Genomic DNA, 47,727 nt, shown 5'->3' with positions numbered 1-47,727 from the left:
AGGGCAGGGTGAGGGATCAATTTGTAGTCCATTTAGCACAAGGTCAGTTACCCAATAGCGATGTTGCCCTCACCCCCAGCCCCTCTCCCAAGGAGCGAGGGGGAGAAGACTCAGAACCCTCTCCCTCTGGGAGAGGGCAGGGTGAGGGATCAATTTGTAGTCCATTTAGCACAAGGTCAGTTACCCAATAGCGATGTTGCCCTCACCCCCGACCCCTCTCCCTCAGGGATGACCCTCACCCCCGACCCCTCTCCCTCAGGGAGAGGGGAGTTAGAGCGTTGTGTAGCAATAACGACTTAGAGAAACGTTTTGTTTGTAGGTGTGGCCGGCAATGCAGCTCTGATGAGAGTTTCCTGTCGCTTCAATAGAAGGGTGTCCTCAGGCTAGGCTTTCCATCACCGCCTCGTCAATCTCGAAATTGGCGTAGACATTTTGCACATCGTCCAGGCTATCCAGACGTTCCATCAAGGTGAGCACCAGCTTGGCGGTGTCGGGATCCCCCACCTGAACCTCATTGGATGGGATCCAGCGGATGGCGGCATCTTGCACTTGGCAGCCCTCTTTTTTCAGATACGTGGCCACCTGCTCGAGCAAGGAGTAGTCGCAGTATACTTCTGCGCTGGTTCCCTCCACCTTGAGGTCATCGCCCCCTGCTTCTGCCACCGCCAGCAACAGGGCTTCGGGATCCGCCACGTTCTCCAGGCTGATCACCCCTCGCTGTCGGAACATCCAGCTCACACAGCCGGCTTCTCCCAAGCTGCCGCCGGTTTTGTTGAAAGCTTCTCGCACCTCGGCAGCCGTGCGGTTGCGGTTGTCGGTCATCGCCTCGATCAACACCGCTACCCCGCCGGGGCCATAGCCCTCGTAGCGAACTTCTTCCAGGGGGCTGTCATCGCTCCAGTTGCCGGCTCCCTTGGCGATGGCCCGTTCGATGTTCTCGCTGGGCATCCCCGCCGCTTTGGCTTTCTCCACCGCCGCCCGCAACTGAAAATTCCCATCCGGATCTGGCAAGCCGCTGCGAGCCGCCACGATAATGGCCCGCGAAAGTTTGGTAAATAGGCTGCCCTTTTTGGCATCTACACGGGCCTTTTGCCGTTTAATGTTGGCCCATTTGCTGTGTCCTGCCATGCCGCCGACACCGATCCAGTCAAGCCATCAACCGAGGGGATCCCTCCTAATTTTGAAGCCTAGATCACGGCGACCCAGGACTCAACCCCACCCCAGCTCCAACGGCAACAGACTGAGGGCAAAAATGGTGGGATCCCCAGAGGGCATTTAAAGCGAGCAACCCCCTCAAGGCCGAATGGGCTGCCGTTCGATCACACCCCCCGGCGGCGGTGGAGCGGCTGGGGTTTCTTCAGGGGTAGGCGTTGCCACAGGAGCTGGGGGCAGAGGGGGCACAGCCTCTCCGGGTACAGGCCCAGGTGCGGGCGTGGGGGTTGGGGATGGAGTGAGAAAAGGCGTCACCTGGGGCAGCAGCTCGGCGTAGAAAATCGCGTCTTGCTCTGGCCCCAAGCGACCCACTTGCCAACGGTGACGGGGAACAAACATCGTTTGCAACAGCACTTCTCGGCCAACAAAAGCGGGAGTTCCCGAAAAGACATAGCCATCGACGATGACCCGATTGAGATCGGGCCGAGTTTGAAACACCCGATCCACCTCCCGCCGCATCTCAGCATCCAGCCGCCCCAGCAGAGTTTCCAGAGTATCTTCAGGGCCAATCGGCACCCGCACCGCAAAGCGATAGCCTTCGCAGCGATAGTCGCCACAGATCTTGACCAGCTCGTTACGCACCCGGATTTGCGCCCCAGGATCGATGTTGCGCTCCAGCACAAAGACTTCCTCTTGCGGTTGCTGCTCGACCGGTTGAGCCCAAGTTGGCGGTTGACTTGTCCATCCTGCCCAAGCCAGGGATCCGAAAAACAAGCCAAGGCTCCAACCCAGACTGCCCTGCTGAGCGCGGGGTGAAAAGGCGGGATCGCGATCCGGGTTCGGGCTATTCATAAGCGTTAACCGACATCAGGATGGCTATCGCCAACTCTACCCGACATTGGCCCAGCAGGCACTAGGCAAGGAGAAAAATCAGTTTCAAGATCAATTCAAGATCAAAATGAGAGCAGGCGAACGGCGTCCTGGTCAGCAACGGATGGGCTGTGGCGGAGAGTCTGAGGCAAGCTATGGAGAATATGTCAATTAAGTACCTGTTTTCCCCCAACAACTAACTTTTGCTGTTGATGCAAACTCTTTGGCAAGCCATTGCCCAGCACCTTTCGCAAGCGACAGGGGATCCCATCCAGCCCCTGCGGTATCGTCCTGTGGGCGGGGGCAGCATCAACGCCACCTATCGGTTTTCCTGCGCTCCCCAAAACCCTCTTACAGAAGGGTCGAGAGACTACTTCGTCAAATTGGCCCGTGGGGGAGAGAGGGCGCTGGAGATGTTTGCGGCAGAAGCGGCGGGCTTGCAAACCCTGGCGGCTGCCCACGCCATTCGGGTGCCTCGACCCATTGTTTGGGGATCCGTAGGAAGCCAAGCCTACTTGGTGCTGGAGTACCTGGAGCTAACCTCGCCCCGTCCCCACACGGCCAGTCTCTTGGGATCCCAGTTGGCCCAGTTGCATCGCACCTTGTCTCCCAACGGGAGCTATGGCTGGGATCGCGACAATACCATCGGCTCCACGCCGCAAATCAACAGTTGGCGGCCAAACTGGCCGGACTTTTATCGGGAACAGCGGCTGCTCTACCAAGTCAAGCTGGCCTGCCAACGGGGATACCGCGGCTCGTGGGTGGCCCAAGCCGAACGGGTGATGGCGAAGCTGGAAGCGTTTTTTCAGGACTATAGGCCGGAACCCGCTCTGCTACATGGAGATCTGTGGGGGGGCAACTACGGGGCCTTGGCCGATGGATCCCCCGTGATCTTCGACCCAGCCGTCTACTACGGGGATCGGGAGACAGATCTGGCGATGACAGAGCTGTTCGGCGGTTTTCCGCCGGCGTTCTATCAGGCTTATCAGCAGGCCTATCCCTTGAACGAGGGGTATCCCCACCGCAAGCCTCTCTACCAGCTCTACCACTGGCTCAACCATCTCAACTTGTTCGGAGAGGGCTACCTGGGCTCGGTGCAGCGCGCCCTGCAGCAATGCCTGCACTTTCTCGAATAGGGTCAGTTATAGTCAGGTGTATGGTGCTTGTAGGTATAGAATTTATTTCCTCGCACTTGTAATCCAATTGCACTCGATTCCGGAAAAAGTTTAACTTTAAAGCCATCCTTTTCTAGAGTTGGCACCTGCTGGAATGTACGGCGTGTTTGGGCAAAACCCACACCACCCCGCCAGTAAAGCTCTTATCAAAATAAGTTTTCCCTCTGGTGCTGTATCCCTGACTTTGGCACCAACAACAGAAGCTAGAAGCCGATAGGCAGAAATGTCCTGAGCTGCTGCCAAGTGACAGGATGAAGAAGCTGCGGTTTAATAGCTGAGCAATACATTGCTGGTTGCGCTCACCAGGCTTGCCTATAGCAAGGGGTTCCTGGAGATGAGGAAAAGCCTTAGCATCTGGCATTGGCTGGCCCGCCGATATGGGCTTAGGCTCTTGAGTGCTGCCGATATAGCCGTCAATGGCTCGCGGCCCTGGGATCTGCAAGTCCGCGACGAGCGGCTCTACCTGCGCTGCCTGCTCTATGGATCCCTGGGCTTTGGCGAGGCCTACCTGGAGGGCTGGTGGGATTGTGAGGCTATTGACGAGTTGGTTTGTCGTCTCCTCACCGGTCAGGCAGTGGAGCAAGTGGGCTGGCCGGTTCGGCTCCTGCTTGCCTTGGACAGTCGCCTCATCAACCGCCAGCGGGGTAAGGGAGCGTTTGTGGTTGGCCAGCGCCACTACGACCTTGGCCATGACCTCTACGAGGCCATGCTGGATCGCCGCCTGATCTATAGCTGTGCCTATTGGGATGGGGGGGCACAAACCCTCGACGAAGCCCAGGAAGCCAAGCTGGATCTCATTGCCCGCAAGCTAGATCTCCAGCCCGGCATGCGCGTGCTCGACATCGGCTGTGGCTGGGGAGGCACGGCACAGTACCTGGCCGAGCGCTATGGGGTGCAGGTGGTGGGCATCACCGTCTCGCAAGAGCAGGCCAAGCTGGCCAGCGAACGCTGCCGCGGCCTACCGGTAGAGATCCGGCTGGAAGACTATCGCCAGACGCAAGGAAAGTTTGATCGGATCCTTTCTGTTGGCATGTTTGAGCATGTGGGCTACCGCAACTACCGAACGTTCATGCGGGTAGCCCGTCGCCTTCTCAAAGACGATGGCTTGTTTCTTCTCCACACCATCGGCGCCAACGTTGCCTACCAGGGGCGGGATCCGTGGATTGAGCGCTACATTTTTCCCAACTCGATGCTGCCCTCACCTGGCCTCATCACGGCGGCCTTTGAAGGTCTGTTTGTGCTGGAAGACTGGCACAACTTTGGGACTAACTACGTGACCACCTTAAAAGCCTGGCACACCAATTTTGAGCGGGCATGGCCCCAACTGGCTGGTCGCTACGACGAGCGCTTCCGCCGCATGTGGCGGCTTTACCTGCTGATGAGCGCCGGCAGCTTCAAGGCCCGAGCCAGCCAGCTTTGGCAACTGGTTCTCTCACCTCGAGGAGTGAGTGGTGGCTATCGCTCGGCGCGGTAGCGACACGGAAAGATCTCCCTTCCTGTTTCTCAGGATTCCCTTTCTCTTGAAGAGCCCTGTAGAGATGGGGCCGGCTCTTAACGTCAACTTAAATTTGGCCGTGTAGCCTGCTAATAAGCGCATACACTTATTCGCGCAAGGAGGTCGTCCCATGAAAAAGCTGGCTGAGCTTCCCCTGATCGGTCTCCCCATCGCCGCTGTGTTGACCACGTGGGCAGTGGTCACCTCGGCTCCTCCGGTAACGGGGGCGCCGACTGGCGGGCGCGCTGCCTTGGTGGTGGCCTACAACAGCCCGGAGAAATGGGCCAACTGGGGCGAGGTGCTCAAAACTTTCTCTGCTAAAACTGGCCTACAAGCTCCTTCGGATCCCAAAAACTCCGGCCAAACCCTGGCTGCCCTCAAGGCGGAAGCCGCGGCTCCTCAGGCGGATACGGCCTACTTTGGCATCGTGTTCGGCATTCAGGCTGCCGAAGCCGGGTTGCTGGAGCCCTACAAGCCGGCGGGATTTGCGGAGATCCCGGCAGGGCTCAAAGATCCCGAGGGCCGCTGGATGACGATCCATCAGGGTGCGGTAGCCTTCTTGGTCAACACCAAGGTGCTGGGCAACACTCCCATGCCCCAGTGCTGGGCTGACCTGACGAAGAACGAGTACAAGGGCAAGGTCGGTTTTCTGGATCCCACCCAGGCGGCCATCGGGTATTCGGTGGCCACGGCTGCCAACCTGGCCCTGGGAGGCACGCTGGAGAACTGGGATCCCGGCATCCAATACCTGGCTCAGCTCAAGGCCAATGACCTGCAGCTGCCGGCCCAGACGGCCACTGCCCTGGTTCAACAGGGCGAGATCCCCATTTTGATCGACGCCGATTTCAACGGCTACCAGCTCAAAAACAACGAAAACGCCCCCGTTGAAGTCGTCATCCCCTGCGAGGGATCCCTGGCCATCCCCTATGTCATCGGCCTGGTCAAAGGGGCGCCCAACCCGCAAGGGGGTAAGCAGTTAATCGACTTCACCCTCTCGAACGAGGGGCAGGCTTTGTTTGCCAAGAGCTACCTGCGGCCCGTGCGGCAGGTGAGTGTGGATCCCGGTATTGCCGCCAAGATGCTTCCGGACAGCGCCTATGCAAAAGTGACTGTGCCCGATTTCGCGCAAATGCGCGCCGTGCAAGAGCAATTTAACGAACGCTGGAAAGCTGAGGTCATGCGGTGATCCCAGGCACGGGACTTCGCTCTCCTTTGAGGTTGGCGGCGATGGGGCCGCGGTGGCTGGCTGCACCGCTTGTTCTCCTCTACGCGCTGGGGCTGTTGATCCCGCTGGTTGTGCTGCTGCGCCAGAGCTTGCTGGAAGAGAACGGCGGGAGCCTGACGCTGGAGAACTACGGGGCGGTGGTTACCTCGGCTGCCTATCGCCGCGCCTTGCTCAACAGCATCTGGATTGCTCTTGCCTCTACGCTGCTGGCTTTGATCCTGTGCTTTCCCGTAGCCATCTACATCGAGCGCTCCGCCGATCCCCACCGCCATGCCCTGGCTGTGGCCTTGAGCATTCCTCTTAGCCTGCCGGGGATTGTCATCGGGTTCTTCGTCATCCTGTTTTTTGGGAGGACGGGCCTGGTGCCCCAGCTTTTTTTGCTGCTGACGGGCGAGCGGCAACTGAGCTTGGCTTACACCTTTGGGGGCATGCTGCTGGGGTATCTGTACTTTCAGATCCCGCGGGTTGTGTTGGTGTTGCGGGGGGCGGTGGCTGCCCTTCCTCAGGAGGTGATCGAGGTGAGCCGTACGTTGGGAGCGACACCTTTGCAGGTGTACTTGCACGTGCTGTTGCCGGCGCTCCTGCCGGCTTTGCTCGGCGCTGCCAGCGTCAGCTTGGCCACTGCCTTTGGGGCTTTTGGCACGGCGGCCACCCTCAGCCGTGGCTTTCGCGTCTTGCCGCTGGAGATCGCTGCTTCCTTCACAGAAAGCTTTCAGCCGGGACGGGCTGCCAGCTTGAGCATTGTCCTGACCTTGCTCACCACAGCCATTCTGGTGGGCCTGGGCCAGGTTGCCGAGCAGGCCCTGCAGCCACAGCGCCCCGCAGCGGGATCATCTAGGGGGCCGCGGCCATGAAGCCCTTGTTTCCCCGGTCGCAAGGGGATCCCGTCCTGGCCATTGGGCGGGGGTTTACCTGGGCGGCGGCGATCTTGTGCCTGGCGCCCCTGCCCTTGCTGCTGCTGGTGGCTACCACAGCCAACTGGCCGCTGGGGGTTTGGGCCGGCGGGATCACCGGCAAGTGGCTGCAGGAGGGATGGGAAACGGTGCGACCCTATGCTTTTTTCAGCCTGCGGCTGGCGGGCCTTGTGCTGGGGATCAACCTGGCCGTCGGCCTGCCGGCAGCTTGGCTAATAGCGCGGCGGCGCTTTGTGGGTCGGCAGGTTCTGATGGCCCTGATCAATCTGCCGCTGGCCATTCCCGGCATCGCCATTGCCCTGGCCTTGATCCTGGCCTACCCGGCAGCTCGCGCCAGCGGGATCCTTCTCCTGCTCGGCCAGGTGATCTACACGTTGCCGTTTCTGGTGGCCACGCTGGTGCCGGCTCTGGCCCAAGGGGCATTGCTGGAGCAAGAGGCGGTGGCCCGCACCCTGGGCGCCACTTTCCTGCAACGCTTATGGCATGTAACGCTCCCCTCGATCCGCAGCGCCCTGTTGGCCGCTTTGCTCCTGGTCTTCACCCTCTCCATGGGAGAGTTCAACGTCTCTTTCTTTCTCTTCACCCCTCTCAACAAAACGTTGCCCATCGAGCTGTATTCTGCCTACATCACCAATCGGGTGGAGGTGGCAGCGGCCATGACTGCCCTTTTTCTTCTCTTCGTCGTGCCCGCTGCCATTGCCATCGAGCGACTGGGCGGTAGCAAGGTAGGACAAGCATGACCACCCCTGCTTCTGTCGTCTTTGACCGGATTGCCTACGCCTACATCCCCGGACGCCTAGTGGTCGAAGACATTAGCCTGCAGGTGCCGGCGGGAGAAATTGTGGTGTTGGTTGGCCCCAGCGGCTGTGGCAAAAGCACTCTGCTGCGCTTGGTGGCCGGCCTGCTGATCCCCGCCGAAGGCCGCCTTCTCATCGACGGCGCCGACACAAGCTCCCTGGGGCCAGAGAAGCGCTTGGTGGGCTGGGTGCCCCAAAGCTATGCCCTGTTCGAGCATCTCAACGTTCGCGACAACGTGGCTTTTGGATTGCGCATGCGGCGGATCCCCAGGCCTGTCATCTGCCGGAGGGTCACCGAGATGCTGGAGCTCTGCCGCATTGCCGAGCTGGCCGATCGTCCAGTTACCCAGCTTTCTGGGGGTCAGCGGCAGCGGGTGGCCATTGCCCGGGCTCTGGCCGTGTCGCCGCGGGTGCTGTTGCTGGACGAGCCGCTGGCGGCTTTGGATCCGCAACTGCGGGCGGCCATCCGGGCCGACCTGCAAGCCCTGTTGCGGGCCAGTGGGGTCACCACCCTGTTTGTTACCCACGACCAAGAAGAGGCCCTGGCCATTGCCGACCGGGTGGCGGTGCTGCAGGCGGGCAAGCTGGAGCAATTCGGGACGCCCCAGGAGCTCTGGCAAGCCCCGGCCAGCGCTTTTGTGGCTCAGTTTTTCGGGGGGGCAGCGGTGTTTTCTGCCCAACGTCTTGGACCTGGCCGCGTACGCCTTGCCCCCGGAGTAGAGGCGAACATTCCCTGGCAGTGCGATGGCCAGGTGGTGCAGGTAGCAGTTCGCAGCGGGGATCTGGAGCTTTTGCCCGAAGTTGGCCAATCGATGGAGGCAGGGCAGTTCGTGCCCACAGCCGTTGAGTTCGGAGGCGATGTCTTTAAGATCGCCGGGGAATTGATAGGCGCAGGCAAAGTCACGCTTCTGCACGACCGACCGGTTATCCTGGGGCAAAGCTACCCCGTTCGGGCCAAGCCAGGCCGCGTCCTCTCTGTCATTGGCCGGCCTTGCCACCGCCACTAGGGGATCCCACCTTTGCCGGCAGCCAACTTCAACTCCCCCCGCTTTTGTCGTATGCTTTCCAGAGTTGAAGCAGGCCGCGGGATCCCTGCCGGATAGTGCATAACCTTACAGCCTCTCCTAACTTTGTTCAGCCACTTTCCAATAGCAAGCCTGCGCGCTCACCAGGGATCAACCAGCAGGAGCACAGATGGCTACAGGAAATGACGGCACCCCGGCCAAAGGGCGGCCTGGTAGGCGTTGGGCCAAATCAGCCGACCTGCTGGCTCAAGGCAAGCTCAAACTCCGACCGGCCAAGGGCGGGCAAGGGCCGCAGGAGGTGGTGTACAGCAAGCTGCGGGAGATGATCTTGAGCAGCAAGCTGCAGCCGGGCGAGTGGCTGCGCCAGGAGCAGTTGGCCTCTCTTTTCGGCGTCAGCCGTACCCCTGTCCGCGAGGCTCTGCGCATGTTGAGCCAGGAACACCTGGTTGAGTTTGTTCCCAACTATGGGGTGCGGGTGGTGCCCCTCAGTTGGGAGGAATTTGAAGAGCTCTATGCCATGCGCATCGGGCTGGAAGGGCTGGCGGCGCGTCTGGCTGCGGAGCGAGCTACGCCCTCGGACGTGGGTGAGCTGCAACAACTCCTGGCTGCCATTGCCACGCTGGCCGAGGACGAGGATTTGTGGACCTATCTGCGCCAAGAGTGGCACTTTCGTCTGCGATGTTACGCCATCACCGGTCGGGAACAGTTGATCCAGCGAATCCGGAATCTGCGCGAGCACGCCGAGCGCTACCTGCGGCTGGCCTACCACGTGGAAGGCAAGATGCAGGAGTCGCTGGAGTTTCACCGCCGGCTCCTGAAGGCCATCGCTGCCCACGACGGCGCCGCTGCCGAACAGATTAACCAAGAAGCACTGCGCTGGACCCTGGCCAATGCCGGCCCCATTGTGCGCGCCAGCCAAGCTATATAGGGATCCCCCCATCGCCACACCTAGTGCTTCTCCTCGGCAGGCTCTGAGGCGGCGTGCTACGATGACTTTTGATTATCATTCTCATTCAGGCAAGTGGGTTGATGCCCGAAGCTCTGCGGCAGATTGTGGGTCGCTTTCAAAAGGCCAGAACTTCTCGTCAGAAGTACGAGCTGCTGCTGGCCTATGCCAAGCGCCTGCCCCCTTTCCCCAATTCCCAGCGCACAGAGGAGAATCTCGTGCGGGGTTGTGCTTCGCGGGTGTGGCTGGCCACCGAGTTAAGGGACGGCAAGGTCTACATCCAGGGAGATGCCGATGCCCAGTTGGTCAAGGGCTTGGTGGCCATTTTGGTGGAGGGGTTGAGCGGCCTAGCGCCAGAGGAAATTTTGGGGGTTTCCCTGGAGTTTGTGCGGGAGATGGGCCTCAACTTCAGCCTTAGCCCTTCCCGCAGCAACGGCCTGGTGAGTATGTTTTCGCTGCTGCAGCAGCGGGCCTTGGCTTTCCAGGAGTCAGGCGCTTCCGACGCTGCTGTCTCTGTTGTCTTGTGAGGTATTAGGACTCATGGCTAATAACTCTCTGCGTTCGGCCCGACCCGTGCGATCGCTGGTCTCGCTGGTGGCGGCCCTCTCGGTCGGGATCCTGGGCAGCTTGCAGATGCGCCAAGAAGAGTCCCGGGCCCAACGGGGATCCACCCCTCCGCAGGTGGTGACCACAATCCTGCCGATAACGCAATTTACCCGCGCCGTGGCCGGGGAGCGGGCCGAGGTGAAACCCCTGATCCCTCCCCAGATGGGGCCCCACGACTTTCAGGCTCGACCCGAGGATGCGCGCCTGCTGTCCCAGGCGGATGTGCTGGTGATCAACGGGTTGGGAATGGAGACCTTTTTGGAGGGATTGATTGCCAACGCCGGCAATCCGAAGCTGCGCATCATTGACAGCAGCCAAGGGATCCCGACTTTGCAGACCCAGGAGCCAGAGCATGGGCATTCCCACGGCCATGGCCATTCTCATGGTCACGGCCACAGTCATGGACACTCTTATGGGCACAGCCACGGCGAGTTGAACCCCCACATCTGGCTGGATCCCAGGCGGGCCATTCAGCAGGTGGAAAACATCCGCGATGGCCTCATTGCTGTCGATCCAGAAGGGGCAGAGACTTACCGCGCCAATGCCGCTGCCTTTATCGAGCAACTGGAAGCTTTGGATAAAGAAATCGAGCAGAAATTAGCTCCCTTCGCCGGCAGGAGCTTTGTGGTCTTCCACGACCTTGCCCCTTACTTTGCCGAGCGCTACAACCTCAAAGCGGACTTCCTGGTGGAGATCCCGGAAGCCAGCCCCTCTCCGGAAGATGTGCGCCGGGTGATGGAGACGGTGCGGCAGTCGGGCCTAAAGACAATCCTGGTGGAGCCACAAGTGGGGAAGGACAACCCCTTTGAGGTCTTGGCCCGGGATCTGGGGGTACAAGTCCGCGTGTTCGATCCCTTGGAAACGGCTGGCCCAGAGGGGATCGAGCCGGAGTACTACCTAACCATCCTGCGGCAGAACGTGGAAAACCTGGTCTCCGCCTTCGAGAAAGAGAAGGCCTGGGTTCCCCTGCAGTTGCCCTTGGTGGGTCAGACTGCTCTCGAACACCTGCTGGCGAGGGGGCGATGAGCTTCCATTCTGGCGAGGTTGTCCTGCGGGTGGAGGGGCTGACGGTCTATCGGGGATCCCACTTGGCCGTGCAGAACGTGTCGTTTGCGCTAGAGGCGGGATCCCATACGGCCATTGTTGGCCCCAACGGCGCCGGCAAGAGCACCTTGGTGCAGGCCATCTTGGGCATCCTGCCGCGGCAGTGTGGCTCGGTTTACATCCTAGGGGAGCCGCTGCGTCTGTCGGGGTATTTGCCCCAGAAAGTGCGGCAGCAGATTGCCTACGTGCCGCAGCGCTTGCACTTCAACCCCGCCATTCCCCTGACGGTGGCGGAGTTTGTCGCCCTGGGCTGGGGATCCCTTAGGCCCCGCTGGCCCTGGCAGCAGCGAGCTGCTCGGCAGGAGGCCGTCCAGAAAGCCTTGCAACGGGCCGAGGCTCTGCACCTGGCCTCTAAGCCCCTGGGTCAACTGAGCGGCGGCGAGCTCAAACGGGTGTTGTTGGCCTATTGTCTAGTCTGGCCGCGGCGGCTGCTGGTGCTGGACGAGGCCCCCGCTGGTCTAGATAGCCTCAGCGAAGGGGAATTCTATCGGCTATTGGAAGAGCTGCGCCGCTCCCTGGGCTGGGCCATCCTGCAGGTCTCCCACGACCTAGAGATGGTGTCCCGCTACTGTGACCGCGTGCTGTGCCTCAACCGCTCCCTGATTTGTCAGGGATCCCCTGAGGCGGCCCTGGCGCCGGAGATGCTCAGCCGCGTCTACGGCCCCGCGTTTGCCCGCTACATCCACCACCACTGAGGAGGGGCAATGCCGGAGACCTGGGCGCAGGTGGTGGAATGGCTGCAGTTGCCCTTCATGCAGCGGGCTCTCCTAGGCGGCATCCTGACGGGGGTGACGGGGGGGCTTTTGGGCAGTTTTGCCATCTTTCGGCAGTTGGCGTTTTTTAGTGATGCCTTGGGGCATTCGGCGCTGCTGGGTATTGTCCTGGGAGTGGCCCTGGGGCTGGATCCCACAGCGGTGCTGATGGTGTTTGGGGTAGTGTTTGCCCTGGGGGTGACTTTTGTCCTGGAACGCACCCAGCTTTCGGCAGATGCGGTGCTAAACATCATCTACTCCTCCTCCTTGGCCCTGGCCATCATTGGCCTCAGCCTGATCCCTGGCTACCGCGGCAACCTTAACCAGTTGCTATTTGGGGATATTCTCGGCATCAGCCTGCCGGCCTTGTGGATGAGCGGCCTGCTCCTGCTCTTGGCCCTGGGGTACATTGGGCTGACCTTGCCTGCCCAGATGCTGCTCACCCTGGATGAGTCGCTGGCGCGGGCGCGGGGGGTAGAGGGGGGCTGGCAGCGGTTGGCCTTTGTGGTGCTGCTGGCTTTGGTGGTGGCCCTGTCGATCCGCTCGGTGGGGGTGCTATTGGTGAGCGCTTTTGTGGTGATCCCCGCTTCGACGGCGCGGCTTTTGGCATCCGGCTTTACAACCTATGTGCTGCTGGCCATGGGCTTAGGGGGCTTGAGTGCGGTGTTGGGGATCCTCCTCTCGGCTGCCTTCAACCTGCCCTCCGGCCCCAGCATTGTGGCCACCCAGTTGCTGTTTTTTCTCCTGGCTATGGCGCTCAAGGGGGCGCCGCAACTGCTGCGGCTCTAGCTGTCGGCCATCCCAAAAGTTCTTTCTGGCAGAAGCTGGCCGAACAGGCGGCGGTAGCTCTCCGGGAAAACCTGGCCCATGAGGGTGGGCTGCTCGTAAACCCGCTTCAGGGTGTTGAGATCCCGTTTGGTGATGGTGGGCACCCGCAGCAGGCGGCGATTGCCGGTAGCCGCTGCATGGTGGCCGCCGTACATCAGATCCCGCGGGTCGGGGCTATGGCCCCACAGCCCCAGCCCATGGCCGATCTCGTGCCGGGCCACCGCCGTCACTTCTGCCAACCCCTGGCCTTCGGCAATGACGATGCGCACCCGCTGTTGCAAAGCTCCATTTGAGGCGAAGAAAAACTCAGGTCGGGCCGCCCCCACTACCCCGCCGCCGAGGGGGGGAACGCGATAAATGCTCATCCCGTAGAGGGCCTCTTCCTCTTTGGCCACCACCCGCATCGGGATATAAGCAGACCACTCCTTCACCGCCTGCTCCACAAAGGTTTTCCACTGGGGGTGATCCCCTTGGATGTAGACCGGGATCGGGTAGAAGGCCCACTGGGCGTAAACGCCGCCCGGCAGCAGCGGGTCGATCTCCTCAAAGTAATCTCCCGCCGACTTATCGTAGGTGTAGCGGGCCAGGCCAGGGGGCAGTCGTAGGCGTACCGGTTGTGGCAGTTCTCCGGCTTGGGCCTGGAGAGCCTCTATGTCAAAAAGATGCAGAACCGGCAGGGATGCTCTGCCCCCTACTGCCAGGGCGAAAAGCATTGCCCAGCCGACGATGCAAAGCTGTAGAACGCGCCGATGGATCAAAGCCGACTTCTACCTATCTCCCTACCAGGTTAGTGGCTCGGCGGGCAGGCGTCGATTTTCAACTGCGAAGTCTGCATCACGATCCCCCACGACACCCCACCCTAGGCGTGCTGGAACTTCAACCTGAGGCAGGACGGAGCTTTGCTTGCTACATCGGAAGTCCGCCTGGGGATCCCCATGTTTGGGCAGAATATCCATTAGCATGAGTTCCAGGGGCTGGCCAAACGGGACGCGAGGAAGCGCGCGAAGTGGCAAAATCGGACTGCCGGGCGCCGGGTTGTGGGGAGAGCCCCAACAAAATCGCAGGTGAGGTCGCAAACCATGGCACCGACTTGGCAGACAGATGGGCACACTTGGTTTCTTCTGCCCGCTCAACCCCGTGCCGTAATTCACTTTCTGGGCGGAGCGTTTGTGGGAGCTGCCCCGCAAGTGTTCTACAGCCGCCTGCTCGAAGAACTGGCCCGCATGGGCATGGCCATTGTGGCTACCCCCTACAGCACCGATATCGATCACGCTCAACTGGCTCTCAATGCAGCCCAATCTTTGCACAGAAGCCTGCAAAGCAAAAATTTGCTAGGTCTACCCCTGTTTGGCTTGGGCCATAGCCTGGGCTGTAAGTTGCAGATCCTCTCTTGTCTGGCCATGGGATCCCAGCGGCGAGGCAATATTTTCCTGGCCTACAGCAACGCCGGGCTGGATCGGGCTCTGCCCTTGCTGCGGCTGTTGGCTCAAGCTTGGCCTCAACAACAACTGTCCGATCTGTGGCGGATGTGGATGGGATCCTCTTCGCCGCCTGTGAACCTGTGGTTGGAGTTCGAGCCTTCTCCGGCAGAAACCAATCGCTTAATCGAGGAGCAGTATCCGGTCAGCAACAACCTGCTCGTGGAATTTCGCCACGATGATATCGACGATGTTCCTCTGCTTTACCAACAGCTTTGCCGCAAGTATCGAAGTTACACAGAATGGCAACACTTGGAAGGGGATCACCTAACTCCGCTGGGTTTTAGCTACCCTTTCCCAGTTGGGGAAGAATTCAGCCCCATCGATGCTTTTGGACAGTTGATTTACCAAAGCTGGCTGGCCCCCAACCACCAGATGATCCGCAGCATTCAAGCCTGGCTATCCACCCACCTCGCCTAGTCAAGCCAGCTCAGATCGGAAAGCAGATCCAGATCTTGAGAGTGGGAAAAGGAGGAGTGCGCCTGGAGATGAAACAACATCTGTAGGGTGTCGCTCATGAGAAAGTAACAGGTCAAGACGCCACCGGCAGCCGCGGCCACCAGTGTCCCGGCCAACATGCGCGAGAACTCCTGACTCTGAAAAGCCTGCTCCATCAGGCGCAGGGCCCAGAATCCCAACAGGACAACAATAGCAAGGATGATCAACATATCGTAATCTATCGTAACAAGTCTGCTGCCCAACGGCCATTGGCAAAGTTGAATAAGAATATAAAGAACCTGGTTGCCCCTCATGCTCGATGACTCGGCGTCGGTGTGCAGAAGTGCCTGGATCTGTAGTCCTTTCCGGTTGGCCTTGTTGCGGGCCATGAGCACAAAAGGGATCCCGCCGGCGAGATCGCAGATCACCGACCGGTATCGTCTGGCTCCTCTGGGCCGGCAGTTGCTGCAAGATCTGGAGAGGAGTGAAGCGAGGATCTCCGCAAGCTGGGCAGAACAGGCTGACCTGCTGGCGACTGCTCTCCTGAGGATCCCCTACACTGGAGCTAATTTTCGATGGTCGCCCTGGAGGTGAGATGTGTTACGGCCAAAGTTGAGGCGTGTGCCCGGATCCCTGGCACTTCAACGTTCTCTTCAAGCTTCTTTGCAACAGCGCAGCCGGGCGATCAACCGTCGCCGCACACTGCTCTACCGCAGAACTCGCTTGCTCCACCGACGCAACTTGCCCCTTTACCTGCGCAACTTGCTGTTGCAGTACCGCACCAGCTTTATCTACAACCTCAAAGCCAGGCCCGTGATCAGAACTCGCTAGAGAATGTCGAGCTATCTTTTCACTCTCAGCGCAATAGTCTTCACAGCGCGAAAAATAGGCAGATGGCGATGGACATCGCCCTACCGGAAAAGCCTGGATTTATAGTCAAAAATTGTTCTCTGTAAGCCTTATCTCCCCCTTCCTTCTAAGAGAGAGGCTGGGCTCCCTCCGAGAGAAAAGAGTTGGAAGTGGGAGCCAAGCTAAGGCTACCGAATTGTGAAGCGGCCAACTCCTATCTTCTCGCCGTTGACCTGAACCTCGACACGGTAGCGCCCGGTGTAGGGTTGGCTGAAGCTGAGAAAGCCTTGCACCGTGTCGGCCAAGGGATCCCAGGGAAAATCAAACTTGCGGATCAGTTGCTCGCCCCCGGCTTCTCCGCCCTCGTAGTACCAAAGCATCTCCACCTGGGCGTTGGCAGGGAGGCTGCCCACCGGCAAGATGGCCCAGACTAGGGTATCGGTGGTCTTGAACTCGGTTGTGACCTCGCCAGGGCTGCCGTCTGCCCGACCTCGGTGCAGGCTGATCACGCTTGTCCCCGCCTCGTTTGGGGCCTTCTGGCTGTAGGCGCGGGCATCCGCTTGCGCTTCCTGCAGCAAGTGCAGCCACCAGCGGGCGATCTGACGCTCTAGGGTTGGGGCCTTTGAAGCCGGGGAGGGAGGTTTGGAAGCGGCAGCGGTGAGGTTTTGGATGGGAAAGCCCCGAGCCGTCCCCACCTCGCTGCCCAGCAAGTTGAGCCAGCGACTCCGGATTTCGGGTGTCATCTCTGGCTTGGCGGCGTAGGCAATGCGCACAGGCCCGTCTGGGCCTTGGGTGATGCGGCCAGTCTCATGCTCTTGGATCCCGGCAGCCTGCCCACGACAGCCGGCGCTACGGAACTCGTAGAGAACATCTTCTTCGCTCTCCCAATGAAACTCCCAAGTCATTTGGAGACAGTTGGCCAAGAGGTCATCCCGAAGGCGGTTGGCCACCAAGCGCGGCGATCCCTCGACATGAATGTCCATGACGGAGAGCATTTCACTCCAAGAGGACAAGCTCTCTCCAGGCCGTGTAAGAAGGGTTAGAGTAAGCCCTTCCAGGACTTGATGATCGGCGAAAACCCACTCCCCCAATCCTTCAATGAGGACATTTCCTGAGAGGCTGAGGTAAGGCGAGGTAAAGAGCAGGCCGGCAAAAAGGTTTAACATGATGGTTCTCCCTACCAAGATTTGTACTGGGAAAGTCCCCAATCAGCTCGCCGGCTGAAAAAGAACTGGACAAAGAAGCTAGAGTCTTCGTCATTACCTTTCACAAGGTTCACCTCAGGAGAATCTTGACAGATCCCTACAGCTTGATTTTGCTGGCCTTACCGAAAGATCCTTATGACCCCCTAGAATATCGGCCAGCATAGCACAGTTGAGCTCAATTCTGAAACCTACTTTGCAAGAATGCTGTATTTTTCTGATCAGTATATTCATTTACATTGAACAGATATCAGTCTGTTCGTTCAGACACTTAAAACCCTCCAGATAGCCCTCGCGAATTTGTCAACAATCGATCTCTTAGTCATCGGGGCTAGAAGAGGGGATCTTCCCGGTGATCAGCCAGTTATCCCCCACAGTCTGCAGTTGCGGCTCCAGCAGTTGCCAGCTCTGGTTAACGTCAGGGATCCCTTCTCCTCCTACGGGGGTTGGGGCGTCGGCCCCGCCCAAGATCTTGGGAGCGATGAAGGCGGCCACTTTCTGGATGGCCCCATCTTTGAGGGCTGCCCAGGCCAGGGTGCCGCCGCATTCCCAGAGGGCGCTCAGACAGCCTCGCTCGAAGAGGGCCTGTGCTGTCTGGGCCGGGGTTACTTGATCCAGGTGCAGCAGCTCCACCCCTTGCTTGGCCAGGGATCCCCAGAGGGAATGGGTCTCTGGGGCTTCGGTGATCACCAAAGTTGGTGCTTCTTCCACCTGCCAGAGGTGGGCCACGGGGGGTAGGTTTAGGGAGCGGCTGAGAACCACCCGCAGGGGCTGGGATCCCTGAAAATCCGGCAGGCGGCAGGTGAGGCGGGGGTTGTCGTGCCAGACGGTTTTGGATCCCACAATGACTGCATCGTGCCAGGCCCGCTGGCGGTGAACCCACTCTCGCGCCAGAGGGTTGCTAATCCACTGGCTGTGGCCGGTGGCGGCGGCGCTCTTGCCGTCTAGGGTCATGGCGTATTTGAGCAGGCCAAAACACCGTTTCTGCACAATGGCGAAGGCAAAGCCCTCGTTGAGCTCTTGGCACTCCTGCTCCAGCACCCCTACTGTTACCTCAACCCCGGCCTCCTGCAGGCGGCGGATCCCTTTGCCGGCCACCAGGGGATTGGGATCCTGCATTCCCACCACCACCCGCCGGATCCCAGCCGCCAGAATGGCCTCGGTGCAGGGGGGGGTACGCCCATAGTGGTTACAGGGCTCCAGGTTGACGTAGAGGGTGGCGCCCCTGGCCAGGGATCCCGCCTGTTGCAGAGCCAACACCTCTGCGTGGGGCTGGCCGGCCCCTGGATGAACGCCTTCTCCCACCACCTGCTCCCCCTGCAGGATCACGCAGGCCACCCGCGGATTGGGAGAGGGGCGCTGCAATGTGGAACGGGCCAGGGACAAACACCGCTCCATCCATTGCCGATCCGAGGTCATAAAATGGGCGTCCAGTCCAGGGGGCTGAAGCTGGCTATAGAGCTGCCAGTTGACGGTCAAAAGCTACGATAGATGCTCTAAATTCTAGCTCGGCTACCTGACGTCAAGAGGTGGGTATCGATCCAGATACGGGCAAGAAGTTGCCCCCGCCAATTCACAACCTCCTGACCGTGATACCTGCTACATCTTGGGTTTCGACAAACAGGCTCTAATATTGGGATGGTTGTTCTAGGAGCTGCCTTCATGACCTCTTCCCCCCACCTGACCGCTGCAGAGTGGGCAGCGGCTTCTGCCAACGGGCTGAAGGAGGCTGCCCTGCTTGGGGAACGCGATCCCTTGGCCCATCCCCTCCAAATCAACGAAGCCTTCAACCACAGGAACAACCTGTTAAACCGTCGCCTGCAACTGGTGGAAGAACTCTGGGAAGCCGTAATCCTGCAGGAGTGCGGGCAGTCTCTGGTGGAGCTGTTGCAGCGGCTGCGTTCCATGTGTTCCCCAGAAGGACAAGCCCTGGAGTACCCGATCCCAGAGGTGCTGCAAATTATCGAGCATCTCAGCCTCGATGCCACCATTCAAACGGCGCGCGCCTTTGCCCTGTTTTTCCAGTTGATCAACATTGTTGAACAGCACTACGAACGGGCCGAAGACTCCGACATGCGCATGGTGGACAGCCAGCAGCGCACGGTGCGGGAAAACGAAAAATTTGAACGGTTGTTCCCTTACCTGCGGGCTCAAGGAGTGCCGCCAGGCCTACTGCGCCGACTGCTGGAGCAGTTGCACATTCGCATGGTGTTCACCGCCCACCCCACCGAGATCGTCCGCCACACCATCCGGGAAAAGCAACGGGCCTTCTCTCGCCTGCTCAGCCAACTGGATTGGGCAGAACAGACTCAGCCTTTGCAGGCCCAGATGTTGAAAGAACAGATGGCGGAAGAGGTTTTGCTTTGGTGGCGCACCGACGAGTTGCATCAGTCCAAACCGACCGTTCTGAACGAAGTCGATTACACCTTGCACTATTTTGAAGAGGTTTTGTTTCAGGCTATCCCGCTGCTGCACGAATACCTCAGCCGCAGCTTGAAAAAAGCGTTTCCCGGCGTTGAGCCGCCGCCGGCAGGATTTTGCAACTTCGGCTCGTGGGTGGGCGGGGATCGGGATGGCAATCCTTCCGTCACCGCCGATGTTACCTGGCAAACGGCCCGCTACCAGCGCAACCTGATTTTGGGCAAGTACATCGAATCGGTGAAGGCGCTCACCAAAACCCTGAGCGTCTCTTTGCACTGGGGGGATGTGGACAGCCAACTGCTGGATGCCCTCGAGCAAGATCACCGCCTCATGCCGGAGGTTTACGAATCGTTTTCGCTGCAGTATCGCCAAGAGCCCTACCGTCTCAAGCTCAGTTATATGCAGCGGCGGCTGGAGTTGACGCGGGAGCGCAACCGCAACTTGGCCGACTCCGCCTGTCTGCCCGCCCCTCCCCCTGTGGACAACGCCTACGCCAATGCGGAAGAATTTCTGGCCGACTTGCAGCTTATCCAGCAAAGTTTGAAAAACAGTGGCCTTTCTTGCCGCCAGTTGGATCACCTCATCCAACAGGTGCAGGTGTTTGGCTTTCACCTGGCCCACCTGGATATCCGCCAAGACAGCAGCTACCACGAGGCCGCTCTCACCGAGATCTTTGAGTACTTGCGCATTTTGCCGCGGCCCTATAGCCAGATGACGGAAGAGGAAAAAACGGCTTTTCTTCTGCAGGAGCTGCAGACCCGTCGGCCCCTCATCCCCCTGGAGAGCCCTTTTTCCGAGAAAACGGCGGAGCTGATCGCCACCTTTCGCACCCTGCGCCGTCTGCAGCAGGAATTTGGCCTGGCCATCTGCCAAACTTATGTGATCAGCATGAGCCGCCAGTTGAGCGATCTGCTGGAAGTTTTGTTGATGGCCAAGGAGGTGGGCCTTTACGATCCCATCAGCGGGCGCGGATCCCTGGCAGTGGTGCCGCTGTTTGAGACTGTTGAAGACCTAAAGCGAGCGCCAGAGGTGCTGCGGCAGTTGTTGGAGATCCCTTTCTACCGCCAGTACTTAGCTCAGCAAGAAGACTTACAGGAGGTGATGCTGGGCTACTCGGATAGCAACAAGGATGCTGGCTTTCTAAGCAGCAACTGGGAGATTTACAAAGCCCAGCAGCGGCTGCAGGCGGTGGCCGAGTCCTATGGTGTGAAGTTGCAGATCTTCCATGGCCGGGGCGGCTCGGTGGGGCGCGGGGGAGGGCCGGCCTACGAGGCGATTTTGGCCCAGCCGGGGCGCAGCGTGGGAGGCCGCATCAAGATTACCGAGCAGGGAGAGGTGTTGGCTTCCAAGTATTCCCTCCAAGATCTGGCCATTTTTAACCTGGAAACCGTTACCAGCGCTGTGATCCAGGCCAGCCTGCTGCGCACCTACCCCAACGACCTGCACGAGTGGTCGCGCTTGATGGAATCCTTGGCAGAGCGCTCCCGCCAGGTGTACCGCAACCTGGTCTACGAGCAGGAGGGTTTTGTGGAGTTTTTCCATGAGGTTACCCCCATAGAAGAGATCGGCCAACTGCAGATCAGCTCCCGTCCTGCTCGCCGCAGCGGTGGCTCGAAAGATATTGGATCCCTGCGGGCTATTCCTTGGGTATTCAGTTGGACGCAGAGCCGCTTTCTCTTGCCGGCCTGGTATGGGGTCGGCACCGCCCTACAAGAATACGTGGCTAAGGGCGAGCACAACCTCAACCACCTGCAGCACCTCTACCGCGAGTGGCCCTTCTTCCGCATGGTGATCTCCAAAGTGGAGATGACTCTGGCCAAGGTGGATCTGCAAATAGCGCGTCACTACGTGCGGGAGATGAGCTCTCCAGAACGTTTGCAGCGGGCGATGGAGCTGTTTGAGTGCATTGCCCAAGAAATGTACCGCACGCGCACAATGGTGCTACAGATTACGGGTCACAGGGAACTGTTGGAGAACGATCCCTACTTGAAGCGCTCGGTGCAGTTGCGCAACCGCTCGATTGTGCCCTTGGGCTTTATTCAGGTCTCTCTCCTCAAGCGCCTGCGAGAGCACCAAGGAGCCCGCGCCGGGCGCACGCGCTACAACCGCGCTGAACTCCTGCGCGGAGCCATGCTCACCATCAACGGCATTGCCGCCGGAATGCGCAACACGGGCTGAACCCCTCAAACGCCGGCCAAGCTCAGATTGGTTCAGATCTTCAGAACAGCTCGTCATCGTACTCTTCTGGCTCCGCCTCTTCCACCTCGACCGATTCCACCTCGACAACGCGGCGAGAGGGACGACGGGGGGGCTCATTCGGGTAGCCTTCTCCTTGGTCTTGGGGCAGACGTGGGGGACGGCGGCGGGTGACCGTGCCTGTGCCGCGCTCCTCCTGCGTATCTACATCCTCTGGATACTCTCCGGTGGCGGGGCGACGGGCCTCTGGCGGCGGGGCGGGCTCATCGTAGTCGGTGTTTTGGCGAGAGCGGGATCCTGGCTCGTCGTAATACTCATCCACTTCGGGTCGGCGGCGCGGACGCACACGGGTATCGCTGGTCAGTTGGGGCCTGGGGCGACGCCCAGGCTCTTCGCTGCTGCGTTTGGGAATGGCGCGACTGTAAGAGGAGGTATCGCGAATGCGGGATCCTTCGGCCCGAGCAGAAACCGTGCGTCCTTGGGCATAGTCATCTAGGGGGTAGGTACGGCTGAAGTCTTTCTTGCGAACGGCTGGACGAACCCCGCCCACCTGCCGTACCTTTTCGCTCAAGAGAATCCGCAACCGGAAAGTTTCGATGGCAAACCAGCCGGCCATCACCGCCAGCAGCACCTGGGCAAAAAACAGCAACGGGATGAGCCGCTGACCCTCCAGAAGCAAACAGATGGAATAGATCAGGCCCATCGTGGCGAAAATCACATCCGATTCAGCGGAGGCCTCTCGCTTGATAAAGCGAACTGCGAAGATGGCTCCACTGGCAATCGCCACCAGCGCTGCCATCAAAAAATAGGGGCTTTGGGTGAGAAACATGCCAGGGATCCCTAAACAATGAAGAGGGGAGAGCGCTAAGCCTTACCCATTCCACAGCCGATCCTAACATCGATCCTCCCGCCGGCACGGACAACACCCGGGTTTGGATCCCTCTTGAATCCATGGGATCGGTGCTAAAATCGGCAACATCTTCCTGCATGTTCCATGCTGTATCTGGCACGGGTACACAAAAAGAGTCTCTTCGGCCAGGGGGAGCTGCAGCTCTTGGCTCGCCAGGCCGAAGAAGGGGTTTGGATCCCACTGCGCCAGCCAGAGTGGGTCACCTGCAAAGATGCCGGCCCTTACAACGTTGGCGTGTTGCTGCTGGTTGAGCTCTCGGAACAGCGGCGGGTAGAGCGGCTGGAAGAGGCGGCCATGAAGCTGGTGGAGATGTTGCACAGCTTGTCTCAAACCCGCAGTCTGGTGGATCTGTCGGAGATCGAAAGCTGGCGGCAATCTTTGACTCGCCAAAGCCAAGAGCTGAGCCGTCGAGAAGCCGAGGTGGCCGCCCGCCAAGAGCAACTGCAACAATGGGAAGCCCGCTTGCGCGAGAAGCTATCTTCCTGAATGCCCTACCGATCTTTTTCCCAAGCCGTCTGAGCCTGCCAGGGCGCGTTGAGACTAGCATAGCTCCCGGCTGCTCTAAGCCAACAACAGACGATCCCCTCTCCCTGAGTCAGCCCAAGCGCTCCGCGCCGCTCACGCGACCACCCCCAACCCCTCTCCCTGAGGCAGCCCTCACCCCCAACCCCTCTCCCTCAGGGAGAGGGGAGTTAGGGATGGATGTGGTTTCTTCATATTTTTTTGTTTGAAATGAGATAAATGGCCGTAACTGCGGAAAACCCCGCGGCTTCCCATCGGTTAAACAGCGCTGAGATCTGGCCTTAACTCGCGGGCACCTCGCAGATACACATGTTGCATGTCAGCTTGGGCAAGCGGAGTATTCAATTGGATCAGAACGCGAATACAACGGGGCAGGTCGCTGCTTACCCCCATCTGCTGCACATCCAACAACGGTACCGATTCCCAGCCGGGGCGACGACGGGCAAATTGGGCGGGAAAAGCCGCATTTAAATCAGGGGTAACGGAAAAAATAACGCTGACCAACTCAGCCAGATCTAGAGCGTTGCGATGTTCCAGTGCGTCCAACAACTCTGTTACTGCCGCTTCAATCGCCTCGGCAGTGTTTGCCGGTACGGTGATGGCTCCCCGAATTGCTCTGACTCGCCACCCCAATGGCCACACCCTCGCGCCTTTGAGCTCGTCTTGCTTCCAGAAAATTATACAGACTCATCTCCACGGGATCCCATCCCCTGCCAGCTCCGGTTAGGGGCCAGGCTGTAACAGCTTCTCCAGGATCTGAGCGTGGCTGAGGCCGGAGTCCACCCAGGCTTCTCCCTCTTTGAGGCGGGCGGCAGCGGTCAAGATAAACAAGTTGCTCTGCGCCCCCAAGGCCTCGCTGGTGGTTTGCACACAGGCCAGATCCTGGCCGGTTAACTGGCTAAACCAAGTGCCCAGCAGGCCTGCTTCCAAAAAGCCCATCGGGCGCTTGAAATGAGGGGGCGTAGCGGCAGCGAAGGGAGAGTTTCGGATCGACACCACCAGCACCCCCTGATCTTTGTAGGTCCAGTCGATCTCGATCAACCCCCAGCCGTGAGCTTTCCAAGCTTGTCTCAGACTTTGGAGGAAAATGCCCATCTCCAGCTCGGCCAGAGGCTTCTGGTAGTAGTCAGAGAGTTCCTGGGCAAAACGGCGGAAAAATTCCTTGCCCCACATACGACCACAGTTGCGCAACACCAGGCGAGCGGCTTGCCCCGTCTCGTATTCCAAGCCGGTGTAGATACTCCTCAGCAATGCTTCTGGAAGGGCCAAGAGCCGGTCACCGTGGCGACTCTCCAGCAAGCCTGACTCCAGGTCACTTTGCAGGTAGGCGCTGGGCGCGTAGTAGTTGCCCAAAACAGGCGTATAGGGGTCGAAGCTGGTGGAGCCATTGGGGATAGCGGTGGTGCCGGCCATATGTCAAAGATCCCTGGGCTATCAAGTAGGGCAGCGCAATTGGGAAACTCAGCAGGAGAGACCTCTACTCAGTTGATCTGAGTCCGTCCAAAGAGAGCAAAGCTGCTTGCGCCTGGGTGATCAAGGGGCGAATAAACTCTAGCTCTCCAGGGGCCAGATGATCCCTTAGCTCTTGCTGACAAATCCGATAAGCAACCTCGTAGGCGCTTTGCAGCTTGTACAGGCGCACCTCTTCCTCCATCCACTCGATCAGCCGCTCCTTCAACAGGTTCTCGTCCTGGAGCAACATGGCCAGGGCGCTGTAACGCAGCAACAGGAGCAGGTGCCGCCGGCAGAGATCCACCACTTGAGAGGAAAGGTTGGGCATCTCCTTTTGAAGGGTGTTTAGGGTGCGGCTCACCATCTGGCTCTCCCCCTCCCGTACGGCCCGGTACACGTGCAGCCTTTTGGGCCAGCCGAGCACATAGGCTTTGAGCTGCTCCAGTTGCTCCGGTGTGAGGTAGCGGGCCTCTGCCTCAATTAGCATCTGCTCCAGTGGGCTCACCATCTCGCTCCTCCCAAGGGTCGGTGGGTGCTCAGCGGGTGTCGGAGTTCAAAACAGGCTGAATAAATCGGCCAAAGTAATCTGTTTCTCTTCAGGCTGAGGCGGCAGCGCTGCCGACAGGGATCCCATAGAACGGGCCGCCAAAGTCAGGGGATCCCCCGACCAGGGGATGGAGCCGAAGTACTCCCGCACCCCTACAAAAGGCATGGGCAGCGAGGGACTCTGCCGCGGTCGGCTATCCCAATTTAAATGGGCAAAAAAGCTCTGCACCGACTCTTCCAGAAAAACCTCTGCTGTCATGCTTTGGCCACTCCCTGACCGGAGCGTAACTTTTGGGCAATTTCGCCGGCGCTGGCCCCTTCGTTGAGCCAAAAGGCAGCGGCATCGATGCGATCTTTGCTGCCGAGCAAAAATTTGCAGTAGCTTTCCCCCATGGAATAGCACTGGATCTCGATGCAGTTGAGCTGCCGTTCCACCATGGCGCTAAAAAACCCGGCAAACAATCCGGCGTAGAGGTGGCAAACGGGCTTACCCACATCCCCCAGGGTGCGAGCCACAGCGGAGTCGAACAAATTAATGAAAATAAATCCCTGCCGCCGGCCCTCAGTCTCCACCTCCCAGCGCCCCCAGCCTTGCGAGGTCAAGGGCCACCACCAGGTTTCCAAAAGGAACATCAGGTGGCTCTGCTTGGGTTTGCGCCGATACTCCTCCTCGAACCAGCGGGAGAAGTGGATCGCGTCGTTGCTCCCCCACTCGTGGCCAATGGTGTACATCAACGAGGCAGAGGCATCCCCCACTTCTTCTTCTAAGCCCTGCTGTAGGCCCAGGATAAAGTCTTCGCTTACCAAGACGTTGCGCGCGCCCGTCCAGTCCACCAGGGATCCCTGGGAGGGGTCGAAACGATAAAAGTCTTCGCGGCTGTAGTGATTGTGCCGTTGGGCAGCAGGCTGCAGGGGCAACTCGAGGGGAGTGGTTGTCATAGGGGCGGAGAGAGGGTGTCCATTGTTTCACACTTCTTGCTGAATCATAGCCTTTCCGCCGAGGGCTTTGGCCAGGGCCGTCGATAGCTGCAAGAAAAGAGCCTCTGCTGCCGGGAAGCCAGCGACGGCCAGTGCGGGGACTTGGGTTTAGGAGGGAGGTCTGACTTTGACGAAGGCGATGGCGGAGCGCCACAGCAGCGCTTCCCGCCCTTCCGTATCGGCCAAACAGAGGCAGTCGGGATCCTGCCAGCGCAACTGGCCGACAAAGACATCCCCGGTGTTGAGCTTTACCTCAAGGATCTCTCGATCTTTGATCACTTTTTGCAGGCGACGCACGCTTGGGATCCCGGTGTTGAACTCGGTCACGGCAGCCCTCTTGGCCAGCGAAAGGACGGCAAGCGCACTGCTCTCAGTATAGGGGATCCCTGCTGGCCCACACCTTGGCTGGACAATCTCCATAGCCGGGATCCAAAAACGCTCTTGCCCTCTGACCCACTTTTTCTTTCGGCGGGTACTATGTAGGGGGGATGGCGCTTGGAAAAGACGGTAAGTCTTGTCGGCCTGCCGTATTTTTTAAGCGAATCTACGGGTGTTCTCCCCGAAAAAAGTTAGCAGAATAGGGCTGGGGCGACAGAAAGTGCGCTTGTCGCCCTGGGGAAGGCAAATCCCAGCTTGGGATCCTTGTTGCCTGCTGTTTTGCTACAGAATTGTTTGTCTTTTTCAACCATCATCTGTGCAGGAGAGATCGTTATGGCAGTCGAGAAAGTGAACTCTTCTTCCAGCTTGGCCGAAGTGATCGACCGCATTTTGGACAAAGGGATCGTGGTCGATGCCTGGGTGCGGGTTTCTTTGGTGGGGATCGAGCTGTTGGCCATTGAGGCGCGCGTCGTTGTGGCTTCGGTGGAAACCTACCTGAAATACGCCGAGGCTGTGGGCCTGACGGCTACCGCTGCTGCCCCTGCCGTCTAAATCTGACCCAATCGCTCGATCCCCTTGCCTTCAACACCGCGGGGGTCGAAGGGTCGGGTCGTCGAGAAGGCGAGGCAGGGATCCGCTGTCGATCTCTGCCTTGTTTCCTTAGCTTCGGCTTGGGGATCGAGTTGGGCGGTGGTGTTGAGCTACAGGCCGTGCTGGTGGAGAGCGAGTTGGGAAAAAGCGGAGAACTGCATTCGCCCAGGCATTGAGAAGGACGTAGGGGATTGCACACCATGAGTTTGCAGGAACAGTGGGCCGCGGCCCGCAGCCGACGGGCGGCTCAAAATCAAAGTTTGTTAGGCGGATCCCGGCAGCAGCGCCTGGAGCAGCACCGCGCTCTGATGGCCGAGCTGAGACAACGTTGCCAGGAACGACAAGAGGCAATACGGCAGCAGAGAGAACAAACCCGCAGCCAACTGCGCAACCTGGAGCAGAGCCGGGCGGCGCAGCGAGCCTTGGACGAGCATTCTCGCATGGCGGCTGCGGCGCAGCGGGCTAAAACGGTGGCGGAGCTTCTCTCTCGCATGGCCCAAGAACGAGCCGCCCAATCGCAGGCCCAGCAGCAGGAGCTACAGACTTTTCAAGCCAACTTGACAGCGACCGCGGAGAGCTTGCTGAGCACCTGTGCCCAGGCGCGGCAGGCCATGGCCAACCAAACCCGACAAGTGCGGCAGGCTTTCTATACTGAGTTGCGGCAACGGGTACAAGCTTTGCGGCAACTGGCGCAGCAGGAGCTGGCTCAGATTGCTCAAGAACAGCGGGCAGAGGCCCAGGCTCTGCGGCAGGCTTTGACAGCTTTCCGCAAGGCGTTGCACGAGCAGGTGTGGGGGAATGGGATCCCAGGGGATCGGCCCATTGTCCCAGATCTTGAGGAATCTGAAGAGGGTGATAAGCCGCCTGAGAGCTCGGTCAAAGCTACAGCAACGATTTCGACTGAGGTTACCCAACCAGAGCCTGTAGTTCCAGTCTCAGACAACACAGCCCCTCCTCCTGTGACACCACCTGAACCTCCGCCAGTTCCGCCCGAGCCCTTCCCTGAGCCGGATCCCATCGTGGCCTACGTCAACGACTATGTGGCCAGCCTGCAAGCGCAGGATCCCGATGTCACGTTGCTGCAGGTGATCGGGGATCGGGAGCGGGTGCGGGATCTGCTGGCCCGCGGTGCAGTGGATCTGGGGGTGGATCCCTCGGAAATCTTGGCCACCTTGCGGCGTATGGTGTCAGCGACGGTTGTGGTCTGAGCCCAGCGCAGTCCCTAGGAGCGCAAAAAGACCGTTGCGGCTATAGTCAAGGCAAGAGCGTCAAGGCAATTGAGAGTTGGGTATTGCTATGGCCACGGTTCTGCAGGCGCGTCCCCGCCAATTTGTGAACACTCCTTACATCGAGCGGATTACCCGCCGCGCTTTGCGCTATCTGCAATCGGGTTTTGCGGTGCATCTGCGGGGGCCTTCGGGCACGGGCAAGACTACCCTGGCGATGCATCTGGCCAGCCTGCTGGGCCGTCCCATCATGCTGATCTACGGCGATGATCGCTTCGATTCTTCCGACCTGATCGGCGGGCGCACCGGCTTTACCCATCGGCGGGTGGTGGATAATTTCATCCACTCGGTGGTGAAAATGGAAGAAGACGTGCGGCAGCGCTGGGTGGATGCCCGCCTCACCTTGGCCTGCCGCGAGGGCTTTACCCTCATCTACGACGAGTTCAACCGCTCCCGCCCTGAGGCCAACAACGCCCTCCTGAGCGCTTTGGAAGAGAGGCTGCTGGTGTTGCCGCCAGATAGCAACCGCTCCGAATATCTGCGGGTGCATCCCCAGTTCCGGGCCATCTTTACCTCTAACCCAGAGGAATACACCGGGGTTCACAAGGCCCAAGATGCGCTGCTGGATCGGATGATCACCATCGATATGGGGGAACCGGACATCGAGACCGAAAAAGAGATCCTCACTGCCCGCATTGGTCTATCTGCCCCCGATGCGCTCAAGATCGTGCACATTGTGCGGGCTTTTCGCCGCAAGCTGGATTTGACCCGCCACCCCAGCCTGCGCAGTTGTCTGATGATCGGGCGGATCGTCAAGGAGCACGAGCTGGCGGTGAGCAAAGACAATGCCGACTTTCGCGCTTTGTGTGCCGACGTGCTGTTGCCCCGGGCCGGCAAGCGCTATGAAGAGGGATCCCAGTTGCTGAATTATCTGCTAGACCAACTGCCTGGCTAGGTCTTCTGCCTGTGGGTGCGCTCTGGAGGTCGATGAACCCTGTGCCGATTAGCTCTCAACCCTTGAATACGGCCACTCACGGCTCCTCGCTAGCCGACGTGTTGGAGCGGGTGCTGGATAAGGGCATTGTTATTGCTGGAGACATCACCGTTTCGGTGGGCAATGTGGAGCTGCTCAATGTCCGCATCCGGCTGTTGATCTCTTCGGTGGACAAGGCCAAGGAGATCGGGATCAACTGGTGGGAATCGGATCCCTATCTCAACAGCCAAGCCCGGGAGCTGCTGGAAACCAACCGCCAGTTACTGCAGCGGGTCAGCGAGCTGGAAAAGCAACTGGCCCAAGGGCTGCCCAAGGGGGGAAATGGAAGCGATTAACACGTTGCCCCGTCAGAAGGGATCCGGGATCCCAGGCTAGACTGGCTGCTGGGGTGGTTTGACAAGGTGATGGGATGGCACTGGGGATCAACCTCGATCGCAAGGTTTTGGGCCGGCTGAGGGAGCTGGGCTGGTCGATGGGTGTGGTGGTGGCGCTTGCGATCCCCGGCCCGGCCTGGGGGCAAAATCCGCGCGCCATCAGCATTAGCGCTGATGTTCAGGAGGCCAATGCCAATACGGGGGTGTTTATAGCCACTGGCAACGTCACCCTCAGCTTCCCTGCCGAGCGCCTCACGGCCCGCGCCCAAAGAGCGGTGTACTACAGCCAGGAGCAACGCATTGAGCTGGAGGGCCAGGTCACCATCCGCCAAGGGGAAAATCAGTTGCAAGCAGAAAAGGTCATCTATTACATCGAAAAAGGCACGATCCAGGCTGCGCCGGCAGCAGGGAGCCAGGTGGAGTCCGTTTACGTGCTGCCAGAGCCGACCGCAAGCCCTTGAGATCGAGTGTTTGGCCCATCAACCCTCTGCGTTCCGGTCGCCCCTGAGGAATATGAGTTTGAGGCCAATGGGGTGGTTCACCCCTGAATCAGCTTTGGCTCCTGTTCCCAATGGCAAGTTATGCCCACCCTGCCCTACAGCAGGGACTTGGCTCGTCTGTACGTTTGAAGCGCCCACGAAAGGATTCGAACCTCCGACACCTGGGACCGGAACCCAGTGCTCTAGTCCACTGAGCTACGTGGGCAGCGCTATTGCATAACCTATCTTATCGCCTGATTTTCCCTTCTGCCAAGGGGAAAAAGCTGCGGCGGTGCTGCGGGGTCGGCCCTAGGTTTTGCAACGCCAGTCGGTGCTCCTGCGTGCCATAGCCCACGTTGGTGCGCCAGCCGTAGCCAGGGTACTGGTGATCCCAGCTTTGCATCAGGGCATCCCGCCAGACCTTGGCCACGATGGAAGCGGCGGCGATGGAGAGGCTGAGCTGATCCCCTTTAACCAGCGCCGTCTGCCGGGATCCCAGCTCGGCCAACGGCAACCCATCCAGCAAGATGTGCTCCACTTCCCCCACCTGCGCCAGCGCTCGTTGCATGGCCAGCAGCGTGGCCTGGCGAATGTTGAGCTGGTCGATCTCGGCGGCAGAGGCGCTGCCAATACCCACAGCCAGGGCCACCTGGCGAATCCGCTCCGCCCAGTGGGTGCGCTGCGGCGGGCGCAGTTGTTTGCAATCCCTCACTCCCTCCAGCGTTTTGGGATCCATCTGGGCCGGCAAAATGACCGCCGCTGCCACCACCGGCCCCGCCAGCGCCCCCCGCCCCACCTCGTCCACCCCCGCCACTCGGAGAATCCCCTGTTGCCAAAGGGATCCCTCCCAAACCAAACTGGGCTTCGCCGTCTTGCCCACAACGCCAGCCCTGGAGCCATCAACCCACCAGACCACCGTGCTCCTGCGCTCAACCGGCTGGTCTAACTGCTATGGGAGCGGCGTCGCCTGGAGGCTGCCGGAGATTGCTGGGCAGGGCTGATCCCCTGTTCCGCCGGTGGCTCGGCCAAGCTGCTCCCCACCGCTGATGGGAACGATTCAGCAGAGGGGATTTCGGGTGGGGGAAGGTTATCCACCGGCTCCTTCTCCTGCAAGGCATCCGCTTCGGGCACCCACTCCTCCGACTGAGCAGTGGCCTCAGTCTCTGGCCTGGTTTCCGCCTTGACAGTTCCCGGCAGAACCACCCTAACCGCCAGGTCGCGGCCCCAAGGTGGCGGCTGATCCAGAAGCAACAGCGGCGATAGCCCCAACTCCGAGTAGACCCGTTGTTGCAGCGGGGTCATCTCCACGGTGATGGTTTGCCGTGGCGGAGCTGGACGGCCTTCTGAGGACTCCGTCCCGCTGGCGCCAGCAGCTCGGGCCGGGGCAGTGTGGCTCTTGCGTAGGGTGGGTTCTGCCTCCTCGGCGCGGCCAGAACGGCGGGGTTCGCGGCGCTTTGGCTCTGCTCCACCCCCCTGCAGGGGATCCTCCCCAAGCGGCTCCGGGGTTTCCTCTTCGGCAGGCGTATCCGTGCTGCGCACAACGAGGCGCTGGCTGGCGCGGGGATCCCCCCAGTCTTCGCGGGAGCGCTTGCGTTCGGTTTCAACCCGTGGCTCCTCCAGATCGACCGAGGCAGCAAAGGGCGAAAAGGGATCCGGGCTGGGGCGTCGTTGTCCGGGGGCAGAGCGTGACCGCCGCAGCAGCGCGCGACTATCGCCTCGAGACAACCCATCGCTCCCGACTCGCAGACGGGCCCGTTGGGCGTTGCCATCGCGGGGCAGGATCGGGCCAGCCTCTTCCTCATCCCCTTCCTCCGCCTCGCTGGGCAGTGTTACAGTCAGGCCACTTTCGACGGTCAGCAGCCGTCCCGGCTCCGCCCCTGGCAGACGGGCCAGGATCCCCAGCCCCTCGCAGGTGGGGCAAGAATGGCCGAAGATCTCGTAAAGGCTTTGCCCCTGCCGTTTGCGGGTCAGCTCCACCAGACCCAATTCCGAGAGTTGGGCCACCTGGGGGCGAGCTTTGTCGCTGGAGAGGGCCTTGTTGAAGTGCTCCAAAACCAGCAACTGGTCGCGGCGGGAATCCATATCGATAAAATCCACCACGATCACACCGGCAATGTTGCGCAGTCTCAATTGGCGGGCGATCTCGGTGGCGGCCTCGCAATTGGTCCACAGCACCGTCTCGCGGGAGGTGGCCGATTGGGTGAAAGAGCCGGAGTTGACGTCGATCACCGTCAGGGCCTCGGTGGGCTCGATGACGATGTAGCCACCGGAGGGCAGATCCACCCGAGGCCGCAACGCCTGGCGAATGACCGCATTGACCCGGAAATACTCCAGGATGGGGGTGGGCTCGCGGTGGGCATCGACCACGACGCCAGGCGGCATCTGGCCCTTGTTCCAACCTTGCAGATAGCTGCGCACCCGCTTTGCGCCAGCAACAGAGTCGGTAACAATGCGGTTCACGTCCTCCGAGTAGACATCCCGCAGCACCCGCTGAATGAAATCATCGTCCCGGCTGAGCAGGCCTGGCTCCCGTGCCGCCTGATACTGCTGTTGAATATCTTCCCAGAGCTTTTTCAACTGCTCCAGGTCGTCGATTATCGCCTCTTCGGATACCCCCTCCGCTTCGGTACGTACCAGCAGGCCCATCTGCGGAGGTTTAATTAAGATAGCCAGGGATTTCAAACGGTTGCGTTCTTCCCGATCCTCGATGCGCCGGGACAGGTGAACGCCTTTGCCGTAGGGCCGCAACACCAAATACCGCCCTGGAAAGGCCAAATCTCCGGTTAGCCTTGGCCCTTTGTTGCCGGTGGGCTCTTTCATCACCTGCACCAGCACCTTTTGCTGGGGCAAGACCAACTCGGAGATGGAGGCATGGTTGCGTTTGAGGCGCAGCGGGCCTAGGTCGCTGACATGGATAAAGCCATTGCGTTCGGCGGGGCCGATGTTGACAAAAGCGGCATCAATGCTGGGCAGAACGTTCTCGATGATCCCGACGTAAACATCCCCCACTTGGTGAGCGCCGCTGGCGACGATCAGCTCCTGCACTTGGTCTTCGGCGAAGACGGCTGCCACTCGATGTTGCTCGGCAATGACGATCTGCCTGGGCATTAACCCTCCTCCCCGCCCCAAGGGCACGCGGTTGCGGACTGAACCCTCATTCGGGCGAGGCGTCGTCCTTTGGCCGGGATCCGCTCAAGTTTCTTTAACCAAGATCGACTCATCATGGAGTTGTCTATTACCCTAAGCTCTGCTCTGACGGAATAGAACCGATTAGCTTCCTCATCCAAGGGGTGAGGCGAGTTAAGTTCAGGTGAACTACCCGATGCTGGCCCTGGCGAGTCCAGCGCGGGGCTTCTGCTGCTTGCAACGAAAGCTCATCGGTGGAGATGCATGAATGGGGTGAGGTTTGCATGGAGATTCATGGATGGGCTCAATCGACAGGCTCAGTAAGCATGACGGCTCCGCCTCGGGAGATGGGACGCTGGCTCCTTGCAGAACCCCAATTGTGCGACCCCAGCCTGAGCCAACAACAAGACGGGGTTTGCACGTGGAAAGAAGCACCTTCTCAGGGTTAAGATATAGCCCGGGCTAGGTCAAACGGTCAGATCCCTCTGTTCACCTATGGTTTGACCCCGCCGTGCCTGTTACTTGCCCCGGGTACTGAGCTAAGAGTGTCTCCATTCCAAAACCCGGCCCAACCTTTGCCTGCTGCTCGCTCCGCCTTCGGTCAGGTTGATGCTCGGCAAGCCCCACAGCGGCAGGAGCCAGTAGTAGCAGCATTATAGCGCTTGTGGGATCCCTCAGCCCAGATAGGCACTTGGCCATTTTGCCGCGCAACGCTGATGCGACCGGATCTCAACAGCTGGGCTGCTCCCCTGGGAAATCCTTAATCCTGATCGGACAGGGGGTGTTCCCACAACAGGCGCAGCCGCTTGGCCGTCTGCAACGTCCAGCAGGGCAACCCCAGGGACTCGGCCATTTGCACCAGTTGGTTGGGCCGTAGGTAGGCGCCGTCGTTGCGGCAACTGCCGCGGTAGAGAAGGTGGGCGCTGCCGTCGGGGGCCAAGCCCTGAAACTCCAGGTAGTAGAGCAGGGCACGGGCATTGAAGGGATCGGATTTGCCCGACTTGGAGCGTTTCTCAATCCAGATCTCGCGCGCATCCAGGATCTGGGTGACCCAGGCCGGCCAGTCGGCAGTGGGCGACTCGCAACTTACAGTGAGCTGATATTCGGCAGCATAGACGGCTTCGGTGGCCGAGGGATCCCGCAGGCCGATCGCTTGGATGGCTCGGATGGAGAGTTCAGGGGGCAGTTGTTCGCTCAGAAGGGCGCGCAGTTCCTCAGGGGTGACGGGCCCCTCAGGCCGCTCCAGCAACTCCAGATCGAGGATCTCTCCATAGCCTTCCTGGCCAATGGGTAGGGCGTTGGCGTTGGCCAGGCGGGGCATGGGGTGGTAGCCGCCGCTGAAGGCCAGAGGTAGCCCCGCTCGCCGACAAGCCCGTTCCCACAGCCGCATCAGATCCAGGTGGCCCAGCCAGCGCAGATCCCCGGTTTTGCCGTAGGTGATGCGGAAGCGCTGGGCGGGCGGCTGCGGCTCCAGGGGATCCGGGGTGGGGGTGGGCCGGCTTTGCAGGGGCGGGACGGGCGGGGGCGGGATGACGATGTTGTGGCCAAAGCCGGGGCCGCAGATGCCGCAGGCGGAGCACTTCTCAAAGGAACAATCTTCCACCGTGATGGCTTCCAGGGCGCGGTGGTAGTCTTTCTGCAGCCATTTTTTGTCGATGCCGGTATCGATGTGATCCCAGGGCAAGGGATCCTCCAAACCCAGCTCGCGCATGGGGAGATGGGCGCAGAGGGCGACCGGATCGGCGCTGGGATCCACGGCTTCGCCGCAGTAGGCCTTCACCCAGGCGGCATAGGCGGCGTCGATGTTTTCCCACCAGGCGTCCAGGCCGGCGCCGGCCCGCCAGGCCTGCTCGATCATGCGGCCCAGGGAGCGATCCCCCTTGCCGATAAAGTCTTCTAGGATGCTGAAGCGGATATCGGTGAAGTGGGCCTTGACCCCCCGCAGCCGCCGCAGCTCTTTTTGCAGCAGGCCCTGCTTGCGCTGCACGTCGGCGTAGTCTACCCGGTGCCACTGGAAGGGGGTGTGGGGCTTGGGCGTGAAGTTGGAGAGGGTGAGGGTAAATTCCACCCGCTTGCGGCCCAGGGCAGCGCACTCCCGCTGCAGCATCTCGACCGTGCGGGCGATCCCCAGCACATCGGCGTCGGTCTCGCCGGGCAGGCCAATCATGAAATAAAGCTTAATTTTGTCCCAGCCCTCTTGGACGGCGGTGCGGATGCCGCGAATCAGGTCGGCGTCGGTGAGGCCCTTGTTGATAATGTCCCGCAGCCGTTGGGTACCGGCTTCTGGGGCAAAAGTCAGCCCCGAGCGGCGGGATCCCTTCATGATGGCGGCAATTTGCCCATCGAAGCGATCCACCCGTTGGCTGGGCAGCGAGAGCGCAACCTGCTGGCCAAGGAGACGGTTGTGCAGCTCGGCCCCCACCGCCGGCAGGGAAAGGTAGTCGGAGCAACTGAGGGAGGAGAGGGAAAATTCGTTGTAGCCGGTTTTGCGCAGGCCCTGCACCACTGCTTCCACTACTGCTTCCGGCTCCACATCGCGGGCTGGACGGGTGAGCATGCCGGGTTGGCAAAAGCGACAGCCGCGGGTACAGCCCCGCCGCACTTCCATCACCAGGCGGTCGTGGACGGTCTCCACCAAAGGCACCAGGCCGACAGCGTATTGGGGTTGGGGCAGCGCTACGCGGCGGCGAATACGCTCCGGCACGCCGGGCACGATGGGTCGGGGCGGGATCCCCTCGTAAAACTGGGGCACGTACACCCCCGGCACCTGGGCCAATTCCAAGAGCACTTCTCGGCGGGGCTTGTGCAGGGATCCGGCCAAGACCTGGCCGATCTCCGGCAGTACCTCTTCCCCATCCCCAAAGACGAAGAAGTCAAAAAAGTCGGCAAAGGGCTCTGGGTTGGAGGTGGCGGTCGGCCCACCGGCAAAGATCAGGGGACACTCTTGCGGGGTGAAGGCTTGCCGTTCCCACCATTTGAGCGGGATCCCGGCCAGATCCAGCATCTCCAGGATGTTGGTGCCCCCCAGCTCGTAGGCCAGGCTGAAGCCGATAATATGGAAAGCGCGCAAGGGGCGGCGCGATTCTACGGCAAACAGCGGGATCCGCAACTGCCGCATCCGGGCCGCCAAATCCGGGCCTGGCAGATAGGTGCGGTCGCACAACTGATCCGGCTGGGCGTTGAGGATGTTGTAAAGAATGATGTGGCCTAGGTTGGAAGCCCCCACCTCGTACAGCTCCGGGTAGCTCAGCACCCAACGCACCCGCGCCGAGTCCCAGGGGCGGTGGGCGGCGCCGAATTCTTTCCCCAAGTAGCGGGCTGGCCGCTGGATCTCAGGCGTGAGCAGGCGATCCAGATCGATGGGGCCTAGATGGGCTTGCATGGCAGCCGGAGAGAGCATGGGGATCCGAGCAAGAAGTGAACGCAGCTACTGATCTGACTCTAGCCGAACTTTCCCGGCAGCCCAAACCCAGGGCGGATAGAACAGCAAAACTCTTTCTCAACCCCATCTCCCCTCTCCTTCTGGGAGAGGGGTTGGGGGTGAGGGCGCACATCACTTCGGCAACCGCTGCAAGGCCAGCGCCAACTGTTCGTACTCAGCCAAATGGTTGTAAACCTGGGCCGAGATGCGCACCCAAAGCTGGCCGGCAAAGGGAATGATGGGAACTTCGATGCGGTGCATCTGCCAGAGGTAGTCGTGCAGGCGGCGGGCCCGCTCCGCCAAGGGCAGCTCCGGGATCCACTGTTGCCAGAAGGGTGGCAAGGGCAGGGTCGCCATGAAGCCCAACATCTTCTCAGGGGCGGGTGGGATCCCTTCCAGTTTTTCCAAGAGCAACTGCCGCGCCTGCAGCAGCAGCGTGTGGTTGTACCGGCGCAGCCTCTCCACCCCCAGCTCCCGGATGAAGGCCAGGGCTGCCGAGATGGCCAGCCAAGCGCTGGGATCGCGGGTGCCCACCCAGTCGAACTCGGCTGTGAACCCTTGCCCATAGCCGTGGGAGATGGCCAGGGGATGGGTTTGGGCCTGGCGGTGGGGGGCCGCCCACAGAAAGGCACAGCCTTTGGGGGCAAACAGCCACTTGTGGGCGTTGCCGGTGTACCAATCGGCTCCTAGGCTTTCCAACTCCAACGGGAGAACCCCCGGCGCATGGGCTCCGTCCACCAAGACCGGGATCCCGCGCTGCCGACAGAGGCCAACAAGCTCCGCCAAGGGGTAGATCAGGGCCGTGGGCGAGGTGAGGTGATCCACGACCGCCAGCCGAGTCTGGGGGGTGAGAATGGCTGCAAACGCTGCCAGAACCTGCTCCGGCCCCGCAATGGGGAAGGGGATCTGCGCTTCCGCCAGCACGGCCCCCCAGCGTTCACAGACATAGCGCAACGCCTGGCGGACAGCCCCGTAGCCATGGTTGGTACAGGCAATCTGATCCCCTGGCCGAAACGACAGCGAGCGCAACACCGTGTTGATGCCGCCAGTGGCATTTTCCACAAACACGAGATTTTCCGGTTCGGCCCCGACAAACTGGGCCAGCTCTGCCGCCGCCGCCCGCAAAGCCCGCGGCAGCTCTTCCCCCATAAACTGCACCGGCTGGGCCTCTAGGCGTTCTTGCCAAGCACTTTGGGCCTGCAACACCTTTTTCGGGGTCGCACCGAAAGAGCCGTGATTCAAAAAAATGGCCTGGGGATCCAGCCCCCACAACGAGCGGTCGCAAAGCGGTGCCTCGGCACTGGCAGCCGCTTCCAAGCAGTAGGGATCCGATCCGGCACTTGAGGAAAAAGACATGGCTGAGCCGCCTGGGTTACAAAAATCTGGGATCCGCGCCCAAGCAGCTTGCCCAGAAAATTAAGAGCGTCAAGGCTAGATGGACAGGGCTGCGGTCAGACCATCGGATGGGAGGAGAGTTCTTTAGGATGCCTCTACAGGCTGCCATTGGACTCTGGACTGAGATCCTCAAGGGGGGCGATTTTGCTCAGCTTGATTTTGGGGTTGCTGCTGATGAATTGCTGCAAGGTCCACTCGTTTTTAAAGAGGAGAACGGGCCTATCTTGAATGTCTTTGACGATAAGGGTGTTAAACAGGCTGGGGATGTTCTCCAGAACTTCCCAGCCATTCTCTACCCAGCGGGCCAGCGTGTAGGGCAGCATCTCCAGCCGGGTTTCGACGTTGTACTCATGTTCCAGGCGGTACTGCAGCACCTCAAACTGCAACTGGCCCACTGCGGCCACAATCGGATCCCGTTTGGACTCGTCGAGGGAGTACATCATCTGCACCGCTCCCTCTTCCTGCAGCTCTGATACCCCTTTCTGGAACTGCTTAAACTTGGAGGGGTTGGGATTTTTTAAATAGGCAAACAGCTCCGGCGAAAAGCTGGGGATCCCGGCGTAGCGCAACTTCGGGCCGGTGTAGAGGGTATCCCCAATCCTGAAGATGCCGGGGTTGTTGAGGCCGATGACATCGCCAGGATAGGCTTCATCGATGGAGATGCGCTCTTGAGCAAACAATTTTTGGGGATAGGAGAGGCGGATGGGGCGGTTGAGGCGGGCATGGTTGACCACCATGTCCTTCTCGAACCTGCCGGAGCAGATGCGCACAAAAGCAAGGCGATCCCGGTGGCGGGGATCCATATTGGCCTGCAGCTTAAAGACAAAGCCGGTAAACTCAGGATGTTCGGGTGGGATCAGCCCTGCCGTGCTCTCGTGGGGCATTGGCGGTAGAGAATACTCCAGAAACGCATTGAGAAACAGCTCCACCCCAAAATTGGTCATGGCGCTGCCGAAAAAGACCGGCGTTTGCTTGCCAGCATGAACCTGATTGAGATCCAAGCTGGGCATGAGGCCATCCAACAGCTCCAGCTCTTCTTTGAATTGGTAATAGAGATCTTTTTCAACCAAGTCTTCAATTTGCGGATCCCCCAGCTTGATGACCATTTCTTTGGCCCGCAGCCGTCCCCGCGAGACCCGCTCAAAGAAATGAAACTCCTGCGTGCGTCGGTCAAACAAAGCTGTAAAGCGCTCCCCTGAGCCAATCGGCCAGGTTACAGGATAGGGCTTGAGGCCGAGCTCAGTCTCAATTTCGTCCATTAGCTCCAAGGGATCCCGGCTGGGGCGATCCATCTTGTTGATGAAGGTAAAAATCGGCAACTTCCGCAGTTGACAGACTTCAAACAGCTTGCGGGTCTGGGGTTCTAGCCCTTTGCCGGCATCTTCCAGCATCACAGCGTTATCAGCCGCCGCCAGGGTGCGGTAGGTATCTTCGCTGAAGTCTTGGTGGCCGGGAGTATCGAGCAAGTTGAGGCGAATGTTGCGGTAGTCAAACTGCAACACGGTCGAGGTAATGGAAATGCCCCGCTGCCTTTCCAGCTCCATCCAGTCGGAGGTAACCCGCTTTTGGGCGCGGCGGGCCTTTACAGCCCCCGCTTCTTGAATCGCCCCCCCGTACAACAAAAGCTTTTCCGTAAGCGTGGTTTTCCCGGCATCGGGGTGAGAAATAATGGCAAAGGTGCGCCGTTGCTGGATAGCGTTGGCCAAATCTACTGCTTTCATGAAAAGTTACTGCTCCAATCAAAACCCGCTCGTCTCACAGCGCGCTGACGCTACGCGACCCTTAAAAAATAGCGATGGCACTCCCCTTGCGGCCCTGCTGTTGCTTCGCAGACGATGGAGAGCTCTAGCGAGGAGTAGAAATGAAAAAGGCTGGGATGGCCGTCCGCTAGCGGGGGAGGGAGCACAGGCTGAAAAGCTGGGGGTAACCTACTCTGACCGTAGCACAGGACTTGGTTCTACCGTTGCCTGGCACTCGAGGACAGGGATCCTTTGGAGCGGAATTCCCACCCGAGCGGATCGGGATCAATGGGTCTCGTTCAACAGTTGCTCAGCAGTTGCTCAATGGTGGCGATGGTGAAGTTTTGGCTGACCACCAGCCGTTCCACGCGAATGCGATGGGCCTGCAGCAGGCACTCTTGTTGCAATGCTTTGGGCAGTCGTTCCCAATGATCCAGCAGGACTTCCAGCAAAATCTCGCCCGGCAGCCCGGTGGTGCTTTGCAGGGATCCCAGCTTTTGTACTCTCTTGATAGACCATTTGAGGGTGAGCTTTTGCAGGCCCAGTTGGGCATCGAGGGCCTCGCGGGGATCCGCTGGCTTGGCGGCACCGTTTTGGTGAACTCCATCGCCGGTACAGGTGGTGGCAGGGGGCAGAAGCTCGGCTTGCCCTTCAGTCGGCAGCGTAGCCCATTTGGCCGGGTTGACCTGCTCGACCGGAGCCGGCGACAGGACGGGCAGAGGATCCACGTCAAGATCTCCACCCAGAGAAGGCGCTTCAGGTGGGAAGGGCGCATCGGCCAAAAGAGGGATCCGCTCTGCCTCTGGCGGGGTTCTGGCAGCACAGCCCTGACGGGGCGAGGCCACGGGAGATTGCTCCGGCTCGACACTCACTGCCCCAGGGCGAGGCAGATCCAGAGGCTGTGTCTCTTTGTTGTCTTTGGGACGGTGCGGAGCATCCACGCAATCGACAGGCACAGGTTCGGGCAGCTCTGGCTGTTTATTCACCCCCATGCGCGAGAGCAGATCGGCCTTGGTAGGGCCAGTGGGCAATTTTTTCTTGGGGGTCTTTTTGGTGGTAGCCATCTTAGCGAGACCTCAACACCGCCTCAAGGATCTCGCGATAAGGTTGGGCCAAAACCTCTTCTCCGGCCTCTGCCAACGACCAGCCCATACTGTTGGTTTGCTGCACCACCGTGCTTTGCCGCACCGGGGTAAAAATGGGGATCCCTTGCATCATTTCCGCCAGGGCTTCCACCGCTGCCCGCGACATTTTGGTGCGGTTGTTGCCCACCCATTGCTCCCGGGTGGGGAGCACCCCCAGAAACTTGGGCACCTGAAAATCCAGCTCCTCCAATTCCTTCAGCAGCACCAGGGTACTCAGGGCCCCCATCACCCCTTTTTGGGTGCATTCCGTCGGCACCACCAACAGATCGGCGCTGAGAATGCTGTTGTAGGTGAGCAGCCCTTTCGAGGGGGGACTGTCGATGACCAAAAAGTCATACTCCGACAAAATCGGTCGCAAAGCCCGCTTCAAAAACAGCTCCCGCCCCGGCTCCATCACAATCGCGTCCATCGCTCGCGACAGGCTGTAGTCGCTGGGGGCCAGCCACAGCCGCTCCTGGCGATCCTCATTCAGCGGCGGACGAATGATCTCCCGAATGTGAACCCGATCCGCCCCTGGCAAAATCGTCTCGGCAATGGTGGCCGACTCCGACAAATCTGTCCAGCCCAGCCACTGGCTCAGGTTGCCCTGCGGATCAAAATCGACGGCCAAGGTCTTGCCGTGCTCTGCCAGCATGATGGCCAAGTTGAGGGCGGCTGTGGTCTTTCCGGATCCCCCACTCAAGCAGGCGACGGTGATGACAAGCGCCGTTCTGCCAGACATGCGTTATCCCCCTCGTAGCCCATCCCCTAACACTATAGCTAGGGTTAAGCAATAGTGTTTACACCTTAGATAGGGACTGCGCGGCTGAGGATGGCCTACAGGGATCCATCCGCTGGATCAGCTCTTTATCAATCCTCAAATTGGATCCTCAAAGGGAAGACACAAACCGGTGCAGCCGCTGCAGCCCTTTTTCCAGGGTGGCGCGATCGGCGGCATAGGAAAGGCGGATGTAGGCATCTGCCCCGAAGGCCAGGCCCGGCACGGCGGCGACGTGATGTTCTTGGAGCAGCCGTTGGCAGAACTCCACCGAACTTAGCCCGGTTTGGCCGATGTTGACAAACACATAAAAGGCGCCCTCCGGCTCTGGACAAGTCACTCCCGGCAGAGCGCGGATCCCCTCCAGCATCAGATCCCGCCGCTGCCAAAATTCTCGCCGCATTTTTTCCACCGCCGCTGCCGACAGGGGGCTGGTCAGGGCTTCCAGGGCGCCGTACTGGGCAAAGGTGCAGACATTGGAGGTGCTGTGGCTTTGCAGGTTGATGGCGGCGTCGATGATGGGCTTGGGCCCGGCCAAGTAGCCCACCCGCCAGCCGGTCATGGCATAGGCTTTGGCAAAGCCGCTGCTGAGGATCACTCGTGGCACCAAGTCAGGGCAAAGGGATCCCAGGCTGATGTGGCAGGCTTGTCCGTAAATCAGCTTTTCGTAGATCTCGTCGCAGACCACATACAGATGGGGGACAGACAGGATCACCTCGGCCAAGGCTGCCAGCTCCTGCCGATGGTAAACGGCGCCGGTGGGGTTGGCCGGCGAGTTGAGGATGAGCAACTTGCTGCGGGGGGTGAGGGCCTGGCGCAGTTGGGCGGCGGTGAGTTTGAACCCCTGAGCCTCTTCTGTCTGCACCCGCACCACCTTGGCCCCCGCCAAAGCCACCATCTCGGGATAGCTGACCCAGTAGGGGACGGGCAGGATCACCTCGTCGCTGGGATCCAGGAGTACCATGGCCAGGTTAAACAGGGTTTGCTTGCCGCCGTTGCTAATCAGGATCTGGTCGGGGCTGTAGTCCAAGCCGTTTTCTCGCCGCAACTTGTCCGCCACCGCCTGGCGCAGGGCGGGGATCCCGGCGGTGGGGCCGTAGCGGGTTTTGCCCTCTTCCAGGGCGCGGATGGCCGCCGCCCGAATGTGCTCAGGTGTATCGAAGTCCGGCTCGCCGGCGCTCAAGCTACACACATCCACACCCTCTGCCTGCATGGCTTTGGCCAGAGCTGTAATGGACAACGTGGGCGACGAGGATAGATGGGCGACCCGTTGGGACAAGCCGGCAGCAGACACCATCAGTCAGGAAACTCTTTGTTTTGAGAATTTTAACTTTCCTTGCGGTCAGTGACGGGAGGACGTCACGATTCTGAGGGGTTCTGAGGCTGGGCTACTGCTGTCAAGAGGCGGCTGCCATCCACCAGCAGCAGCTCATGGCCCTCCCGCTCCGCTAACAGATCCCAAAACTCGCCCGCAACAGCTCCTGGCAAAAACCCCTCCAAGCGCAGTTGTAAGGGCGGAAATTGCTTGTTCCCTTGGGGCTTGCGCCGCACGGTTACCTCAACAAAGCCATCGTGGGGCTCGACGATGCCGCGAATGTTGAAGCCCTCCTCTGCATCTTCGGGGGCAGGCAAAAAAGGCTCATCCTCCAGCTCTGGATCTGCCTCCTCTTCCGGCAGAGCCAGAATGCGGATGACGCTCAGACCTAGGGCGCCTCCCGACCGCGGCTGTGGCTGCACGTAGTACCAGTAGGTGTGGCCGCTCTCGATGCAGTGGGTGAAAGGACGCAGCAGCTCGGCGCGGCCAGGGGTGGCCGGATACTCCACGCCATCGCTGGCAACCAACATCGCCTGCGCATAGGTCTTGGGGATCGCTTTTAGGGATCCCTTGATCAGGCCCAAGGCACGGAACTGGTAGGGGTGAGCGGGCGGGGGCAGGGGATTCATAGGAGTCAGCAACAGGACGGAAGGCCAAAAGAGTAGGGCTTACAAGTCTATCTCATGACAGCGGCCATCTCAGAAGTATGGGAGGCTGCTAATCCAGCAAAAATTGCACCCACTTCGGTGGCGGCGGCAGCGGGCAGCGGAAATGCTCCATCACCAGAGCGGCCACCAGATGCACCGTGAACACATAGATGAGGGAGTTAAAGGCGATGAATGCCACCACCACCACCTGAACCATCCAGGGTTCCGCCACCCAGTACACCCCTAGTCTGGCCAGGGACACATCCAGCAGCCAGTTGGTCAGGCCAGTGAGTTGGATGGTCACGTAAGTCCAGAGGTTTTCCCCCACTAGCAGGGAGGAGAGCAACAACTGGAAAACCAGGCCGAAAGCGCTGAGGGCAGCGCCGCTGGCTACCGAGACATACCAAGAGAAGCGCTGCTGCCAGAGGCGGGCACACCCGTAGCCCAGCAGGCCATAGGGAATGACGTAGAGAATGCTGCGCGTGGGCCCCATCAGCACTGTCAGCAACAGGGCGGAGACCACCAGGGCCATCGCCCCGGTGCGGGGATCCCAGCGCATCACCGCCAGCGCCACCGGAATGGGGAAAAACAGACGCATAAAGGGAGCCAGCGGCGTGTAGCTCAAGATCCAGATCAAAGCGGCGGTGCTGGCCAAAAAAGCTGTTTCCACCACCCTCAAGGCCGGAGAGCGGGGAGGGGGCGGGGGGAGGGGAGGAAAGTCATCCGGCACAGAAGGCTGAGGCGGCGAGGGCACATCCAGAAACGCACGACTTTTCCCAGCTTAGGTCACCGCTTGCCGGGTTGGGCGCAACCGTTTATTTGATGTAAAACGGCTGGGGGAGGAACCCTGTTGTCGATGCCCACCACCCCAGCGGATCCCTTGTGGGTTCCATCAACTTGTCTTGAAATGAGTGGGGCGTTCTGGTAATGTCGAGGCGGGATCTTCATTTGAAAAGGCGGGATCCCTACTGAACGATTTTGGGATCAATCAACATGGCAGTGCGGGTGGGCATCAACGGTTTTGGCCGCATCGGACGGTTGGTGTTGCGGGCGGCTTGGGGCTGGCCGGAGCTGGAATTTGCCCACATCAACGAGATCAAAGGCGGGCCTGCCACCGCAGCTCACCTGCTCAAGTTCGACTCGGTGCAGGGCCGCTGGAACATCGACATCGAGGCATCCGGCCAAGGGCTGCGCATCCAAGACAAAGCCCTCACCTTCAGCGAGTACAAATCTCCTGGCGAAGTCCCCTGGGCCGATTTGGGGATCGACCTGGTGCTGGAGTGCTCAGGCAAATTTGTCAAGGCGGCAGAACTGGACGCCTACTTCAAAGCGGGGGTGCGCAAGGTCATTGTGGCTGCCCCCGTCCAGGATGAGGCGGCCCTCAACATCGTCATGGGCATCAACGACCACCTCTACGATCCGGGCCGCCACCATTTGCTCACAGCCGCCTCCTGCACCACCAACTGCCTGGCCCCCTTGGTGAAGGTCATCCACGAGGGGATCGGCATCCTACACGGGGTGATCACCACCGTCCACGACGTCACCAACACCCAAAGTATGGTGGATGCCCCGCACAAGGATTTGCGGCGGGCGCGCTCGGCTCTGCTGTCTTTGGTGCCCACCACCACCGGCTCGGCTAAGGCCATCGGCCTCATCTACCCTGAGCTCAACGGCAAGCTCAACGGCCTTGCGGTGCGCGTGCCCCTGCTGAATGCCTCTTTGACCGACGCCGTGTTCGAGGTGAGGCGGCCCACCAGCGTGGAAGAAGTCAATCACCTCTTGAAGACTGCAGCCGAGGGGGAACTCAAGGGCATCCTCGGCTATGAGGAGCTGCCCCTTGTCTCGGTGGATTTCAAGGGGGATCCCCGCTCCAGCATTGTGGATGCCCCCTCGACCATGGTGGTGGACGGCACCCAGGTGAAGATCCTGGCCTGGTACGACAACGAATGGGGCTACGCCAACCGCATGGCGGAATTGGCCCGCAAAGTGGCTCTCAGCTTATAGAGGAGACCTGCCCATGACTGCTGTCTCAAGTGCCCAAGCTGCCGCAGTGCGCAACTATGCCCTAGTAACCGCCGCCTACTGGGGATTTACCATCACCGACGGCGCCATCCGCATGTTGGTGCTGCTGCACTTCCACAAGTTGGGCTTCACCCCGATTCAGATTGCCATGCTGTTTCTCTTCTACGAGATCTTCGGGGTGATCACCAACTTTCTGGGCGGCTGGATTGGATCCCTGTTTGGCCTGCGGCTCACTCTGTACGGGGGCATTGCCATTCAGATCTTCGGCCTGGTGATGCTGGGGGTGATCAACCTGCAGTGGCCGATCTGGGGCCAGGTGGCCTACGTAATGACGGCCCAGGCCCTGGCCGGGATCGCCAAGGATCTCACCAAGATGAGTTCCAAAAGCGCCATCCGCCTGGTGGTGCCCAAGGAGGCCGAGTCCCGCCTGTTCCGCTGGGTGGCCATGCTGACGGGATCCAAGAACGCCCTCAAGGGGGTGGGGTTCTTTGTGGGGGCGGCCCTGCTGCAGATCTTCACCGAGATCTACGGGGATCCCATGGGCTTCCGCATGGCCAACTTCGTGCAGGCGGGGGCGCTGGCTTTGATCTTCTCTTCGGGGGTGCTACTGCCGGCGGATATGGGCAAGGTCAAGGCCAAGATCCCCTTCAAGCGCCTCTTTTCCAAGAGCAAAGAGATCAACCTTCTCTCGGCGGCCCGCTTTTTCCTGTTTGGGTCGCGGGATGTGTGGTTTGTGGTGGCCCTGCCGGTGTTCCTCTACGACGAGCTGGGCTGGACGTTTATGCAGGTGGGCAGCTACATGGCCATCTGGGTTATCGGCTATGGCTTTATTCAGTTTGTAGCGCCGCAACTGTTGGGGGGGGGGCGCCCGGGCCGCGCGCCCAAGGCCCGCACCATTCAGATCTGGACGTTGACCTTGACGGCAGTGCCGGCGCTCATTGCCACCGCCTTTATGGCCGGCCTGCCGCCGGAATGGGTGGTGACCGGCGGCCTCATCCTCTTTGGGATCGTCTTCGCCTTCAACTCGGCGGTGCACTCCTACCTGGTGTTGGCCTATACAGAAGATGACGATGTCGCCCTCAACGTGGGCTTTTACTACATGGCCAATTCCGGTGGGCGCCTGCTGGGGACGGTGACCTCCGGGATCCTCTTCCAGCTTTATGGCTTGGTGGGCTGCCTTTGGTTTTCTACCCTGTTGATCTTGGCGGCGGGGCTGTTCTCGCTGAAGTTGCCCGATCCCAGCAAAACGCCGGTGGAGTGGGTGGTTAAGCCAGGCGATTGAAAACTGAGCTCGATCCCATCCATCAAGTGGAGGAGGGGAAAGGACTCTGCGCCCGAACCCCGCCCAAGGGGGAGATAGATGAGATAGTAGAAGGGCAAGCAGCATTTCCGGCAGCCTATGAGCCTGCGCATCGTTCCCACAACTCCCTTCCCTGGCCAAAAACCCGGCACTTCTGGGCTGCGCAAGCCGGTGCCCGTGTTTCAGCAGCCCCATTACCTGGAAAACTTCCTCCAATCCATTTTTGATGTCCTCGAGGGATCCGCCGGCCAAACTCTGGTGGTGGGAGGAGATGGCCGCTACCACAACCGGGAGGCCATTCAGGTTCTGCTCAAGATGGCGGCGGCCAACGGCATGGGGCGGGTACTGGTGGGGCAGGGAGGGATCCTCTCCACGCCGGCGGTCTCCTGTCTCATCCGCAAATACGGGGCCTATGGGGGGATCATTCTCTCGGCCAGCCACAACCCCGGCGGCCCAGAAGGGGACTTCGGCATCAAGTACAACATCGGCAACGGCGGCCCTGCCCCGGAGAAGCTGACCGAGGCCATTTACGCTCGTACCCAGCAGATCCGGGAGTACCGCATCCTGGAAGCTGCCGATGTCGATCTGGAGTGCTTGGGCGAGCAACGGCTGGGATCCCTGACGGTGTCCGTCATCGACCCGGTGGCCGATTACTTGGGCCTGATGCAGCGCCTGTTCGATTTCGACGCCATCCGCGACTACCTGGCCTCTGGGATCCGTATCGCCTTCGACGCCATGCACGCCGTCACCGGCCCCTATGCTCGCGCCATTTTGCAGGGATCCTTGGGAGCGCCAGAGGGCAGCGTGCTCAACGGGCAGCCCCTGCCGGATTTTGGCGGCGGACACCCGGATCCCAACCCGGTGCATGCCCGCTCATTGCTGGAGCTGCTGTTTCGGGAAGACGGGCCGGACTTCGGGGCGGCCTCCGATGGGGATG

At 60.2% G+C, this 47,727-nt stretch carries 46 protein-coding genes and 1 tRNA gene (1 of these 47 cut by a window edge); 23 read left to right on the top strand and 24 right to left on the bottom strand.

Annotated elements, in window-relative coordinates; genetic code table 11:
• Nucleotides 1-378: 378 nt before the first annotated feature.
• Together NW851_RS05785 and NW851_RS05780 are read right to left on the bottom strand one after the other, a co-directional pair.
• Nucleotides 379-1,128: a YebC/PmpR family DNA-binding transcriptional regulator gene (locus tag NW851_RS05785; protein ID WP_414336113.1), complete on the bottom strand. Its 750-nt coding sequence runs from the start codon at nucleotides 1,126-1,128 to the stop codon at nucleotides 379-381.
• Between the two features lie 165 nt (nucleotides 1,129-1,293).
• Nucleotides 1,294-2,004, bottom strand: coding sequence for a hypothetical protein (locus tag NW851_RS05780; protein WP_414336111.1), 711 nt, complete (start codon nucleotides 2,002-2,004; stop codon nucleotides 1,294-1,296).
• A 230-nt stretch (nucleotides 2,005-2,234) separates the two neighbouring features.
• Between NW851_RS05780 and NW851_RS05775 the strand changes: the two genes are divergently transcribed.
• The 11 genes from NW851_RS05775 (at nucleotide 2,235) to NW851_RS05725 (ending at nucleotide 12,850) form a co-directional block, all read left to right on the top strand.
• Nucleotides 2,235-3,158, top strand: a complete 924-nt coding sequence (locus tag NW851_RS05775) for a fructosamine kinase family protein (protein WP_414337274.1) — start codon at nucleotides 2,235-2,237, stop codon at nucleotides 3,156-3,158.
• A gap of 373 nt (nucleotides 3,159-3,531) precedes the next feature.
• Complete coding sequence (gene cfa, locus NW851_RS05770; RefSeq protein WP_414337273.1) at nucleotides 3,532-4,671, top strand: cyclopropane fatty acyl phospholipid synthase; 1,140 nt, start codon at nucleotides 3,532-3,534, stop codon at nucleotides 4,669-4,671.
• Nucleotides 4,672-4,822: 151 nt separating this feature from the next.
• Nucleotides 4,823-5,878: an extracellular solute-binding protein gene (locus NW851_RS05765; protein ID WP_414337272.1), complete on the top strand. Its 1,056-nt coding sequence runs from the start codon at nucleotides 4,823-4,825 to the stop codon at nucleotides 5,876-5,878.
• 41 nt (nucleotides 5,879-5,919) lie between these two features.
• Complete coding sequence (locus NW851_RS05760) at nucleotides 5,920-6,771, top strand: ABC transporter permease (RefSeq protein ID WP_414337271.1); 852 nt, start codon at nucleotides 5,920-5,922, stop codon at nucleotides 6,769-6,771.
• Nucleotides 6,768-7,571, top strand: coding sequence for an ABC transporter permease (locus NW851_RS05755; protein ID WP_414337270.1), 804 nt, complete (start codon nucleotides 6,768-6,770; stop codon nucleotides 7,569-7,571). Before NW851_RS05760 ends, NW851_RS05755 begins: the two co-directional genes overlap by 4 nt.
• Entirely contained in the window at nucleotides 7,568-8,635 is a 1,068-nt protein-coding gene (locus NW851_RS05750; protein WP_414337269.1) for an ABC transporter ATP-binding protein, read from the top strand. Before NW851_RS05755 ends, NW851_RS05750 begins: the two co-directional genes overlap by 4 nt.
• Before the next feature lie 187 nt (nucleotides 8,636-8,822).
• Complete coding sequence (locus NW851_RS05745) at nucleotides 8,823-9,581, top strand: GntR family transcriptional regulator (protein WP_414337268.1); 759 nt, start codon at nucleotides 8,823-8,825, stop codon at nucleotides 9,579-9,581.
• 101 nt (nucleotides 9,582-9,682) lie between these two features.
• The gene (locus NW851_RS05740; RefSeq protein ID WP_414335853.1) at nucleotides 9,683-10,126 is read left to right on the top strand and encodes a SufE family protein; all 444 of its coding nucleotides are present in this window, start codon (nucleotides 9,683-9,685) and stop codon (nucleotides 10,124-10,126) included.
• Between the two features lie 13 nt (nucleotides 10,127-10,139).
• Nucleotides 10,140-11,231 (top strand): metal ABC transporter solute-binding protein, Zn/Mn family, encoded by a 1,092-nt coding sequence (locus tag NW851_RS05735; RefSeq protein ID WP_414337267.1) that lies wholly within the window; start codon nucleotides 10,140-10,142, stop codon nucleotides 11,229-11,231.
• A complete protein-coding gene (locus NW851_RS05730; RefSeq protein ID WP_414337266.1) occupies nucleotides 11,228-12,004 on the top strand; it encodes a metal ABC transporter ATP-binding protein in 777 nt (258 codons plus the stop codon). Before NW851_RS05735 ends, NW851_RS05730 begins: the two co-directional genes overlap by 4 nt.
• Before the next feature lie 9 nt (nucleotides 12,005-12,013).
• Nucleotides 12,014-12,850: a metal ABC transporter permease gene (locus NW851_RS05725; RefSeq protein ID WP_414337265.1), complete on the top strand. Its 837-nt coding sequence runs from the start codon at nucleotides 12,014-12,016 to the stop codon at nucleotides 12,848-12,850.
• Here NW851_RS05725 and NW851_RS05720 read toward each other — a convergent pair.
• On the bottom strand, nucleotides 12,847-13,602 hold the full coding sequence (locus NW851_RS05720) for a hypothetical protein (RefSeq protein ID WP_414335861.1): 756 nt from the start codon (nucleotides 13,600-13,602) through the stop codon (nucleotides 12,847-12,849). The two genes, NW851_RS05725 and NW851_RS05720, sit on opposite strands and share 4 nt — an antisense overlap.
• A 366-nt stretch (nucleotides 13,603-13,968) precedes the next feature.
• Here NW851_RS05720 and NW851_RS05715 point away from each other — a divergent pair, with 366 nt between their 5' ends.
• On the top strand, nucleotides 13,969-14,787 hold the full coding sequence (locus NW851_RS05715) for a DUF1350 family protein (RefSeq protein WP_414335863.1): 819 nt from the start codon (nucleotides 13,969-13,971) through the stop codon (nucleotides 14,785-14,787).
• Here the strand turns inward: NW851_RS05715 and NW851_RS05710 are convergent.
• On the bottom strand, nucleotides 14,784-15,194 hold the full coding sequence (locus NW851_RS05710; RefSeq protein ID WP_414335864.1) for a hypothetical protein: 411 nt from the start codon (nucleotides 15,192-15,194) through the stop codon (nucleotides 14,784-14,786). The genes NW851_RS05715 and NW851_RS05710 overlap by 4 nt on opposite strands.
• 208 nt (nucleotides 15,195-15,402) lie before the next feature.
• On the opposite strand from NW851_RS05710, the gene NW851_RS05705 reads away from it, so the two are divergent.
• The gene (locus NW851_RS05705; RefSeq protein WP_414337264.1) at nucleotides 15,403-15,636 is read left to right on the top strand and encodes a hypothetical protein; all 234 of its coding nucleotides are present in this window, start codon (nucleotides 15,403-15,405) and stop codon (nucleotides 15,634-15,636) included.
• A gap of 206 nt (nucleotides 15,637-15,842) precedes the next feature.
• On the opposite strand, the gene NW851_RS05700 is transcribed toward NW851_RS05705, so the two are convergent.
• On the bottom strand, nucleotides 15,843-16,820 hold the full coding sequence (locus NW851_RS05700) for a hypothetical protein (RefSeq protein WP_414337263.1): 978 nt from the start codon (nucleotides 16,818-16,820) through the stop codon (nucleotides 15,843-15,845).
• Nucleotides 16,821-17,174: 354 nt separating this feature from the next.
• On the bottom strand, nucleotides 17,175-18,275 hold the full coding sequence (gene ribD / locus NW851_RS05695) for a bifunctional diaminohydroxyphosphoribosylaminopyrimidine deaminase/5-amino-6-(5-phosphoribosylamino)uracil reductase RibD (RefSeq protein WP_414337279.1): 1,101 nt from the start codon (nucleotides 18,273-18,275) through the stop codon (nucleotides 17,175-17,177).
• Nucleotides 18,276-18,518: 243 nt separating this feature from the next.
• Between ribD and ppc the strand changes: the two genes are divergently transcribed.
• Nucleotides 18,519-21,455, top strand: coding sequence for a phosphoenolpyruvate carboxylase (gene ppc / locus NW851_RS05690; RefSeq protein ID WP_414337262.1), 2,937 nt, complete (start codon nucleotides 18,519-18,521; stop codon nucleotides 21,453-21,455).
• A gap of 40 nt (nucleotides 21,456-21,495) precedes the next feature.
• Here the strand turns inward: ppc and NW851_RS05685 are convergent, their stop codons facing one another.
• Nucleotides 21,496-22,302 (bottom strand): Ycf66 family protein, encoded by an 807-nt coding sequence (locus NW851_RS05685; protein ID WP_414337261.1) that lies wholly within the window; start codon nucleotides 22,300-22,302, stop codon nucleotides 21,496-21,498.
• A gap of 165 nt (nucleotides 22,303-22,467) precedes the next feature.
• Here NW851_RS05685 and NW851_RS05680 point away from each other — a divergent pair, with 165 nt between their 5' ends.
• A complete protein-coding gene (locus NW851_RS05680; RefSeq protein WP_414337260.1) occupies nucleotides 22,468-22,869 on the top strand; it encodes a hypothetical protein in 402 nt (133 codons plus the stop codon).
• Between the two features lie 294 nt (nucleotides 22,870-23,163).
• Here the strand turns inward: NW851_RS05680 and aroH are convergent, their stop codons facing one another.
• The 6 genes from aroH to NW851_RS05650 all read right to left on the bottom strand — a co-directional run bounded on the left by aroH (nucleotide 23,164) and on the right by NW851_RS05650 (nucleotide 26,301).
• A complete protein-coding gene (gene aroH, locus NW851_RS05675; RefSeq protein WP_414334481.1) occupies nucleotides 23,164-23,538 on the bottom strand; it encodes a chorismate mutase in 375 nt (124 codons plus the stop codon).
• A gap of 90 nt (nucleotides 23,539-23,628) precedes the next feature.
• A complete protein-coding gene (locus tag NW851_RS05670) occupies nucleotides 23,629-24,318 on the bottom strand; it encodes a V4R domain-containing protein (RefSeq protein ID WP_414337259.1) in 690 nt (229 codons plus the stop codon).
• Between the two features lie 64 nt (nucleotides 24,319-24,382).
• Nucleotides 24,383-24,865 (bottom strand): hypothetical protein, encoded by a 483-nt coding sequence (locus NW851_RS05665; RefSeq protein WP_414334477.1) that lies wholly within the window; start codon nucleotides 24,863-24,865, stop codon nucleotides 24,383-24,385.
• Nucleotides 24,866-24,910: 45 nt separating this feature from the next.
• Nucleotides 24,911-25,162: a hypothetical protein gene (locus NW851_RS05660; protein WP_414334475.1), complete on the bottom strand. Its 252-nt coding sequence runs from the start codon at nucleotides 25,160-25,162 to the stop codon at nucleotides 24,911-24,913.
• Complete coding sequence (locus NW851_RS05655) at nucleotides 25,159-25,842, bottom strand: V4R domain-containing protein (RefSeq protein WP_414337258.1); 684 nt, start codon at nucleotides 25,840-25,842, stop codon at nucleotides 25,159-25,161. Before NW851_RS05655 ends, NW851_RS05660 begins: the two co-directional genes overlap by 4 nt.
• 147 nt (nucleotides 25,843-25,989) lie before the next feature.
• Nucleotides 25,990-26,301: an Hfq-related RNA-binding protein gene (locus NW851_RS05650; protein ID WP_414337257.1), complete on the bottom strand. Its 312-nt coding sequence runs from the start codon at nucleotides 26,299-26,301 to the stop codon at nucleotides 25,990-25,992.
• Between the two features lie 291 nt (nucleotides 26,302-26,592).
• Here NW851_RS05650 and gvpA point away from each other — a divergent pair, with 291 nt between their 5' ends.
• The 5 genes from gvpA to NW851_RS05625 all read left to right on the top strand — a co-directional run bounded on the left by gvpA (nucleotide 26,593) and on the right by NW851_RS05625 (nucleotide 29,905).
• Nucleotides 26,593-26,811 (top strand): gas vesicle structural protein GvpA, encoded by a 219-nt coding sequence (gene gvpA / locus NW851_RS05645; protein WP_011429717.1) that lies wholly within the window; start codon nucleotides 26,593-26,595, stop codon nucleotides 26,809-26,811.
• 239 nt (nucleotides 26,812-27,050) lie between these two features.
• Nucleotides 27,051-28,058, top strand: a complete 1,008-nt coding sequence (gvpC, locus tag NW851_RS05640) for a gas vesicle protein GvpC (RefSeq protein WP_414337256.1) — start codon at nucleotides 27,051-27,053, stop codon at nucleotides 28,056-28,058.
• A gap of 88 nt (nucleotides 28,059-28,146) precedes the next feature.
• Entirely contained in the window at nucleotides 28,147-29,031 is an 885-nt protein-coding gene (gene gvpN / locus NW851_RS05635) for a gas vesicle protein GvpN (RefSeq protein ID WP_414334468.1), read from the top strand.
• A gap of 41 nt (nucleotides 29,032-29,072) precedes the next feature.
• Nucleotides 29,073-29,405 carry a gas vesicle protein gene (locus tag NW851_RS05630; RefSeq protein WP_414334484.1) on the top strand — a complete coding sequence of 111 codons (333 nt, stop codon included), beginning with the start codon at nucleotides 29,073-29,075 and terminating at the stop codon, nucleotides 29,403-29,405.
• Nucleotides 29,406-29,479: 74 nt separating this feature from the next.
• A complete protein-coding gene (locus NW851_RS05625; RefSeq protein WP_414334466.1) occupies nucleotides 29,480-29,905 on the top strand; it encodes an LptA/OstA family protein in 426 nt (141 codons plus the stop codon).
• Nucleotides 29,906-30,075: 170 nt separating this feature from the next.
• Here NW851_RS05625 and NW851_RS05620 read toward each other — a convergent pair.
• From NW851_RS05620 to NW851_RS05570, 11 genes are all read right to left on the bottom strand, one after another.
• A tRNA-Arg gene (locus tag NW851_RS05620) sits at nucleotides 30,076-30,149 on the bottom strand.
• Nucleotides 30,150-30,170: 21 nt separating this feature from the next.
• The gene (locus NW851_RS05615; protein ID WP_414334483.1) at nucleotides 30,171-30,803 is read right to left on the bottom strand and encodes a ribonuclease HII; all 633 of its coding nucleotides are present in this window, start codon (nucleotides 30,801-30,803) and stop codon (nucleotides 30,171-30,173) included.
• A gap of 62 nt (nucleotides 30,804-30,865) precedes the next feature.
• Entirely contained in the window at nucleotides 30,866-33,031 is a 2,166-nt protein-coding gene (locus NW851_RS05610; RefSeq protein WP_414337255.1) for an Rne/Rng family ribonuclease, read from the bottom strand.
• A 778-nt stretch (nucleotides 33,032-33,809) separates the two neighbouring features.
• Nucleotides 33,810-36,449: a TIGR03960 family B12-binding radical SAM protein gene (locus NW851_RS05605; protein ID WP_414334462.1), complete on the bottom strand. Its 2,640-nt coding sequence runs from the start codon at nucleotides 36,447-36,449 to the stop codon at nucleotides 33,810-33,812.
• A gap of 153 nt (nucleotides 36,450-36,602) precedes the next feature.
• Nucleotides 36,603-37,826 carry an aminotransferase class V-fold PLP-dependent enzyme gene (locus NW851_RS05600; RefSeq protein ID WP_414337254.1) on the bottom strand — a complete coding sequence of 408 codons (1,224 nt, stop codon included), beginning with the start codon at nucleotides 37,824-37,826 and terminating at the stop codon, nucleotides 36,603-36,605.
• 134 nt (nucleotides 37,827-37,960) lie between these two features.
• Nucleotides 37,961-39,586: a peptide chain release factor 3 gene (locus NW851_RS05595; protein ID WP_414337253.1), complete on the bottom strand. Its 1,626-nt coding sequence runs from the start codon at nucleotides 39,584-39,586 to the stop codon at nucleotides 37,961-37,963.
• Nucleotides 39,587-39,903: 317 nt separating this feature from the next.
• Complete coding sequence (locus NW851_RS05590) at nucleotides 39,904-40,668, bottom strand: hypothetical protein (protein WP_414337252.1); 765 nt, start codon at nucleotides 40,666-40,668, stop codon at nucleotides 39,904-39,906.
• Between the two features lies 1 nt (nucleotide 40,669).
• On the bottom strand, nucleotides 40,670-41,470 hold the full coding sequence (locus NW851_RS05585; RefSeq protein WP_414337251.1) for a ParA family protein: 801 nt from the start codon (nucleotides 41,468-41,470) through the stop codon (nucleotides 40,670-40,672).
• Between the two features lie 148 nt (nucleotides 41,471-41,618).
• A complete protein-coding gene (locus NW851_RS05580; protein WP_414334453.1) occupies nucleotides 41,619-42,803 on the bottom strand; it encodes a pyridoxal phosphate-dependent aminotransferase in 1,185 nt (394 codons plus the stop codon).
• Between the two features lie 62 nt (nucleotides 42,804-42,865).
• Nucleotides 42,866-43,450, bottom strand: a complete 585-nt coding sequence (locus NW851_RS05575; protein ID WP_414334451.1) for a hypothetical protein — start codon at nucleotides 43,448-43,450, stop codon at nucleotides 42,866-42,868.
• Between the two features lie 88 nt (nucleotides 43,451-43,538).
• Nucleotides 43,539-44,222, bottom strand: a complete 684-nt coding sequence (locus NW851_RS05570; RefSeq protein ID WP_414337250.1) for a DUF2232 domain-containing protein — start codon at nucleotides 44,220-44,222, stop codon at nucleotides 43,539-43,541.
• A gap of 239 nt (nucleotides 44,223-44,461) precedes the next feature.
• Between NW851_RS05570 and NW851_RS05565 the strand changes: the two genes are divergently transcribed.
• From NW851_RS05565 to NW851_RS05555, 3 genes are all read left to right on the top strand, one after another.
• Nucleotides 44,462-45,472, top strand: coding sequence for an ArsJ-associated glyceraldehyde-3-phosphate dehydrogenase (locus tag NW851_RS05565; RefSeq protein ID WP_414333099.1), 1,011 nt, complete (start codon nucleotides 44,462-44,464; stop codon nucleotides 45,470-45,472).
• Between the two features lie 13 nt (nucleotides 45,473-45,485).
• Nucleotides 45,486-46,772, top strand: coding sequence for an organoarsenical effux MFS transporter ArsJ (arsJ, locus tag NW851_RS05560; RefSeq protein WP_414337249.1), 1,287 nt, complete (start codon nucleotides 45,486-45,488; stop codon nucleotides 46,770-46,772).
• Between the two features lie 117 nt (nucleotides 46,773-46,889).
• Nucleotides 46,890-47,727, top strand: partial view of an alpha-D-glucose phosphate-specific phosphoglucomutase gene (locus NW851_RS05555; RefSeq protein WP_414333096.1) — the 5' portion only. It continues 794 nt past the right edge of the window; the window shows 838 of its 1,632 coding nt (coding positions 1-838); the start codon lies at nucleotides 46,890-46,892; its stop codon lies off the right edge, out of view.

Source organism: Synechococcus sp. H55.7, from assembly GCF_047462395.1.
Taxonomy (GTDB): Bacteria; Cyanobacteriota; Cyanobacteriia; order Thermostichales; family Thermostichaceae; genus Thermostichus.
This window is presented reverse-complemented; position numbering and strand designations above follow the sequence as displayed.

What these genes read in the sequence shown, in the direction of transcription:
- NW851_RS05785 (WP_414336113.1), bottom strand. Translation starts at nt 1,128, where the DNA reads ATGGCAGGACACAGCAAATGGGCCAACATTAAACGGCAAAAGGCCCGT.
- NW851_RS05780 (WP_414336111.1), bottom strand. Translation starts at nt 2,004, where the DNA reads ATGAATAGCCCGAACCCGGATCGCGATCCCGCCTTTTCACCCCGCGCT.
- NW851_RS05775 (WP_414337274.1), top strand. Translation starts at nt 2,235, where the DNA reads ATGCAAACTCTTTGGCAAGCCATTGCCCAGCACCTTTCGCAAGCGACA.
- cfa (WP_414337273.1), top strand. Translation starts at nt 3,532, where the DNA reads ATGAGGAAAAGCCTTAGCATCTGGCATTGGCTGGCCCGCCGATATGGG.
- NW851_RS05765 (WP_414337272.1), top strand. Translation starts at nt 4,823, where the DNA reads ATGAAAAAGCTGGCTGAGCTTCCCCTGATCGGTCTCCCCATCGCCGCT.
- NW851_RS05760 (WP_414337271.1), top strand. Translation starts at nt 5,920, where the DNA reads ATGGGGCCGCGGTGGCTGGCTGCACCGCTTGTTCTCCTCTACGCGCTG.
- NW851_RS05755 (WP_414337270.1), top strand. Translation starts at nt 6,768, where the DNA reads ATGAAGCCCTTGTTTCCCCGGTCGCAAGGGGATCCCGTCCTGGCCATT.
- NW851_RS05750 (WP_414337269.1), top strand. Translation starts at nt 7,568, where the DNA reads ATGACCACCCCTGCTTCTGTCGTCTTTGACCGGATTGCCTACGCCTAC.
- NW851_RS05745 (WP_414337268.1), top strand. Translation starts at nt 8,823, where the DNA reads ATGGCTACAGGAAATGACGGCACCCCGGCCAAAGGGCGGCCTGGTAGG.
- NW851_RS05740 (WP_414335853.1), top strand. Translation starts at nt 9,683, where the DNA reads ATGCCCGAAGCTCTGCGGCAGATTGTGGGTCGCTTTCAAAAGGCCAGA.
- NW851_RS05735 (WP_414337267.1), top strand. Translation starts at nt 10,140, where the DNA reads ATGGCTAATAACTCTCTGCGTTCGGCCCGACCCGTGCGATCGCTGGTC.
- NW851_RS05730 (WP_414337266.1), top strand. Translation starts at nt 11,228, where the DNA reads ATGAGCTTCCATTCTGGCGAGGTTGTCCTGCGGGTGGAGGGGCTGACG.
- NW851_RS05725 (WP_414337265.1), top strand. Translation starts at nt 12,014, where the DNA reads ATGCCGGAGACCTGGGCGCAGGTGGTGGAATGGCTGCAGTTGCCCTTC.
- NW851_RS05720 (WP_414335861.1), bottom strand. Translation starts at nt 13,602, where the DNA reads ATGCTTTTCGCCCTGGCAGTAGGGGGCAGAGCATCCCTGCCGGTTCTG.
- NW851_RS05715 (WP_414335863.1), top strand. Translation starts at nt 13,969, where the DNA reads ATGGCACCGACTTGGCAGACAGATGGGCACACTTGGTTTCTTCTGCCC.
- NW851_RS05710 (WP_414335864.1), bottom strand. Translation starts at nt 15,194, where the DNA reads ATGGCCCGCAACAAGGCCAACCGGAAAGGACTACAGATCCAGGCACTT.
- NW851_RS05700 (WP_414337263.1), bottom strand. Translation starts at nt 16,820, where the DNA reads ATGTTAAACCTTTTTGCCGGCCTGCTCTTTACCTCGCCTTACCTCAGC.
- ribD (WP_414337279.1), bottom strand. Translation starts at nt 18,275, where the DNA reads ATGACCTCGGATCGGCAATGGATGGAGCGGTGTTTGTCCCTGGCCCGT.
- ppc (WP_414337262.1), top strand. Translation starts at nt 18,519, where the DNA reads ATGACCTCTTCCCCCCACCTGACCGCTGCAGAGTGGGCAGCGGCTTCT.
- NW851_RS05685 (WP_414337261.1), bottom strand. Translation starts at nt 22,302, where the DNA reads ATGTTTCTCACCCAAAGCCCCTATTTTTTGATGGCAGCGCTGGTGGCG.
- NW851_RS05680 (WP_414337260.1), top strand. Translation starts at nt 22,468, where the DNA reads ATGCTGTATCTGGCACGGGTACACAAAAAGAGTCTCTTCGGCCAGGGG.
- NW851_RS05670 (WP_414337259.1), bottom strand. Translation starts at nt 24,318, where the DNA reads ATGGCCGGCACCACCGCTATCCCCAATGGCTCCACCAGCTTCGACCCC.
- NW851_RS05665 (WP_414334477.1), bottom strand. Translation starts at nt 24,865, where the DNA reads ATGGTGAGCCCACTGGAGCAGATGCTAATTGAGGCAGAGGCCCGCTAC.
- NW851_RS05660 (WP_414334475.1), bottom strand. Translation starts at nt 25,162, where the DNA reads ATGACAGCAGAGGTTTTTCTGGAAGAGTCGGTGCAGAGCTTTTTTGCC.
- NW851_RS05655 (WP_414337258.1), bottom strand. Translation starts at nt 25,842, where the DNA reads ATGACAACCACTCCCCTCGAGTTGCCCCTGCAGCCTGCTGCCCAACGG.
- NW851_RS05650 (WP_414337257.1), bottom strand. Translation starts at nt 26,301, where the DNA reads ATGGAGATTGTCCAGCCAAGGTGTGGGCCAGCAGGGATCCCCTATACT.
- gvpA (WP_011429717.1), top strand. Translation starts at nt 26,593, where the DNA reads ATGGCAGTCGAGAAAGTGAACTCTTCTTCCAGCTTGGCCGAAGTGATC.
- gvpC (WP_414337256.1), top strand. Translation starts at nt 27,051, where the DNA reads ATGAGTTTGCAGGAACAGTGGGCCGCGGCCCGCAGCCGACGGGCGGCT.
- gvpN (WP_414334468.1), top strand. Translation starts at nt 28,147, where the DNA reads ATGGCCACGGTTCTGCAGGCGCGTCCCCGCCAATTTGTGAACACTCCT.
- NW851_RS05625 (WP_414334466.1), top strand. Translation starts at nt 29,480, where the DNA reads ATGGCACTGGGGATCAACCTCGATCGCAAGGTTTTGGGCCGGCTGAGG.
- NW851_RS05610 (WP_414337255.1), bottom strand. Translation starts at nt 33,031, where the DNA reads ATGCCCAGGCAGATCGTCATTGCCGAGCAACATCGAGTGGCAGCCGTC.
- NW851_RS05605 (WP_414334462.1), bottom strand. Translation starts at nt 36,449, where the DNA reads ATGCTCTCTCCGGCTGCCATGCAAGCCCATCTAGGCCCCATCGATCTG.
- NW851_RS05600 (WP_414337254.1), bottom strand. Translation starts at nt 37,826, where the DNA reads ATGTCTTTTTCCTCAAGTGCCGGATCGGATCCCTACTGCTTGGAAGCG.
- NW851_RS05595 (WP_414337253.1), bottom strand. Translation starts at nt 39,586, where the DNA reads ATGAAAGCAGTAGATTTGGCCAACGCTATCCAGCAACGGCGCACCTTT.
- NW851_RS05590 (WP_414337252.1), bottom strand. Translation starts at nt 40,668, where the DNA reads ATGGCTACCACCAAAAAGACCCCCAAGAAAAAATTGCCCACTGGCCCT.
- NW851_RS05585 (WP_414337251.1), bottom strand. Translation starts at nt 41,470, where the DNA reads ATGTCTGGCAGAACGGCGCTTGTCATCACCGTCGCCTGCTTGAGTGGG.
- NW851_RS05580 (WP_414334453.1), bottom strand. Translation starts at nt 42,803, where the DNA reads ATGGTGTCTGCTGCCGGCTTGTCCCAACGGGTCGCCCATCTATCCTCG.
- NW851_RS05575 (WP_414334451.1), bottom strand. Translation starts at nt 43,450, where the DNA reads ATGAATCCCCTGCCCCCGCCCGCTCACCCCTACCAGTTCCGTGCCTTG.
- NW851_RS05565 (WP_414333099.1), top strand. Translation starts at nt 44,462, where the DNA reads ATGGCAGTGCGGGTGGGCATCAACGGTTTTGGCCGCATCGGACGGTTG.
- arsJ (WP_414337249.1), top strand. Translation starts at nt 45,486, where the DNA reads ATGACTGCTGTCTCAAGTGCCCAAGCTGCCGCAGTGCGCAACTATGCC.